This window comes from Pseudomonas neustonica, assembly GCF_003797945.1.
Taxonomy (GTDB): domain Bacteria; phylum Pseudomonadota; class Gammaproteobacteria; order Pseudomonadales; family Pseudomonadaceae; genus Halopseudomonas; species Halopseudomonas neustonica.
The window spans coordinates 115,343-169,373 of sequence record NZ_RKKU01000006.1; the positions used below are offsets into that span (position 1 = coordinate 115,343).

The window sequence follows — 54,031 nt, forward strand, 5'->3', positions numbered from 1 at the left end:
GCCTGGTACTTACCAAGCGCTACAGCGAAGAGCCAGCCAAAGCCGCCCCACCAGCGCCGCGTCAGCCGATCCCACTAGAAGGGCCGGAGCAAGTCGCCGCCGATGCGCTGATCAATCCTATTCGCCAGCATTCGGCTGATATTGAAACCTTTATCAGCGAAACCATTCGCCGGGTAAATGACATCACCGACGATAACGTCAAGCTGCTGCTGAACGGTGGCACCAGCCCCATGGATAAAGCCCGCGTTATCGACCTGCTGCTATCCAACGCGCGCATCCCGCTGGAAATGGTCCACACCATTCGCCTGGAGAATACCGATGCGCAAAGCCCCGAGCTATGGCTACGCAGCTACAACGGCGAACGCTGGCTGTACTTCCACCCGGAAACCGGGCAACAGGGTATGCCTGATAACCGCCTCGTTTGGTGGACCGGTAGCCAGCCCTTGCTGGCAGTTGAAGGCGGGCGTCAAAGCAACGTAACCCTGACCGTCACCAACAGCGAAATGAATGCGCTGCGTCTGGCCAAGCTAACCACCGAAAACCGCGCATCAGCCCTGCTTGAATACTCCTTGTATGGTCTGCCACTGCAGGCCCAGCGCGTCTATCAGGTAATGATCATGATCCCGATTGGGGTATTGGTTATTCTGGTATTGCGCAACCTGATCGGCATGCAAACCCTGGGCACCTTTACTCCCGTACTGATCGCCCTTGCCTTCCGTGAAACCGAGATCGGTTGGGGTATCGCACTCTTTACGCTGATTACCGCCCTGGGTCTGTCACTGCGCTCCTACCTCGAACATCTGAAACTGCAGATGCTGCCGCGCCTATCGGTCGTATTGACCTTTGTGGTGCTGGTTATTGCTGCGATCAGCCTGTTCAGCCATAAACTGGGTATGGAAAAAGCCTTGGCTGTGTCGCTGTTCCCGATGGTGATTCTGACCATGACCATTGAACGTCTGTCGATCACCTGGGAAGAGCGCGGTGCCGGTCAATCGCTGAAAGCGGCAGTAGGCACCATGATTGCGGCCACCCTGGCGCACCTGCTGATGAGCATTCCGGAGCTGACCTACTTCGTCTTCACCTTCCCGGCCGTACTGCTGATTCTGGTTGGCTTCATGCTTGCCATGGGTCGCTACCGCGGTTACCGCCTGACCGAACTTGTGCGCTTCAAGGCGCTTAACAAGGGCTGAGGAGTCGACATGTTCTTCTGGAAAACCTGGAAAGCGCTGGCCGACAACGGCGTGATGGGCATCAACCGTCGCAATGCCGACTATGTGCTCAAGTACAACAAGCGGCACCTGTATCCGGTGGTGGACGATAAGATCCTCACCAAGGAGCGCGCTATTGCCGCCGGCATTCACGTACCGGAAATGTACGGCATTATCGAGACCGAAAAAGATTTTGATACCTTTGACAGCATCGTCGCCAATCATAACGACTTTGTCATCAAACCAGCTCAGGGCGCCGGCGGCGACGGCATCATCGTCATCGCCGACCGCTTTGAAGGTATGTTTAAAACGGTCTCGGGCAAAATCATCAGCCGCGACGAAATTGGCCATCACATCTCCAGTATCCTGTCGGGGCTGTATTCGCTCGGCGGCCATCGTGATCGCGTACTGATCGAGTACCGGGTCAGCCCGGACCAGATTTTCAAGAGCATCAGTTACGAAGGCGTGCCGGATATCCGCATTATCTGTCTGATGGGCTACCCGGTGATGGCCATGCTGCGTCTGCCAACGCGCCAGTCAGGCGGCAAGGCCAACCTGCACCAAGGCGCCATTGGCGTAGGTGTCGATTTGGGCTGCGGCATGACACTCAAGGGTACCTGGCTGAACAAGATCATCAGCAAGCATCCGGACACCACTAACCCGGTAGATGGCGTTCAGCTGCCTGACTGGGATGGTTTCATGCGTCTGGCCGCCTCCTGCTACGAGTTATCCGGTCTGGGCTATATCGGCGTAGACCTGGTATTGGACCAGGACCAAGGACCGCTGATTCTGGAACTGAACGCCCGACCAGGGTTGAATATCCAGATTGCTAACGACGCAGGCCTTACCGCGCGCTGCCACGCTGTCGAGCATCACTTGGCGAGACTGAAAAAAGAAGGACGGACCGAGAACGCAGAAGAACGGGTCGCCTTCTCGCAGAAACACTTTGCGAAAAACCTCGACCGCACGCCTCCCGCAGACAACAGCACCGCCGAGTCAGCATGAAGGCGAACGTGCAACGGCATGCCTGAGTATCGTCTCAGCGAACTGCAGTACCAACCGGACCCCATTCCCTGGCTAAACGCTGTCAGGGGCTTGGGTCAGCCGGTACTCCTGGACTCAGCGGATAATCGCACCCACCTTGGTCGCTATAGCATCCTCAGTGCTGGCCCTCTGCGCCGCATTACACCGCACGGCGATGCCACACAAACCCTGAACAGCCTGCGTGAAGCCTTGCGCGAGCTAGGTCCAGCCACCTGGCCTGAGGATCGCCAATTACCCTTTGGTGCCGGCGCCATTGGCTACCTGGCGTACGATTACGGCCGCCAACTGGAGATGCTGCCCAGTATCGCCAGGCAGGACATTACCCTACCCGACCTCAGCTTTGCCTTATACGACTGGAGCCTGGTGACCGATCACCACGCGCAGCGCAGTTGGTTGGTGTGTCACCCCCATGTCGACAGCCAGCGCCAACAGATGCTGCTTGACTGCCTGCGCCGATCTCATGCTCTGCCCACCGCGTTTTATCTGCGCGCGCCATTCAAAGCAGAGCAATCGCGCGCTGAATACGCAGCTGCTTTCACGCGTATTCAGGACTACATTCAGGCTGGTGACTGTTACCAGATCAACCTGGCGCAGCGTTTCAGCACCGGCTTTGCCGGGGACCCACTGAGTGCCTATGCACAGCTACGCGAAGCCTCGCCGACCCCCTTTTCAGCCTATCTCGAAACGCCGGAAGCAACGCTACTCAGCCTGTCCCCTGAGCGCTTTATTGAAGTCCGCGACGGCCACGTGGAAACGCGCCCGATCAAAGGCACCCGACCACGCGGAAGCACCACAGAACAGGACCTGTCCCTGGCACGTGAGCTGCAGGAGTGCAGCAAGGATCGAGCGGAGAATCTGATGATCGTAGATCTGCTACGCAACGACCTGGGGCGCAACTGCTTACCCGGTAGCATTCGTGTACCTGAACTTTTCAGCCTGGAAAGCTACCCTAACGTACACCATCTGGTGAGCAGTATTACCGGCCAGTTGCGCCCCGAGTGCGATGCTATCAATCTATTGCAAAGTGCCTTTCCGGGCGGCTCGATCACTGGCGCACCAAAAATTCGCGCCATGCAGATCATTGAAGAACTGGAGCCCGTGCGGCGCAGCCTTTATTGCGGCAGCGTGGGCTACATTGGCTGCGAAGGTCAGTTGGATCTCAACATCGCCATTCGCAGCCTGGTCTGTGCTAATCAGCAGGTGTATTGCTGGGGTGGCGGTGGCATCGTAGCGGACTCGGACGTCGACGCCGAATATCAGGAAACACTGACTAAGATCGACAACCTTTTACGCGCGTTAGCGGTTCAGGCACGGGACCGCTAGAACAACCGCCACCCTCCCCTCACATTGCGCCGTGGACAGGCAGCGCACCACTGCGCTGCCGACGTGCTATCAAGCTGATGCGCCTGCGCCGAGCGCTGCGGCATCGTCGTCATCCAGTTGCTGCGCATCACTCGCCATGGTCGCTTCCATCTTCTGCCGGTCAACAACGAAGCTGCGTGAAGCCACTATCAGCGCCGCCATTGCCAGCAATAGCGCCACGGGAATCAGCAACATGGCATCGTGCAGCCCTTGCGCCTTGAAGGACTCATTCATCTCGGCCGCCCCCGCTGCCACGCGCGCTGCCTCAGCAAAATGGTCCGACAGCAGCCCCACCACCAGCGGGCCCATGCCGCCACCGAACAGGTACAAGCCGGCGAAGAACAACGCCACTGCGGTAGCGCGCAGACGCGGCTCGATTACATCCTGAATGGCGGTATATACGCTGGTGAAGTAGTTGTAAGAAAACAGCCAGCCGAAGGCAAACACAGCGACGAAAACGCCAATCGCTATTTCGCCAGCCATTAACGCGTAACCGGTTGCCAAGGCAGAAATCAGCATACTGATCGCGCCAAACCAAAGTCGGCCAGTGGCCCAGCGCTGATGCACCTTATCGGCCACCCAACCACCCAGGGTCAGGCCAAACAGGCCGGTCACACCAACGATCACACCCGTTGCGACCGCGGCCTGCTGTAGCGGCATATCGAAGTAGCGCTGCAGCATGGGCACCATGAAGGTGTTGCAGGCGTAGGAAGCAAAGTTGTAGGCCAACCCTGCCATGGTCAGCCACCAGAAGGTGCGGACGGCAAAGATCTTGCGGATCGGGTTGGCTACCGGGGCCGTGCTAGTCCTGACGGTTTCCGCAGCGCCGCGCGCTGGCTCCTTGATAAAGAAGATGAACACCGCCAGCAGCAAACCCGGCAGCGCCGCAATAAAGAAAGGCGCGCGCCAGCTTCCGAAAGCCTCAACCATCGCCCCTACGGTAAAGAACGCAAGCAGCAGACCCAGTGGCAAGCCGAGCATGAATATGCCCATGGCGCGGGCGCGCTTGTGTGCCGGGAACAGATCCCCCAGTAGTGAATTGGCCGCCGGCGCGTAACTCGCCTCACCAATGCCCACCCCCATACGAATCAGCAGGAAGCTCCAGAAGTTCCAGGCAGCGCCCGTCATTGCTGTGAAGCCACTCCAGGCAACCAGCCCCCAGCCCATGATCTTGCGCCGTGAGCCGACGTCGGCCATGCGCCCTAGCTGAATACCCGCCAGGGCATACACCACGGTAAATACGGTACCGCCAAGCCCCAACTGAAAGTCGCTCAGATCCCATTCCAGGCGCAGCGGCTCGATGATGATGGCCGGGATGGTACGATCGAAGAAATTGAACATATTGGCCAGGAAAAGCAGGAAGAGGACCCGCCAGGCGTTCCTGGCTTGCTGGGACTGCTGCATGGGAAGCTACCTTCTATTGTTATTGTGCCGAGACTCGCCGCTGACTAATGACCAGAACCGCTCTGGTACGCATCTTTGCTGAAAGAAACAAACCGAACGTTAATAGGTCTTACTCGCAGTCTGTACCCAATTGCCTGATCACCGGAAGCAATAGACATCCGCATGATCAGCATGTCATCAGCAGTATGAATAACAGATAAGGTCACGCCCGAGAACAGTGCCGAAAGAGCCCTCAGCTGGCACCCTACAACGCCTTGAATAACAGCGCGCGCACCACTTTTTTGCCGTATCAGTCCTGCCGGACGCAAAAAAACCTCCGCTCGGCGGGATATAACTCAGCTATTCCTGGGTCATAGGTAACACCGTCAGCCCCACGTAACTCATATCCTTTTACAACGGGAATAACGTGCCAAGTGCAATATCCAGATTGTGTTGCTAAGTTAGGCAAAGTGGGCAAAGTGGGCAAAGTAAGACGGATAAAAAATGATTTAAAACAGGGAGAGTCCAAACACATGAGAAAAACCACCAACATCTGTATAGCGCTGGCAATGACCGCGTTCTCGTTCTCTGCCAGCGCAGGATTGCGCTGTGACAACGGGCTGGTTTCCGAAGGAGATACCACACTGGAAGTTGAGCTGAAGTGCGGCAAGCCGGTGAACTCCTCAGTCACCAACCCTGCCACGGATGCGGACGGCAACCTCCTAGAGGGCGGAGCTACAGTAGAGCGCTGGGTTTACGGTCCAAATAACGGCATGTATCGCTATCTTCGCTTCGTCGACGGCACACTGGTCGATATCGATAGCAAGCGCCAATAAGCTGTCTTTGCCTCGTCAGCTCGACCAGTGATAAAACCACTACTAGCGGGTTTACAGGCTAGTGGGCTGTCAGGCCGCACCATCCGGCTCTGGCAGCCCAAAACACAGCACCACTGCTAACACTAAAGCCACTCGCTCCCACTGGACTGCTAATACGTTGAACCAGCCAGCCTGGAGTCAAAAGACGCGCTTTCCTGATAAACTAGCAAACCCCGGCAACCGTTACGGAGTTGCACTGGGTAACTCGATTTTCCGCTTTTGTGCGCAGTGATTTCGCGGCGCCTGTCAAAAGCACGTGAAAACGGCAGCAAACAAGCACTAAACAGGCACCCAGCAATGCACCCAAACCAACCATCCAGCCCAGCAACCACGCGCCCCGAGCCCAATCGCCGCTTCTCCGTTGCGCCGATGATGGATTGGACTGACCGGCATTATCGTTACTTCGCCCGGCTGATCACGCGCCATGCGTTGCTATATACCGAGATGGTGACCACCGGCGCCATTATCCATGGCGATCGCTCACGCTTTCTGGGGTTCAACCCTGAGGAGCATCCGCTTGCGCTGCAGCTCGGTGGCAGTAATGCCGATGAATTGGGCCAGTGCGCGGCGCTAGCCGAGCAGGCAGGTTTTGCTGAAGTAAATCTGAATGTTGGCTGTCCTAGCGACCGGGTGCAAAACAACTTGATTGGCGCCTGTCTGATGGGCCACCCGCAATTGGTTGCCGATGGCGTCAAAGCCATGCGCGACGCTTGCCAAATACCGGTGACGGTTAAACACCGCATCGGCATTAACGGCCGCGACAGCTACGCAGAGCTCTGTGATTTCGTTGGGCAGGTACATGAGGCTGGCTGCACCACCTTTGCTGTGCATGCGCGAATTGCCATCCTTGAGGGGCTGTCACCTAAAGAGAATCGCGACGTACCTCCACTGAAATACGACGTAGTACACCAGTTGAAGCGTGACTTTCCACAGCTGGAAATCCTGCTTAACGGCGGTTTGACCGACCTAGAGGTGATGCAGCAGCATTTACAAGATCTCGATGGCGTCATGGTCGGACGTGAGGCTTACCACAACCCCTATATGATGGCTGAGGTTGATCATCGTTTCTACGCGGACGACACCCCGCCATTATCCCGTCTTGAGATTATGGCCAGGATGCGACCCTACATCGCCCGCCACATCGAGCAGGGTGGCGTTATGAATCACGTTACGCGGCACATTCTTGGACTATTTCAAGGCTTACCCGGTGCACGGCATTTCCGGCGCCAGCTAAGCAGTGCCATTCATAAGACCGATCAGCCACTGGCGCTCTATGATCAGTTACTGGACGATATGACACTGCGCCAGCAGCCACGCGATTGCGAGCGTCAGCCCGCTTGAGGTAAGGTCAAGGCAATCTGTCGACGCATACGGAATGCCATGAGCTCAAAACTGGAAAGTCTTAAACAACACACGCTGATCGTCGCCGACACTGGCGACATTGAAGCCATTCGCACCTTGCAGCCGGTAGACGCGACTACCAACCCCTCCCTGCTGCTGAAGGCGGCAGAGCAGCCAAGCTACAGCCCTTTGCTTGATCAGGTAATAGCTGACGCCAGGAGCGCTACCAATCCGGTAGCCGAAGCCTGCGATCGCTTTGCCGTTGCGGTCGGTAGTGAAATCATCAAGCTGATCCCTGGCCGCATCTCAACCGAGGTAGATGCACGCCTGTCATTTGATCGCCCTGCAACGCTGAAAAAAGCCATTGAGCTAATCGAGCGCTATGAACGTGCAGGCGTCACTCGCGACCGCGTTCTGATCAAGATCGCCTCCACGTGGGAAGGCATTCAGGCCGCGGCTGAGCTAGAGCGAGAAGGCATTCAGTGCAACCTCACCCTGCTCTTCTCCTTTGCTCAGGCCAAGGCCTGCGCCGACGCTGGTGTTTTTCTGATTTCACCCTTCGTGGGTCGTATCTACGATTGGTACAAAAAACAGGAAGGGCGCGATTTCAGCGGCCTGGATGATCCAGGCGTGCAATCCGTCGCGCGAATTTACCGATACTACAAGAAGCATCTGTATAACACCGTTGTCATGGGCGCCAGCTTCCGCAATATGGGACAGATAGAGGCGTTGACCGGTTGTGACCGACTCACCATCAGTCCCGCGTTATTGCAGAGCCTGAAGGATGAGGACGGCGTATTAACGCCCTCCTCGCTGCTGACCAACGGGCAGGTAGATGAACGCGATATTTTGAATGAAAGTCGCTTCCGCTGGCAGCATAATGAAGATGCTATGGCCACAGAGAAACTGGCAGAAGGCATACGCGCCTTTGCTGCCGATCAGGTCAAGTTGGAAAAACTGGTTATTGCTCGACTGGAATCAGGCGTCTGATTCCAGTGCGCTGACCAGGTCACGGAAGGCTTCGCGGTTATTCTCATTAAGCTGCATCAAAATATGATGCGCTTCGAGCACCTTCTTTTTGACCTTGTCTTCAGACAGGATCTGCCCAGGCAGATCCTGTAATTCGGCGCAGGTCGGCGTAGTTTCCGGCACGATATTGAATACCTGATCAAAGCCCATGCTTTGCAGCAGACGATTCATATCATCGTGATTGGACACCAGCGTCGGTAGAAATCCCACCTTTTGCTTGGACAGGATCGACAGTTTGGCCAGCAAGCCAAGCGAGGTACTGTCTATGCCTTCGGTTTCAGTCAGATCAATCACAATCGACTCAAAGCTCAAGACACTGAAAATCTTTTCGATATAGGCATCCAGCGCCGCGCACAGCGTCAGCCTGACGTCACCAATGAACTTGAGTACAAAGGTGCCCTGCGATTCCGCAAACTGGATCTTGCCAGTAGTCATCATTCTGCGTTCCTGCCTAACACCAAAACGGAAATATCATCGGGCATGGTCTTGTTGGGGTCGATACCCAAACCAGCCATCAACCCACGCAACGCGCCACCTGACTCGGCAAACAACTGAGGTAGCCGCGCCTCCTTCTCTTTCAGCGTAGTACCTTCAAGGCAATCCAACACGCCATCCGAACATAGCGCCAGACTAAACTGCGCTGGCAAGTCAATCACCTCGTCCTGATACTCGGCGTCTTCAAACAAACCAACCGGCCGTCCCCTGCCTTGCAGGTAACTCGCCTCGCCATCAGCAAAAATTACCGGCAACGGCAAGTGCCCACCAATACTGTAAGTCAGGGTTTGCTGCTGCTCATCAATCACACCGCCCAGCATAGTGACATGCTTGCCCAAATTACAGGCAATAAGGCTGCGGTTGATATGGCTAAGCACATCGGAAGGCTTGAATTCGATACGGCCAGAACTCTCTGCCTTACGCTGCTCATACATCAAACGCGTGGTCATGAACTTGAGCAACACTGTCACGAAGGCAGAGGAAGATCCGTGCCCGGAGACGTCCGCCAGATAAAAGGCCAGCTGACTGTCGGACACGCGAAAGTAGTCAACAAAGTCGCCAGACAGATAAAGCGAGGGGATCAAACGGTGCTCGAAGCGGTACTCGCCACTAGCCCAAGGCGATGCCGGGAGCATGTTCAGCTGCACCTGATGGCCGGCAGCCTGGTCATCACGCAATTCCTTGAGATGGTTTTCGAGCTCGCGATTAGCACGTTCAAGACGCTCTCTAATACGCTGATTTTCCAAACTCAGGCGAGAGCGCTCAAGCGAGCGGGCCACGGCGTGCTCAAGAACAACCAGATCATCAAGGGGTTTAATCAGATAATCGCTGGCACCCAGGCGCAGCGCTTCAACCACATCAGCCATGACGCCGTCGGCGGATATGACAATAACCGGCATATCCTGATCGCGCTCGGTGATCTCGCGAACCAGGGCAAAACCACTATTATCACCCAGGTGAAGATCACACAGCACCAGGCCCGGGCGCTGCGCATTGAAGATCGCAAGCCCCTCGCTGGCATCTCTGGCCTGCAGGACATCATATCCACCACGTTCCATATGCGCTGAAATGCGCTGCCGAACGTGATCATCGTCGTCAATCACCAGCAGTGTCGTGCCTGGAAGCTGCATAGAGTCCCTACGTCATTGTCATGGAGCGCGGCTAAAGCCATGACCACAGGGTGGAGAGCCAAAATCAGGTAAAAACCTGATGTTTTCAAGGGCCAAACAGTACTCCCATCCGTACCAGCAAGCAACCGTTACCCGCTGAGCCGGTGGCGCTTGTCTCCGAGCATAGTCGGCACTAGGATACATAAGAATAAAAATCGATATCCTGTTTCGCCTCAGCCGGAGTAGACCATGTCATTTCATGACCAGCAGTACAGCGAAAAACGTGACTTCATGCGCATGAAAATGGAGACCACAGCCACACTGACGGTCATCGCCGAGAACCTGACCCATTCGGTACACTGCCATGATCTATCGAACCAGGGTGCGCAGATTCAATGCCCCCAGAGCATTGCCGAAGACACGGCAGTAGAACTCAACATACCCTCCCCTACACCAGGCATGAAAGGCTTGCAGGCCAGAGGGCAGGTCGTGCGCTGCGCGGCGACCGAAGGGGGCAGCTACGCTATTGGCATTCAGTTCGACACCCTCGACTGAGGGTGCGGCCAAGCGGTGAGACGTACCAGACTTAGAACTCGTCTGGTACGTTGCCATCTTTGACTTTATATTCGCGGTTTTGCAAATACGCGTTGCGGATAAAGGTATAGCGATCACCGCGAACCAGGCGCTCGCGCTCAAGCAGACCTGCGCGCGTATCAACCAGGTCCAGTGCAAACCAGGAGTTACGCACTGGCACGTCGCTGATGTAACCGGTGTAAGTGTAATTAAAGAAGTTTTCCGGCAGCTTTGAAGCCGTATCGCGCAGCGTGCTTGGTCCGAGCAGCGGCATGACAAAATAGGGCCCACTCTCGACGCCCCAGGCCCCCAGCGTTTGCCCCAAATCTTCATCATTGCGCTGCAGCCCCATGCGGGTCGCTACATCAACAATCCCCAGACCACCCAACACGCTATTGAACAGGAACCGCGAAACGTCCACGCCAGCATCGCGAAACTTGCCCTGTAGGGTATTGTTAACAAAGTTCTTCGGCTCACCGAGATTATTGAAGAAATTGCTCACCCCGTCATTCACGAACGTCGGCGTGGCCCAGTTATAGGCCTTGGCAGCAGGCTTGAGCGTGTAACGATCAAGTGTGTCGTTGAACTTAAAGGTAAACCGATTCACTTTCTCCCACGGATCTGGATTCTCATATACGGAGCCGTATTCATCGTAGGAATCGTCGGCAAAAACAGGTGTAATACACGCCAGTGTCGAAAATGACAGTAACAATGCACCTGTGCCCGAATGTAAAAGTTTCATCAGCAACGTCTCCGTTTTCATCTCTGAATAACCGGCAGCGTCCTGATGCCGCCAGCCGGGCGTGTAAGTGTAATGCAAAATAACCGTATAAATCAGCGATTTTACTATGACCGAAAGCAACAAACCTATGCTCTACCGCTGCGAACTGCCCGTTCGCTACGGCGATATGGACAGCAACCAGCATGTCAACAACACCCGCTACTACCAGTACCTGGAAGAAGCCCGCATTCTGTGGCTCGATGGCCTGGGAGCGCATCGGCGTGAAGTTGGCCAAGGGCTGGTGTTACTGACCTGCACACATCACTTCCTGAGACCCGTAGTGCACCCCAATACCGTTATTGTCGAGCTGTTTGCCGGTGATGTTGGGCGCACCAGCTTATCGCTGGATCACCGCATGTTCGTCAAAGGTCAGCCGGAGCTGGTTGGTCAGGGTGACGTCAAGATGGTATGGATCGACGTTAGCACCCAGCGCCCCATCCCCGTTCCCGACAGCGTACGTATCGCGATGGGGAAAGAGCCTTTGGGTGAGACCTGAACACACTGTCATTAAGCCGTAACACACTTGTCAGAATATGCTGGGTCAGCCTGCAATCAGTCATCGTGATGTTCAACGCTGCCTGTTTGCACCTTAAGGTGTTGCCACAAAAGGACCTGGCCCATGCTGCAAACTCAAATCGAGGCCGTCATCTTTGATGTAGTCGGCACCCTGCTGCCCTGTGATACGCAAACGACTGCACCACCGATGCTTGCGCAAGCAGCACCGGTATTAAAGATGCTCACGCTTGCCCAACAAGACGTGGGTTTATTTAGCCAAACACCTTTAAAGCTTCCTTCGGAACTAACCGAGTATGCGTACCGGCACGCAAATGACACCCAGCGTGCGACGCCCGACCCAGACCTGCCAACCCTGGTCGCACTGGCGATGCAAAGCCACCGCCTCAACCAGTGCATCCTGATCAGTGGTAACTCAGCTGGCATTGAAGCCGGCCTGCGCGCCGGCATGTGGACAGTAGGTACAGCCCTGAGCGGCAGTCTGAACAAAAACGTACTCGCCCAATGGCCACAGCTACCGCCCACTGAGCAGGATCAACTGCGGATGCAGGCAACCATGGCGCTACTCAACGCCGGCGCACATTACGTCATAGACGCCGTTGACGAGCTGCTACCTTGCCTGACAGACATCAACCAACGCCTGAAAAAAGGCGAGCGGGCTTAAATCGGGGCGGACGCAGCCATGGCTCACAGGTTATAGTAAGCAAAACCGTTACTGGAGTAAGCCATGCCCACACAGCGCCTGAAAGCCCAACTGGAGTCCCTGCAGGACACGCTAAACGATCCCAACGCAGAGCTGACTGCGGAAGAGCGCGAAGCCTTGCAGAACATGGCCAACAATATCTATGCGCACCTGCTGGTAAAAGAAGGTGATGAGCCGGCAGAGGAAGATCCTACCCTGGTCGACGGGGTCAACCTGATGGCCGAGCAATTTGCCGTGCGTCACCCCACCCTAGCTGGCACCCTGCGTAGTGTGATGCAAACACTGTCCGACATGGGCATCTAAGACCAGACCAGCACTTGCGCAGCATAAAAAACGCCGGCATCGCCGGCGTTTTGCTGTCTGCTATTTACCTGCCCAGACTATTGCCGGGCTAGACGCAGGTTTTCCGGCACGCCCGGCTGCGTGGAGCGATAGGGGTTGATATCGAGGCCGCCACGACGCACATAACGCGCGTAGACCGTCAACTCACAACCCTCTCCCAGAAGCTTGCTTATATCCATAAAAATGCGCTCTACGCATTGCTCGTGAAAATCTGCGTGCTGACGGAAAGACACCAGATAGCGCAGCAATGCCGCCCGATCCAATTGCGGCCCACGATAGCTGATCTGCAAACTCCCCCAGTCAGGCTGCCCGGTCACCGGGCAGTTGGACTTCAACAGATGACTATAAAGCTGCTCGCTTACTTGCACACTAGGGAGCCGCAGCGCCAACAGCGCCGGATCATAATGATAACGGCTGATCTCGACGTCCTCGGTATCCAGGCACTCACCTGTGAGCGGCAGCATGCCAGCGTTGTGTAACTGCTGCATACCTAGCAAACGCACCATCACCGGACCTTGCGCAGCGACTGAAAGGTCAGCTTCAAGCGTTTGCTGTACTTCCTGACGATCACGAAAAACCGTTTGATTGAAGGAGTTCAGATATAACTTGAAAGACTTCGACTCAACGATGCGCGCAGCCTTGATCGGAAATACAAACTCCGCCGCCGCAACTTCAGGCTTGCCGGAGGGTGTCAGCCAAGAGAGCTCATAGCAGTTCCAGATATCCACCCCATGAAAGGGCAACGCCGCGGCGTCCAACCCCAGCTCCTGCCATTTAGGCAGTCGCGGTATCGGAAACAACAGTGACGGCGTATAAACGCTGACGTAGGCGCTGGATTTGCCTAGTGGCGAGGCGTCCGCCGGATGTTCTGACAACATGCTCGATCTCTCCAAAAATGTGCCGCGAACGGTGCTGCCCGCGCGGCTGACTGGCTACTGCCGCATACCCGTGCCGCGCACCAGCAGCCAATAACTCAAACTGTACAGCGCTACGGTGAACACCGCCATAATGATCAGCGCCGTTGCTATCGGAATGTCCGAGACACCAAGAATGCCATAGCGGAACGCATTCACCATGTGCAGGATCGGGTTGACCATAGACAACCCCTGCCAGAACGGCGACAACAGATGAATAGAATAGAAGACACCGCCCAGGTACGTCAGCGGCGTCAGCACAAAGGTCGGCACAATTGAGATGTCATCAAAGGTGCGCGCGAATACCGAGTTAATAAAGCCGCCCAGCGAGAACACCAATGAGGTGAAGAACACCACACAGATGGTCAGGCCGATGTGCTGCACCTGCAAACGGGTAAAGAACAACGACATAAGCGTCACAATCAAGCCCACTGCCAAACCCCGCGCCACACCACCAAAGGTGTAACCAAGCAGAATGACGTGCGGCGATACGGGCGCCACCATCAGCTCTTCAATCGAGCGCTGAAACTTGGTACTGAAAAAGCTCGACGCCACATTCGAATAGCTATTGGTGATAACCGACATCATGATCAGGCCCGGCACGATGTAATCGATATAAGCAAACCCATCCATCTCGCCGATACGCGAGCCGATCATCTTGCCAAAAATCACAAAATACAGCGCCATGACAATCCCCGGCGGCAGCAGCGTCTGCGGCCATATCCGGGTAAAGCGCTTGATTTCCTTAAATAAAATAGTGGTGAAGGCAATCCAGCTACTACGCCAATGCATCATCTCAAGCGGCCCCTTTTTCAGCATTTTCGTCAACCAGCATGAGGAATAGCTCTTCCAGACGGTTACTCTTGTTACGCATGCTCAACACACTGATGTCCTGCCGGCTCAATTCGGTGAAAAGTGCGTTCATACCCTGCTCCTTGTCGACCTGCACCTCAATGGTGTGGTCATCGACAAACCGACAGGGATAACCGGGAATCTCCGGCGCATGATCAAAGCTGTTGGCACAATCGAGCAAAAAGGTTTCGACGTGCAGCCCGCCCAGTAGCTTGCGCATGCTGGTGTTATGGATAATCTCGCCCTGATCAATAATTGCGATGTTTTTGCACAGATGCTCGGCCTCTTCCAGATAGTGCGTCGTCAGCACGATGGTGATGCCTTGTTCATTGATCTCTTGCAAAAACTGCCACATGGAGCGGCGAATCTCGATATCGACCCCGGCGGTTGGCTCATCAAGAATGAGCAACTTTGGTTCATGAATAAGCGCACGGGCGATCATCAATCGGCGCTTCATGCCGCCTGACAGCATGCGCGAGGGCACATCGCGCTTTTCCCACAAGCCCAAGCGCTTGAGATACTGCTCCGCCTTTACCTTGGCTTCTTTGTGCGCAATGCCGTAATAACCTGCCTGGTTGACCAGAATGTCCATGGTCTTTTCAAACTGGCTAAAGTTGAACTCCTGCGGCACGACACCGATGCAACGCTTGGCCGCCAGAAGGTCGGAATCAATACTGTGACCAAAGATACTGACCTCACCGACCGACTTGTTAACCAATGAAGAAAGGATGCCGATGGTGGTTGATTTACCCGCGCCATTAGGACCAAGCAGCGCAAAGAAATCGCCTTCGCGCACCTCCAGGTCAATTCCCTTTAGCGCACGCATACCGTTGGAATAGGTTTTTTCCAGCCCGCTGATACGAATAGCTGCCGTCATGCAGATGCCTTATAAGCCAGAGAAGTGAATGCCTAACAATGGGGGCAAACTGATCATAATCAACCCCTCAGCAGCGGCCCGACCAATTTCCGTAACACGGAGAAACACTTACAAATCTGCTACAAATGTGACCGGGCGGTCGATTGTGGCTCAAGAAGAGACATCGTATTCTCGCCGGCACAACAACAAGCACCCCCGGAGATTTTCATGGCCGCTACACCGGATACCCCGGTCGACGAGACAGACATGTCCAGTCGCATCACCCCCGCCTACCGCCGTTATGCGCTCATTCTACTAGTACTTGCGTACACCTCGAGCCACATCGACCGCAACATCGTCGGCATTCTGATAGAACCTATCAAAGCCGACCTGATGCTATCCGACACCCAAATGGGTTTTCTTTCGGGCATAGCATTTGCTCTGTTCTACGCCACCCTGGGCATTCCTATTGCCGTCTTTGCTGACCGCTCCAATCGTCGCAATATTATTGCCTGGTCGATTGCCATCTGGAGCGCCATGACCGCCGTCTGCGGGACTGCACAAAGCTTCTGGCAGCTCGCGATCGCGCGTGTTGGCGTAGGTATTGGCGAGGCCGGTTCAGGCCCTTCATCACATTCGATGATTGCCGATTTGTACCCCAAAGAGAAACGCTCCAGCGCCATGTCGATCTACGCCTTGGGCGTCTACTTCGGCATCATGCTCGGCTTTCTTATTGGTGGTTTCGTCGCCGAGTGGTGGGGATGGCGTGCGGCTTTCCTGGTCGTTGGTGCCCCGGGTCTATTAATCGCCCTGCTGGTGCGCTTCACCATGATAGAGCCGCCGCGCGGCTTTGCTGACGGCGTCAAGCCACCACCACTAGGCAAAGTTAATGTATGGGCCGGTTTCGCCTCACTTTGGAATGTACGCACCACGCGCCACGTTGTCTGCGGCGTCACGCTCACCGCACTGGTAGGCTACGGCACTATCGTCTGGGCGCCCGCCTTCCTTATTCGCAGCCACGGCATGACACCTAGTGAAGTTGGTCTATTCCTCGGCCCAGCGCTGGGTATTGTGGGCGGGCTTGGCGCTTACATCGGCGGCATGCTGGCCGACCACCTCGCGACCAAGGATGCGCGCTGGAATGCCTGGATTGTCGGCATCGCCAAAATGCTGTCCATTCCATTCATCTGCGCTTTCTACCTGATCGACAACACCTATCTGGCGCTGGCCTTTTATATGCCCGCCGCTTTTTTGGGTGCTTTTTACCTTGGGCCTAGCTTCGGCATGATTCAAAGCCTGACGCCGCTGCGCAGCCGCGCCCTGGCATCGGCGATCATGCTGTTTATCCTCAATCTGTTTGGCCTGGGCTTTGGCCCACAACTGATCGGCATCGCCAGTGACCTGATGCGCGTCTGGTTCGAGAGCGACAGTTTGCGCTATGCGCTGCTGGCAGCCACCTTCGTCAATGTATGGGCTTCTGCACACTACTATCTGGCAGGTAAAACCCTGAAACAAGATACCGCCAACGTAATCGGCTGATGCAGCACTGCCCTGCAACACCCATATCCCCGGCGGCTCCACTGCAACCAGTCGGAACCGCCGGGCTTCTTCCCGGTCCATAAGCAAACGCCTGTCTGCAACATCGCGCCGACAAAGCGACTATGCTGACTACTGGATCTCTGGAAGAAGGAAGACTTCATGCTAACTCTGCTTTGGCTACTTGGCTTGCTGCTCTGTATCGCAGCCGTGGCCTACGTCCGTACCAGCCTGCTGAACGCCTGTCTCGGCGTAGGGGCCTACTTACTGGTAATGACCCTATTGGGGCCAGTGCACTGGGTACTGGACCTGGTGCTTTGGGCCGTATTTCTTTGCGTGGCCGTCCCTCTCAATCTGCCCGATGTGCGCCGCAATCAAATAAGCGCGCCGCTCTTCGGTTGGTTCAAAAAAGTCCTGCCACCCCTTTCCGATACCGAACAGGAAGCCCTCGATGCAGGGACTGTCTGGTGGGATGGCGAGCTGTTCAGCGGTCGCCCGGACTGGAGCAAACTCCACGGTTTCCCTGTTCCGCGCCTAACCCCGGAAGAACAGGCCTTTCTCGATGGTCCAGTGGAAGAGCTCTGCAGCATGACCAACGAGTGGGAAGTCACCACCGAGCGTCAGGACCTGCCACCAAAGGTCTGGAGCTTCATCAAGGACAACGGCTTCTTTGGCCTGATTATCCCCAAGGAATACAACGGCAAAGGCTTTTCAGCGTATGCCCACTCGCAGATCGCCATGAAGCTGGCGAGCCGCAGCGGCGACCTTGGCTCAACGGTCATGGTGCCCAACTCCTTGGGGCCAGCCGAACTCTTGATGCACTATGGTACTAACGAACAGAAGCAGCATTACCTGCCGCGCCTGGCCGACGGCAAGGAAATACCCTGCTTCGCCCTTACCGCACCGGAGGCTGGCTCAGACGCGGGCTCCATGACGGACCAGGGCATCATCTGCAAAGGCCAGTGGGAAGGTGAAGAAGTCATCGGTATGCGCCTGACCTGGGAAAAGCGTTACATCACCCTGGGCCCTATTGCTACCGTCCTTGGGCTGGCGTTCAAAGCCTACGACCCGGACCACCTGCTAGGTGACGAGGAATCACTCGGCATTACCCTCGCCTTGATCCCGACCGACACCGAGGGCGTCGAGATTGGCCGCCGCCACTTCCCACTCAATGCCGCGTTCATGAACGGGCCGAATTCTGGCAAGGACGTGTTCATCCCCATGAGCTATCTGATCGGCGGCCAGGATCGTATCGGCCAAGGCTGGATGATGCTGATGAACTGCCTCTCAGTGGGCCGCTCAATTTCTCTACCAGCCGGTGGCACCGGCGCGGCGAAAATGGCCAGCATGACGACCGGCGCCTACGCCAGCATTCGTCGGCAGTTCAACTTGCCGATTGGTGAGTTCGAAGGCATTCAGGAAGCACTTGCCCGCATCGGCGGCAACACCTACGTCATGAACGCCACTCGCACCATGACCGCGGGCGCAGTTGATCTGGGCGAAAAACCCTCGGTCCTATCGGCCGTGGTCAAATACCACGTCACCGAACGTATGCGCCAGACCGTCAACGACGCCATGGACGTGCACGGTGGCAAGGGCATTTGTATGGGGCCAAGCAACTACCTTGGTCGCGCCTATCAGTCGGTCCCCATCTCCATAACGGTTGAGGGCGCCAACATACTCACCCGCAGCATGATGATCTTTGGTCAGGGCGCCATCCGTTGCCATCCCTTTGTTCTCAAGGAAATGCTCGCGACTCAAAATGAAGACAAGGATGCCGCGCTGACCGAGTTCGACGACCTGTTGTTCCGCCATATCGGTTTCTCGCTGAGCAACGCCTCAGCCAGTTTGCTGCTGGGGCTGACCGGCGGTCGCCTGGCCGACACCCCGGATTATCCGGCGACCAAAGCCTATTATCGCCAGCTCTCACGCCTTGCTGCTGCCTTTGCTACCGTCACCGACTGCACCATGCTGATGCTCGGCGGCGAACTTAAGCGCAGGGAGCGAATTTCCGCCCGTCTGGGCGATGTGCTGAGCTATCTTTACCTGGCCAGCGCGACGCTCAAACACTTTGATGATCAGGGTCGCCATGAGGAAGACCTGCCCTTCGTGCAATGGGGCGTAGAAGACCTGCTGTTCAAGATCGAGCAGAGCCTTCACGAAGTCTTGCTCAACTTTCCTGACTCGCGTGTTGGTTGCCTGCTACGTGTCGTCGTCTTCCCACTGGGGCGTCGCCTCACGCCACCGGCAGACGCCGTGGGTGTCGAGATCGCGCGTAGCCTGATGAAACCCGGCGGCGCACGAGACCGGCTACTCGATGGCTGTTATCAGAGCCAGGATCCAGCAGACGTAACCGGGTTAATCAACACCACCCTGGAAAAAGTCTTGCAAGCAGACCCGATTGAAGTGCGCCTGGCCAAAGCCATCCGCTCTGGTGAACTCGAACACGACAGCGATGCCGATATGCTGGCTGTAGCTGCCGAGTCGGGTGTTATCAGTCCCGAAGAGGCCGAGCTGGTGCGCGACGCACGTATCGCCAGACGCGCGGTGATCGATGTTGACGATTTTTCCAAAGAGGAAATGGACCCAACAACGCGCAAAACGGGCAAAGCAACAAAGAAACCCGCCACAACCAAGGGCAAACAGGACCCACTTGAAAAAGAAGGTGTCCTGGAGAATCAGCCCTTCCCTCCGCCAACAGCCGAGGAGTAAGCCTTTGGCCGGGAGTGTCAGCAGCTCAGACACCCCCGGCCACGCTTTCTGTTAGACTCCCGCGCCAGAGAAACAGGAGTCCGCCATGAATACACCTCTTAGCTATCACGCCTACCACCTAGCCCTGCTGCAAAGCCTCTACGACACCCTGCGCGCGCAATCAGCCCTACTAGAGCAGGTACCCGAAGAAAGTAATGAGCTTTTTATGGAGCGCTTCGATGAGCTGCTGGCAGAGCTGGAAAAAGGTGATCACGACAGCCTTTATCTGGGCCAGGACATCCTGTGCCAGATCATCAGCCGTTACCCGCAGATAGCCCACCTGATACCGCGAGACTTGCTTTGGTATTTTGGCGGTGACTGCCTGCACTTTATGCCCGACGACGAAATTGCCCAGTATCAGCTACTCGACGAGCACAGGGCCGATGTAGAAGCTCGCGGTGAGGTATTTGACTGGCAACAGGCAAGGCAGTTACTGCAAAGCCCTACCTGATGCGTTCAACGCTGCAACTCATTCGTACGCAATAAAAAACCGCCATTAGGCGGTTTTTTATTGCTCCTGAAGCGGGAAACGAGACCCGAACTCGCGAGGCTCGCCGCCCGCCCCCGACCTCGGCAAGGTCGTGCTCTACCAACTGAGCTATTCCTGCGCCTTCGCACCAAATCGCAGACACAAAAAAACCGCTGCTTGAGCGGTTTCTTTGTTACTTCTGGAGCGGGAAACGAGACTCGAACTCGCGAGGCTCGCCGCCCGCCCCCGACCTCGGCAAGGTCGTGCTCTACCAACTGAGCTATTCCTGCGCCTTCGCACCAAATCGCAGACACAAAAAAACCGCTGCTTGAGCGGTTTCTTTGTTACTTCTGGAGCGGGAAACGAGACTCGAACTCGCGAGGCTCGCCGCCCGCCCCCGACCTCGGCAAGGTCGTGCTCTGCCAACTGAGCTATTCCTGCGCCTTCGCACCAAATCGCAGACACAAAAAAACCGCTGCTTGAGCGGTTTCTTCGTTACTTCTGGAGCGGGAAACGAGACTCGAACTCGCGACCCCGACCTTGGCAAGGTCGTGCTCTACCAACTGAGCTATTCCCGCAAAACTGACGCCGTAATTGGCGTCCCCTAGGGGACTCGAACCCCTGTTACCGCCGTGAAAGGGCGGTGTCCTAGGCCACTAGACGAAGGGGACACATCCGGACTTCACATCGCTAAGGCTGTTAACCTTGGCTCCTTGCTGAACATTGTTCGCTGCAAGTGGCGCGCATTTTATGCATGGTCTGGAATATCGTCAACCCCTCAACCCAATCTTTTTTCAGGTTTTTTTGCACAGCGCTGCCCATGTAACACCTCTACCATCGGCAAAGGCCGATAAAGCGAGGGCTAGACGCAAAAACATAACATCCAAGCGCAAGTCGACCAACGGCAGAAAAAAGCTTGTCGCCTCCGGCTGTGTCGGCCATGATGCTTTAGTGAGAGCTAACGAGCTGGGACTCTGCTAACGCATGCGCGCTGCGCATCAGTCAGGGAACGCTGATATCGCAGTCGCTACCAGATAGCCTGCTCTGATCAGCACAGCTCAGGATATTCAGTACAAAAGAGAGACAACTAAGTGTCCCCACTCCTTATAGGCGGTTTACTGGCAGCTGGCCTAGTCGTTTTGGTCAGCATTGGTCTCATCAGCCAGGGGCTAGAGCGCGCTCGTCTGGAGCGCGCCAGAAAATCGGCAGAAATTGCTGCGCGTATCAAAATAGGTAACAGCGTTATGGCCAACCTGCCCGGCCAGTTTTTCCCCGCTGAGCTGGGCAACCTGTTGCTCAGCATTGAAATCAAACTTCTGCAAAAGTTAGCGAGCATTAACAATAACGCGCCGGAAACCACGAAACGCCTGGAAGAATCCAAAGCACAACTTCAGCAGAATAACCCACCCAGCAACGAGCCTGTAGCACTGGATACCGAAGCCAAAGGCAAAGAAGCTCGAATACAACTGGAAAACCTCTACAAGCAACTGCAACAAGCACAGGCTGACGGTTTCATCGATAAAGCCACACTGAAAAAGTGGTCAGACCACATCCGTCAATTCCTGGTTGCAGCTACGCTCGACACCTTCAATGCCAGCGCCAAGCTAGGCATGCAGCAAGGCAAGCCACGAGTTGCCAAGTTACAATATGAACGAGCTGTAGCGTATCTCACCAAGCTAAACAACCCAGCTTTCAGTGAGCATCTGGCTCAGTACAAGGCCTTAATGCAGCGAGCCGACGCCGCCGTCGCAGCCGAAAACCAGCAAAGTACAGGCGCTCCCAGCGAGCTAAATGCTGGTCTTGAGGTTATGGAAAGTGCCGAAGAAATCTGGAAGAAGAAAGCGGTCTACGACGACTGATCTTCATTCCTCATTCGCGGCTGGCAGCCCAGCCGCGTCCTTCACCCCTGTACGGAAGACGCAATGGCCCTGACTCTCTATGGCGCGCCACTATCACCTTTTGTTCGCAAGATTCGTATTCAGCTCGCCGAGCAAAATATCGCCTACGAACTAAAACCCATCCCACCGCGCGGCCAACCTGATTGGTATTTTGACATCAGTCCGCTGGGCCGTATTCCTGCAATACAGGATGGCGATGTCAAGCTGGCAGACTCTGCGGTAATCGCACAATACCTTCACGAAAGCCGCGGTGGTCAATCGCTCTATGGCAATACCGCGGAGCAGGCGGCAAGAGTTCGCTGGCTGGAGAAGTACGCCGATTACGAGCTGGCCCCGCACAGCACATTCGCGCTGTTCTTTCAGCGAGTGGTAGCACCAAACTACGGTGAGGAGCCCGATCAGGACATGATTCAGGCGGCACTTGAACACCATCTGCCGCGCCTGCTCAACTACCTGGAAACAGAACTGGGCAACTCGCTGTATTTTCTGGGCGAGCAGTTCAGTCTGGCGGATATCGCAGTCTGCACCCAACTGATTAACATGGCACACGCGGGCGAGCTGATTGACGAGTACCGCTGGCCTGGCCTGTCATCGCTACTCAGCCGGGTGAGCTCACGGTCCAGTGTCTCGGCGCTGCTACCAGCAGAGCATCAAATGGTTGCCAAGCTAACCGGGCGCATCTAAAAATCCGCATAGCGATCCATATGGATCTCTGGATTGGTAAACGGATAAGCGCAGCGATAGCCTCGTGCACCTTGCTCGGTAACTTAACAGACAACCTTCGCCAGAAGCTCGTAGACCCAACGCCACTCAAGGGCAGCATTTCTGACTGAGGGAGTAGAAAAGAACAAACTAGCCAGCGGGTGTCATGCTGATACCTTGCTGGCGATAGTACGCTAAGCTTCTGCCATAAGACTGCACAAAGGACCGCTGCCGCCGTGATGGATATCCGCCTGACCAACCGCCTTTCATTCAAGCAGACCCGCCTGGGCGTGCTGGCAGCGTTTATTCTAGGCACTTTGCTCGGACTGGTGCAGGTTATGGTGGATTATCGTTCTGAAGACGCGGCTATAGACGAAGCTGTCCAGGCGCAAATCAACGTCAGTCTCGGGCCGGCCTCACGCATTGCCTACAACATTGATGCCGAGCTGGCACTGGAGCTGGTCAACGGCCTGCTGCAGGCCCCGCCAATCATTCGTGCCGAAATCATCGATAACAATGGTATCGCGCTAGCCAGCGTCAGTCGGCCAATGGCCTCCAGCCGCTACCGCTTTGTCAGCGACGCGCTATTCAAGCGTCGCCGGGATTACTCGCATCCACTCTACGTTGAACACACGCCCAACGAGCTGCTAGGCCACCTGGTCATTGAAGTCGATACCTTTCATCAGGGTGCCAGCTTCCTGCGCCGTGCCGGGCTGACCATGCTCTCAGGCTTCATTCTTAGCCTGGTACTCTCGCTCATTCTGATGGTGTTGTTTTACGGCATGCTTACCAAGCCGCTGGTGCGCTTGATTCAAGACCTGCTGAACATGAAAACCGAGGGCGAGCGCAGCCGCCTGCCCTGCCCCGATGGCCATGAACGCGACGAGATCGGAGCCCTGGTCGAGGTTATCAACAGACAACTGCAGAGCATCGACGTCAATATGCGGCAGAAGCTGCGCGCCGAAGAACGCCTGCGCAAATACCTGGAAGAACTGGAAAGCATCGTTGAGTCACGCACCAACGAACTGCAAGAGACCAACGCGCAGCTACGCCGCTCGAATCAGGATCTGGAGTGCTCACGCGAAGAAGCGCTGGATATGGCACGCGCGCGCTCAGCCTTTTTGGCCAACATGAGCCACGAAATACGCACACCAATCAACGGCCTGCTGGGTATGATCGGGCTAACGCTGGACAGTCCCCTGAACAACGAACAGAAACAACAACTGTCGATTGCCTACGACTCGGGCAAGGTATTGGTAGCACTGCTCAATGATATTCTCGACCTGTCCAAGTTTGAAGCTGGCAAGCTACAACTGGAACGCATCCCCTTCGATCTTGGTGCACTGCTGGAAGAAACCGCCAGCCTGCTATCACAGAATGCGGGCAAACAGGACATTGAACTCACCTGCCGGGTTGATCCGCGCCTGCCCGGCATGTTGCTGGGCGACCCTACTCGCATACGTCAAATTATCAGCAACCTTCTGTCCAACGCACTCAAGTTTACGGAGCAGGGCCATGTCGCCCTGACCCTCAATCTGGAGCACAGCGGTAGCAGCGAGCAACGCGTGCGCATCAGCGTCTCGGACACCGGTATCGGTATTGCGGACGAATCTTTGGAAGCTATTTTCTCGCCCTTTACCCAAGCTGACGCACACATCTCCCGGCGCTTTGGTGGCACAGGCCTGGGGTTGGCACTGTGCCGAAGCCTGACAGACGCTATGGGCGGCGATCTGACCGTCCAATCGACCCTGGGGCATGGCAGTACCTTCAGCGTATCCATCCCACTGGCCACCCATACCCAGCAACCGGGCTTCCCCAAACCAACACCACGCACAGTCACTATCTGGAATCAAAGCGGAAACCTGCAAGGCGCCGTGCTAGAAGAACTGCTGACAAGCTGGGGCATGACCTGCATGCTGATCGACTACCAGCCAGCCGCCACCCTACCTGCGATGACGCACGACAGTGACTTCTGGTTGCTCGACAGCCCTGCCCTGGCGCAGCGGTTGAAAGCGGTCGAACCGAACAAACCACGCCTGCTGATTTGTGGCTACAGGGCCTTGCTGACTACCAACAAGGCCTTGAAACTCGGAATTCGCCAGCAAGTCGCCTCGCCACCCTCAAGACGCCGACTGGCGCAGGCGATCGACGAGCTGTTTGGTCTGTTCAAAGACACCCAGGCGCCCAGTAAGACTGAAGTCTCAGCGGCGGGTCAGCGCTTGTTACTGGTAGAGGACAACATGGTCAACCAGATGGTTGCCAAAGGCATGCTAAGCCGCCTGGGCTACGAGGTAGATCTCGCTGAACACGGTGAAATTGCTCTGAGCATGCTGGAAAAAGCACCTTATTCGCTGGTGCTAATGGACTGCAATATGCCCGTCATGGACGGTTACGAGGCGAGCCGGCGGATACGTGCAGATCCGCGCTGGAAAGATCTGCCGATCATCGCGTTAACGGCTAATGCACTGCACGAGGACCGGCAGCGCTGCCAGGATGCAGGTATGAGCGACTATCTGGCCAAACCCTTCAAGCGAGAAGATCTACAAGCCATTCTGCAGCGCTGGCTGAGCAGCCAACGCACAGACTGACCGGCGTCGTACCAGCGTTTAAGCCAGCAATGCCTCAATATCGGCACGCAGATCTTCCGGCTTGGTAGTAGGTGCATAGCGCTTGACTACCTTACCCTGACCGTCGACCAGAAACTTGGTGAAGTTCCACTTGATACCCTTGCTGCCCAGCAAGCCAGGCGCCTGCGATTTAAGTTGCACAAACAGCGGGTGAGCCTGGTCGCCATTTACATCGACCTTCTTGAACAGCGGAAAGCTAACGCCGTAGTTCAGCTCACAAAACTCGGAAATCTGTCCTTCATCACCCGGCTCTTGCGCGCCAAACTGGTTACACGGAAAGCCCGCCACCCGCAGCCCCTTGGCCTGATAGTCCTGCCACAAGGCTTCCAGCCCCTTGTACTGAGGAGTGAAACCACATTTGCTCGCGGTATTGACCACCAGATACGCCCTACCATCCAGTTCGGCGAGACTGCTTTCACGGTTATCAATGGTGGTACAGGGGATCTGCAGTAGTTGTTCAGCCATGGGGTGGTGCTCCTTGGGAGTATTGTTGACGACGTCACAACAGCTTAGCGTATATTTGTTTGCATGCAATTTATTTGCGCGCAATTAAAGTAGGCATGGCGGCGCTCAAAGGAAGTGCACGCAACCACGGGTACTTTTCCCTGGCAAATTCAAGCACCAGTTCGTTCAGGGCTGGCGGTAACGCTGCATAATCACTCCGCCCCACCTGCTGCGGTAGGTTAAAACGGTCCTTCTCAGCCTCCATGTCTTCATGCACTCAGGTCAAAACCCACAAACACCAATACAGCTACACACTTTCTGCACTTTCCCCACCCAGAATCGCCAACACAGGCTTTCACAGGGAGCCACGCAAGACGTATGATGGTCGTATTACAATCGCTCAGGGATGACTGCCATCACCCTCCTCCCTGACGTGCACATCAGCCCTGGATCGACAAGGTAAGCACCATGCAGGTTAGCAAGTCCAACAAATTGGCCAACGTCTGCTACGACATTCGCGGCCCCGTGCTGCGTCACGCCAAGCGCCTCGAAGAAGAGGGCCACCGCATTCTCAAGCTGAACATCGGCAACCCCGCTCCCTTCGGTTTTGAAGCGCCGGAAGAGATCCTGCAGGACGTTATCCTCAATTTATCTACGGCCCAGGGTTACAGCGACTCGCGCGGTCTGTTCTCCGCCCGCAAAGCGGTCATGCATTACACCCAGACCAAGAACATTCCCAACGTCGGCATCGAAGATATCTATCTCGGCAACGGCGTATCCGAGCTCATCGTCATGGCCATGCAAGGCCTGCTGAACAACGGCGATGAAGTACTGATCCCGGCGCCGGACTACCCGCTGTGGACGGCATCAGTGAGCCTCTCCGGCGGCAAGCCGGTGCACTACCTGTGCGACGAACAGTCGGACTGGTATCCGGACATCGAAGATATTCGCAGCAAGATCACCAGTAACACCAAGGCGCTGGTCATCATCAACCCCAACAACCCTACTGGCGCCGTATATCCGCGCGAGGTGCTGGAGCAGTTGGCGCAAGTTGCTCGCGAGAACGACTTGATCCTGTTTGCCGATGAGATTTACGACAAGATCCTGTACGACGGCGTAGAGCATGAATCCGTCGCAGCCGTTGCACCTGACGTGCTCTGCCTGACCTTCAACGGTTTGTCCAAGTCCTATCGCGTCGCGGGCTTCCGCTCTGGCTGGATGATCATCAGCGGGCCCAAACAGCATGCGACCAGTTACCTCGAAGGCCTGGAAATTCTCGCCTCCATGCGCCTGTGCGCCAACGTACCGGCACAGCACGCAATCCAAACCGCACTGGGCGGCTATCAGAGCATCAATGACCTGATCCTTCCGGGCGGCCGTTTGCTGGAGCAGCGCGACACCGCTTGGGAGTTACTCAACGAAATCCCCGGCGTTAGCTGTACCAAACCCAAGGGCGCGCTCTACCTCTTCCCGCGGCTGGACCCCAAGGTCTACCCTATTCATAACGATGAAAAGATGGTGCTCGACCTGCTGCTGCAGGAGAAAATCCTGATCGTGCAAGGCACCGCATTCAACTGGCCATGGCCCGACCACTTCCGTATTGTCTCGCTGCCGCGTAAAGACGATCTGGAGATGGCCATCGGGCGCATCGCCAACTTTCTCAAGACCTACAAGCAGTAAAGGGCTAGCAACGTGGCTGATTTGCATATCGAAGACTTTCACCAGGATGTCGCCCGCATCCTGGTGGCGCTGTACAACCGCTTTCCACAGCCTACAGCCATCTTCGTCAGCGACCTTATCGGCGAGCACGAACCCGACTCCTTTGGCGTGCCCGCGCCACGCCACCTCGGCTGCTTCAGCGCCATGCTGTGGCTGGCCGATGAAGGTTTTTTGCGCTTCACCGACACCATCCGTCAGGAGGCCATTGATCAGGCCTGCCTGACCGAACGCGCCTTTGTACTGCTCTCCAAAGCAGAACCACAAGCGCGCGATCCCGAGCTTCCTGCCAGCATTGCGCGCCAACGCGCCACCCTTGCTCAGCGTCTGCGCGATGCGCTTAGCAGCGGTTCCAGCAGCCAGCTATACGACACGGTTCAGCACTGCTTCATACCGAGTTACAAATAGCTACAGCCCTCACTTCCTGCCAGTGAAACCTGACCATGACATCTTTTGTCATAGAGTCAGTATTGAAAGCCCGCCCCGCTCGCCCAATATAAGCTCAGAATAGAGCTTGAAACCGCGATGCCGGACGAGCTGATTTTTCTCTATACAGGAACGATCCAAAACATGATGCGCATTTTCCTATTTCTGGCTACCAACATTGCGGTAGTGCTGGTTGCCAGCATTACTCTGAGCCTGCTTGGCGTCGGTAATATTCACAACGGCCAGGGCGGCATGAACCTGCAGGCGCTGTTGATTTTCTGCGCCGTGATCGGTTTTGCCGGCTCCTTCATATCGCTGTTTCTATCCAAGTGGATGGCCAAACGCGGCACGGGCGCGCGCGTTATCGAGCAGCCACAAACCCAACAGGAACAATGGCTGGTCAAAACCGTAGAAGAGCTGGCTCGCAACGCCGGCATCGGTATGCCCGAAGTCGCCATATTCCCCTCACGGGCACCTAACGCCTTTGCCACTGGCTGGAATCGAAATGCCTCACTGGTCGCCGTATCAGAAGGCATGCTGCAGCGTTTCAGCCAGGCAGAAATCAAGGCCGTCATGGCGCACGAGATTGGCCACGTGGCCAATGGCGACATGATCACCCTTACCTTGATTCAGGGCGTAGTGAACACCTTCGTTATGTTCTTCGCCCGCATTATCGGTAACTTTGTTGACCGCGCCGTGTTTAGAAATGAAGGCAGTGGGCCTGGCATCGGCTACTTCGTCGCGACCATATTTGCTGAAATGGTACTGGGCATTCTCGCCAGCATTATCGTCATGTGGTTCTCGCGCCAGCGTGAGTTCCGCGCAGATGCCGCCAGCGCCCAGCTAGTCGGTGCCGGGTCGATGATTGCAGCACTCGAGCGATTGAAGGCCGAGCAAGGTATCCCGGTAGAACTGCCAGGTGAAATGACCGCCTTTGGCATCAACGGCGGCCTGAAGCACGGCCTGGCCGGTCTGCTGATGAGCCACCCGCCGCTGGATGAACGCATCGCAGCGCTCAAGGCCGGGAATTATCGTTGAGGTACTGACACGTGGAGCAGGGAGCTTAGAGGTTGAAGCGGAAAGTTAAACTCAAAGCGGACTGGGTAAAAACCAGCCCGCTTGAAACCTTAAGCCAATGCAAAACAATACAACCCTTTATTGAGCATTGCGTAAACGTCTGGACCAAACTTGAAGCAACCAGGTCCAGACGTATACCAAGATCGCAAGCGCTGTCGCCCAGCGCTATTACGCGCTATTACGCATAAACAATTCATTGAGCGTCAAAACATTACTGTCCTGCATTTCCTTAACAAACTGCAAAACAACATCTTCTACGACGCCACTAAATGCGTTAGCCAAAGTCGTTGGCGTAACACCTTGAACCGGAGCGGCCTTGTTACCTACAGTAGTGTGTATGGCATGGTCATATGTTTTAGAAACAACTTCATCACCACGCTTCAACTCAATAGTAATCTGATAGAAGTCAGTAACTGCCGTACCTGCAGCACCGAAGGTTAACCCGGTACCAAACCCCTTCATCGCCGCACCGCTAATATCAGCGATGTTGTTGCAGACGACCTTGATACTCATATCAGAAGAGCCTGGCGAAGGAACAACGACACCCGATGCTCGAAAAATCCGCTCTACATTAGCTCGAAGCTCTGAGTCAGCCGCAGAATAGTGACTGCCATTGCGTTGAAACTCGACATCAATATTCGCGTTGTACTGCTTTTCAACACGCTTTATCTCCGAGTAGCTGGTACCTGCGTACTTCGGATCCACATACGCTTTAGGCGATACACAACCACCTAAAGCCAGCACTAACAGTCCAATCGAAACCGCATATTTGCTCTTCATACGCCTCTCCATATTTTTTATTGTATTAACTTAGCGTCTTGATACGGGCCGACACGCCTAAAATCACAGCACCGCTAACGCAAAGTCAGTTTCCTTACTAAGTTTTTTGTGAAGCTTTTTTTCACGAGAATGAGAAACGCAACAATTTCCCCAAGATCGCAACATCACGTTTTACACTTAAAACACACACTCATTCTGACCACTTTTTTTGGTTAGCACCCTCCTACGTCTTCATATATACGCAGCGAACCAAAAGCGAGGCCTTCCACACCTCATCGCCAGCTAAAACTCTTCTGACTTTTTATAAAAACCGCATAAATATCTACCACTACAGCGGTTAGCGCAATCATCTTTATGCATCAACCTCTCTATGAATCTTCGCTTATAAGTATGACAAAACAGACACAGTGCCTGCCCGCTAGCCAGCGCACTTCCGCTCAGGATCCAACCTCGCACCAACGTGGCAAACTGGCTGACAAACTCACATCAAACTCCAAAAAGCCTCAACCAGTGGGTTTTTCAGGTTCTTCTTCAAGACAAACAAACCGATATCGTAAGGCTCCAGTTCAGGCGTCACCTCAAGCACACGAATACGATCGCGCAGTGGACTATTGTCGAGCACGATCTTGGGCACCACACCAATACCAAAGCCCAAGCTGACCATGCTGACAATAGCTTCATTACCGGTGACCTGAGCATAAATGCGCGGGGTGATGTCTTGCAGGCGAAACCATTCATCCACCCGGGTTCGGGACACACCGCTCTCCGAGAGAATCACCGGAATAGTCGCCCACTCTTGCGGCGTCGCCGGCGTGCTGGTGGGTACGTTCGGTACTTGCTGCTCAAGAGGCGCGATAAACAGCAAAGGCGAAATAGCGATAGGCTGGAATGCCAAGCCACGCGGCAGGCTTGCTGGCCGTGCTGCGATACTGATGTCTTCCTTGCCCCCCAGCACATGCGCGATAGCATGCTCCGGGTCGCCGGTACGCAGTTTGATTTCAATGGCCGGGTACGCATTTCGAAAGCGTCGCAACAGCTCATACAGAAAGCTGTAGCTGGCAGTAACCGAGCCATACAAACTGATCTCGCCACTTAACTGATCAGAATTGTCGGTCAGTTCATGCCGAATCAGATTCCACTGATTGCTGGTTTCGCGCGCATACTTGAGAAACTTTTGCCCTTCCCGAGTCAACACCACGGTACGATTGTCGCGACTAAACAGCGAGACACCCAGCTCGTCCTCCAGCTGGCGGATATTGCGCGACAAGGCAGATATGCTGATATGGCACTCATCGCTGGCACGGCCAAAATGCAGGGTCTCGGCCAAGGCGAGAAACTGTTTCAGGGTTTTGATATTCATACCCGTGAGCATAACGGATGATTGCAAAAAACGGGACGTCTTGTTGCAAATATATCAATTTCCGAAAAGGTAAATTTTCTATACAGTAGCGGCACTCACATGGCGCTGTACCTCAGATGTAGCGGCTGTGTCACTTTTCAGGATCGATGTACCCACCCCATCGATGTCTTCAACATATAAGCAGGGTTCTCAAAATGGCTAATTACTTCAATACCTTACCGCTGCGCGAGCAACTCGCTGAGCTGGCAAAATGCCGCTTCATGCACAACGCTGAATTTGCTGATGGCGTAGACGCGCTGAAAGGCAAAAAGCTGGTCGTCATCGGTTGCGGTGCACAAGGCCTTAACCAGGGTTTGAACCTGCGCGACAGCGGCCTGGACGTTTCCTACGCCCTGCGCCCTGAAGCCATTGCCCAGAAGCGCCAGTCCTGGAAGAACGCGACTGAAAACGGCTTTACCGTGGGTACCTACGAAGAACTGATCCCCACCGCAGACCTGGTTCTGAACCTGACACCAGACAAGCAGCATAGCGCTGTTGTGACTGCTGTTATGCCGCTGATGAAGAACGGCGCTTGCCTGTCTTACTCGCACGGTTTCAACATTGTCGAAGAAGGCATGAAAATCCGTGACGACCTGACCGTCATCATGGTTGCTCCCAAGTGCCCAGGTTCTGAAGTACGCGCTGAATACGTGCGTGGCTTCGGTGTACCTACCCTGATCGCCGTGCACGAAGACAACGATCCAAAAGGCGAAGGCCTGGCGCTGGCCAAAGCCTACGCAGTGGGTACGGGCGGTCACAAAGCCGGCGTTCTGATGTCGTCCTTCATCGCCGAAGTTAAATCCGACCTGATGGGCGAGCAAACCATCCTGTGCGGCATGCTGCAGACCGGGTCTATCCTGTGCTTCGACAAGATGGTTGAAGAAGGCATCGACGCTGGCTATGCCTCTCGCCTGATCCAGTACGGCTGGGAAACCATCACCGAAGCTCTGAAGTACGGTGGCGTGACCAACATGCTGGACCGTCTGTCCAACCCTGCCAAGATCAAAGCCTTTGATCTGGCTGAAGAGCTGAAGCAGATCATGCGTCCGTTGTACAACAAGCACCAGGACGACATCATCAGCGGTCACTTCTCCAAGACCATGATGGAAGACTGGGCCAACGACGACAAAAATCTGCTGCAATGGCGCGCCGATACCGCTGAAACCAACTTCGAGAAAACCCCAGCTGGCGATGTAGAAATCTCCGAGCAGGAATTCTTCGACAACGGCATCCTGATGGTTGCCATGGTTAAAGCCGGCGTTGAGCTGGCCTTTGAAACCATGACGGCTGCTGGCATCATCGCCGAGTCTGCTTATTACGAGTCTCTGCACGAAACGCCACTGATCGCCAACACCATCGCGCGTAAGAAGCTGTATGAGATGAACGCGACCATTTCTGACACTGCAGAATACGGTTGCTACCTGTACAACCACGCGTGCGTGCCGCTGCTGGCCGACTTCATGAAAAACATCAAGACCGACGTCATCGGCAAAGGTCTGTCACTGGAAGACAACGGCGTTGATAACGCGCGCTTGATCGAAGTAAACGCAGCGCTGCGTTCACACCCGGTAGAAGCAGTAGGTACCGTCCTGCGCGGCTACATGGCTGACATGAAGAAAATCGTTTAATCGATTAGTCAGCGTTAAGCCACAGAAGCCGGGTTTCCAACCAGAAACCCGGCTTTTTTGTCTCTGCCATTCGCAGACCCGGTAGTTTGCACAGCAAAAGGCATGCATCAATGAACGCTTCAACCCGTTTAGGCCCTATTCAATTGAAAAAAGCGACTGTCAGCTTTGACGATCGCTTCACCCTAAGCGAGATCGATTGGACCATTACGCCGGACCAACACTGGGTGATCACTGGCCCCAATGGCGCGGGCAAATCAGCCCTGGCCGCCGCGCTGGCTGGTATTGGCGAGATCACGGCTGGGAGTTCTGAAGGCCTTCCAGCACGCGCAGGCTTGGTCTCATTTGAAGCCCAGGCGGAGCTGATCGCCAGGGAACTGAAAAAAGACGATGCCGACATCATGGACGTGATTTCACTCGGCACGCCCGTCCATGAAATGATTTTCGACTACTGCCAAGACCCTGAACTCGCCCAGGCGCTGGTCGAGAAATTCGGTCTGAGCAGACTGCTCGATCGCGCGTTTCGCAAACTTTCCACCGGTGAAACCCGCAAGGTTATGCTGATCCGCGCGCTGGCTAACAAACCAGATATGCTTATTCTCGACGAGCCATTCGACGGCCTGGACGCTGAGACCCTTGCCATGCTGCAAGCACACCTCGCCTCCATCGTCGATAGCGTGCCTATGGTCATGGTGCTGAACCGCTTTGATGAAATGCCAGACTTCATCACCCATGTTGCCTACCTGGATAAAGACACCTCGGACCCAAAGAACCCGAATCAGGGTCGTTTAAAGCTCACTGTCGATAAAAGCAACGAAGCCGCCTTCAACGAGCTGTACCAATTACTGCATTTGAAAAGCACCGACCTGACCGTGCCCGAGTCGGACCCAAGTAACACCCTACCGGGCCTCGACCCAAGCCAACCTCTAGTGAAGCTTAACGCCGCCACCATCAAATACGGCGATACCGTCATTGTCGACAAACTGGATTGGACCATAGAGCCCGGCCAGCACTGGCAACTCAGCGGCCCGAACGGTAGCGGCAAAACCGGCGTTTTATCACTGATTACCGGCGATCACCCGCAGTGCTATACCAACGATATATTTGTGTTTGGCTTTCAGCGCGGCAAGGGTGAAAGCATCTGGCAGATTAAACAGTTTATCGGTTACGTCTCCACTGCCCTGCAGTGGGAATACCGCGTCAGCACCAGTTGCAAGAACGTGATCATCTCCGGCTTCCACGACAGCATCGGCCTGTATAGCAAGTCGTCCGACAACCAGAAGAAAATCGCCGACCAATGGCTGGAACTGCTCGGCATGACAGCCCGCGCCGATCAACCGTTCAACAAGCTGTCCTACGGCGACCAGCGTTTGCTACTCATCGCGCGCGCCATGGTCAAGCACCCGCCGCTGCTGATTCTGGATGAACCCTGCCTTGGCCTGGACGACATGAACCGCCAACTGGTGCTGGCCCTGATCGAAAAGATCTGCCAAGGCTCAGAAACGACCGTGTTGTACGTTAACCACCACGCAGAAGATCGGATAACGGGGATAGAGCGGTACTTGAAATTGAAAAAAAACGGTTAGGCTGTCTACTGGCGAGAAGACCCTGCAATGCGGAAAAACGCGGGCGCTGCATTGCGCTACCCGCAACCCGCTCAGTCAGCCCAGGATTGGCATAAATACTGATATGCCTCCTCGGCTGTATCGACAAAGTGAACAAGCTGAAGGTCGCCTTCGGTGATGGCGCCTTGCTCAATCAGATAGTCAAAGCTAATCAGTTTATTCCAATATTCCTTGCCTATGAGGACTACAGGCAAGGGCTGAATTTTCGTGGTTTGAATGAGAGTGAGGGTTTCAAACAACTCATCCAAGGTGCCAAACCCTCCGGGAAAAGCCGCGAGACCTCGAGCTCGTTTTAGAAAGTGCATTTTGCGCATCGCAAAATAATGAAACTGGAAACACAGGTCCTGAGTGATATAGGGGTTGGGTTGCTGCTCAAAAGGCAGCACTATATTGAACCCTATGCTCTTGCCACCCATGTCGGCAGCCCCACGATTAGCGGCCTCCATAATGCCTGGCCCACCGCCGGTGGCGACTACAAATTCATTGCCTCCCCTCAGCAGCGACAGCTCGGTGAGCTTTTGCGCAAGCGTCCTTGCCTGTTGATAATAGTGGCTGTTTTTCAGCGCATTCTCGGCCACCTTTTGGTTGCGCTGAAGCAGCTCCGCTGCCGGGTTCTGCGCCAGCATCTCAGTAGCAGTACGCAAATCGCGCTCCGCCACCTCCGGATCTCGGAAGCGCGCGCCGCCAAAGATCACTACCGTGGAAACAACCTGATTTTCTTCCAGTATGAGATCAGGCTTAAGCCACTCTAGTTGCAGCCGGACAGCGCGCAGTTCGTCGCGCAGCATAAAGTCTTCGTCAACATACGCCAGCCGATACGAAGCACTGTCCATTCGCACTTTTTTGGCATGCTCAACATCGTCAGCAGCGCTCGGAGGCCAGTTTTTCGATACGTTGTCCGGATGAATCAATATTTCTCGCCCCTTAAAATTTTACTTTCTCTCCTAACCCGGCAATATGCGGCCGCCAACCATGGGTTGTGGCCACCGTCGCCAAAGCCTGCTTGGCATTTTCCTCGCCATGCACCAGGAACAAGCGCGGCTTCTCGCCCTCGAAGTGCCCAAGCCACTCGATAAGCTGCGTCTGGCTCGCATGCGCTGAGAAACCACCCAGGGTATGGATGGCCGCTTTAACAATCACTTCTTCGCCGGCTATTTTGAAATACCGCGCGCCATCAACCAGCGCTCTTCCAGGCGTGCCCATTGCCTGGAAGCCGACAAAGATCACATGCGACTGCTTGCGCCAGAGATTATGCTTCAGGTGGTGGCGTATCCGCCCACCGTTACACATGCCGCTGCCTGCGATAATTATGGCACCACGCTCTACCTTGTTCAGCGCCATGGATTCATCTGTGCTGATCGAGTATCGAAGGATCGGCAGAAAGGTGTGCAGGCTGCGCTCTTTAGCGCTCGCGGTAAGCGACGCCGTTTCAATTGCCGCTTTGTCTTCCGCATTATAGATATTCTGATAGCGGTGATAGATCTCAGTCACAGCGATAGCCATGGGGCTATCCAGAAAGATTGCCTGCTGATGCAACTTGCCCTGCTGATACAGCTCACCCAAGCGAAAAATTATTTCTTGGGTTCTGCCGACCGCAAACGAAGGAATCAATATGTTGCCACCGTTTTCGGAAGCCTCAAGAATCACGTCTTCAAACTCTTGCAGGGTATCTTCCATTGAGCGATGATCGCGATCACCATAGGTAGATTCCAGCAACAACACATCCGCGCTTTGTACCGCTTCAGGGTCGCGCAACAAGGCGGCTTGCGAATTGCCAAGATCGCCGGAAAATACCAGCTTCTTCTCCACGCCCCGTTCACTTATATACAACTCGACAATCGCCGAGCCGAGAATATGCCCGGCATCGAGGAAACGAACCTCCACATCCTCAGTGATACTGATACGTTGCTGGTAATTCAGCCCCTGACAAAGTTTCAGCGTCTCCTGCACATCCTCAGCCCGATAGAGAGGCTCGACTTCCGGCTTGCCCGCACGACGAAGGCGCTTGTTCTCCCACTCAACGTCACGCTCCTGCAGCGAAGCGGCATCCTTGAGCAATACTTCAATCAGATCACCGGATGGCTTGGTCATATAGATAGGGCCGCTGTAGCCCTCGGCCACCAACAGCGGCAACCGACCGGAATGATCAAGGTGAGCGTGCGACAAAACAACCGCATCCAGGCTTGAGACTGCAAATGGCAGAGGCTTTAGATTGGCCTCCTCTTCTTCTCTGCGCCCCTGGAAAAGCCCACAGTCGAGCAACAGGTTGCTATGATCGGTTTGCAACAAATACATGGAGCCGGTGACACCGGCAACCGCACCGTAGAAAGTTAATTGAGCCATAGCGACCTCCAGTTTGTGGAAACACGTGCAGGGAATTTCACCTGTCCGGGGGGTTTGCAAAAGCCGGAGATCGGATTGCCTGCGCCGTGCTTCTCAACTTGCCCACGGAGCCACCACATACCCGGCTGTACCACTAATCATAGGGCCACACCCAGTCACTGACCGCAGGATCATCAATGCCGTAAGTGTGAGCATACTGGCGGCAGGCTATCTGCTGGTCCAGAAAACGCTGCTTGGCATGCGCGCCAGCGACGCTTAAACCCGGAACCCGACTGATAACCTCAATTGCCAGGCTAAAACGGTCAATTCGGTTATCGATGGCCAGTTCCAGAGGCGTATTTATATTACCGTGTTCAACATAGCCTCTTACGTGCAGGTTGGCGTGATTTTTACGTCGATATGCCAAACGATGGATCAGCCAAGGGTAGCCATGAAAGTTGAAAATAACCGGTTTATCAGTAGTGAACAGGCTGTCGAAGTCGCTATCAGAGAGGCCGTGGGGATGATCGCGCTCGGGGCTTAAACGAAACAGGTCGACCACGTTGATAAAGCGGATCTTCAGCAAGGGGAAAGCCTCACGCAGCAACACGGTGGCGGCCAGCGCCTCCTTGGTCGGGATATCGCCGCAGCCCACCATTACCACGTCCGGCTCCTCGCCCATATCATTGCTGGCCCATCTCCATATCCCCAACCCCTTGGTGCAGTGGGCTATAGCGCTCTCCATATCAAGATATTGAATATGTGACTGCTTATCACAAACGATCACATTGATATTGTTATGGCTGCGCAGACAATGATCTGCGGTGGACAATAAACAATTCACGTCGGGGGGCAGATAGATGCGCGTGACCAGCGGATTTTTGTTAACAACCAGGTCGAGAAACCCCGGATCCTGGTGTGAAAACCCATTGTGATCCTGTCGCCACACCGTGGAGGTGATCAATAAATTGAGCGAAGCGATAGGCGCTCGCCAGGGGAGTTTTGCGGCAATGGTGAGCCATTTGGCGTGTTGGTTAACCATCGAATCAATTACGTGTACAAAAGCTTCATAGGTGGCCAGAAAGCCATGCCGCCCGGTCAGCAGGTAACCTTCCAGCCAGCCCTCCAAAGTATGCTCGGAAAGCATTTCCAGCACTCGACCATCGGGGCTAAGCTCACCACCGTTCTCGTCCTCGGGCAGGTAGTCAGCCAGCCACAACTTCTTGCTCACTTCATAAATGGCATCAAGTTTGTTGGAGGTATTTTCATCTGGGCCGAAGACCCGAAAGTTGTGCCCGTTCAAACGCATGATATCGCGTAGCATGGCCCCTAGTGGCTTGGTATTCATGGCACTGGAGGTCGCTGGCCGGCTGACATCGAGCGCATATTCGCGGAAATCAGGCATTCGTAAATTGCGCTTCAACAACCCGCCATTGGTATGCCGGCTCGCACTCATGCGCCGCTCACCCTGAGGCGCCAATGCTTGCAGTGCGGGGACCAGCTGCCCGTCTTGTGTAAAGAGTTCCTCGGGGCGATAACTGCGCAGCCACTGTTCCAGAATTCGCAGATGCTCGGGGTTGCTGTGGACCATCGTCAGCGGTACCTGGTGGGCGCGCCAAAAACCCTCGATTTTGTTGCCGTCAACTTCGCCTGGGCAAGTCCAGCCCTTGGGCGTGCGCAGTACAATCATCGGCCAGATCTGTCGCTGCGCCTTTCCCGACTCGCGTGCTTCGCGCTGCAGTGTGCGGATCTCTTCAACACAGGCTTGCATAGTAGCAGCCATGCTGCGGTGCATATCCATTGGATCGTCGCCTTCGACGAAATAGGGCTTCCAGCCATAGCCTCGAAACAAGGCCTCCAGCTCGGCATGGGGAATACGCGACAGCAAGGTCGGATTATTGATTTTGTAGCCATTCAAATGAAGTATCGGTAGCACTGCACCATCGCGAATGGGATTGAGGAACTTGCTTGAGTGCCAGGAGGTTGCCAGGGGACCGGTCTCAGCCTCACCATCGCCCACCGCCACCACACAGATCAAATCGGGATTATCGAACGCCGCACCAGTGGCATGCGAGAGGCTGTAACCCAGCTCTCCGCCCTCGTGAATCGATCCCGGCAGCTCCGGCGTACAGTGACTACCAATGCCGCCAGGGAAGGAAAACTGTTTAAACAGGCCTTGCATACCCCTCTCATCCTGACTGATATCGGGATAAGTTTCCGAGTAAGTGCCTTCCAGATAAACCGGGGCCAGCACCCCGGGAGCCCCGTGACCTGGGCCAGCCAGAAAAATGGCTGGCAAATCGTACTTGTTGATCAGACGATTCATATGCACATACATGAAAGAGAGCCCCGGACTCGCCCCCCAATGCCCCAAGAGGCGCTTCTTCAGATGTCTGACTTCCAGGGGTTCGCGCAATAGCGGGTTGTCTTGCAGATAGATCATGCCCGCCGCGAGGTAGTTGCAGGCGCGCCAATAAGCATCTATCGCTTGCAGCTCAGCAAGGGGAATCGCTTCGGCGTGGGATGAGTCGGTTTTATGCATTATTGTCTCCACGAAGAGGTGCGTGCCGGCGTGATCAGGAACCCAGTTCAAGTTAACAGCTTACACGGGATTTTTTATTATCTTTACCCAGACAGGTAAAAGCCTAGGTCGCCACCGGCCAGGGGGAAATCCGCGCTAAGGCGGTACTGGATGTCCATGCAGAGAAAGGTTTCGGGCTAATCAGGGTACGGCGCGGCTTTTGCGGTAGCAACCAACTGCCAACTGAATGTGCAGCGCGGCAACCTTCCGATCCGCAGAATTTGGCGCAATTACTCCGCCAGATGCATGGGCAACCGCGCAGCCAACCACGCCAACGTCACTTGACATGATATTTAGCCAGAGATCGGGGCCCGCGGCGTAAACAGCGCGACGCTCCCTTCCAACTGACCGAATTAATTTTCATCTGCCCCCGATAACCGGCAAAGCTAACAGCCTCGTGGCAGAGCGTTAAGCGGCACCGCAGAACTCAACGATTGCCCGCTGAAAACCGGCCCGTATCAGTACGCTGGAGTGATCGCCCGGGACTAAACTCAGCTCTGCGCCACGGATGGCTTGTTGCAACTGGTGTGGTTGCTTGGCAAACGGATCCTTATCGCCCGCGATAATCAGTGTAGGTACGGTGATGTTTTCCAGTGGGATGCGGTCGGCATGAAACGCCAAGGCTTGAGCCGCCATCGCCTTGCGGTCTGCCCACACCATATCCGCCAGAAAACGAAAGCCTGCCAGGGTCGGATTGCGAATACTCCAGCGGCTAGCGAGCATGGCCCGTGAGAGCGCCTTTCTACCCTCTACCTGATAGTGGCTATCCAGCTGCAGAACATTGCCACCCACGCCCCCGACGACCAAACGTCGAATGCGGGGTTCTTGGGTTGCCGCCAACAAGGCCACAGTAGCGCCCATGGAGTAACCGACCAGATCCACTTCTGCCAATTTCAGCTCATCCAGCAGACAGCTTAAGTCTCTGGCCATGCGCGACTCGCCGTAGGCTGCCGCGTCGTGTGGTTTATCTGAGCGACCGTGCCCTCGTGCATCCAGTGCGATAACGCAGCGCCCGGCCTGCGTGAACCGCCGAACAATACCGGGTATCACCCAATTGACCCGCGCATTGGCGACATAGCCGTGATGCAGTACCACCGGTGGCTGGGCTGACTGATGCCCCCAGCGTTGATAGTAAATATCTACCCCATCAAAGGATTTGAAACGACTCATACGGCCTCCAACCTGGCTTGGGTACTGGTTTGAGTATTAGTCGCTTACCATTTTGAGTCAAAATGTATTTTTGAATTCATCATGAGACTTTAAAAATTAAAGCCTCACAACATCTCGACAAGTTAACTACGCAGTGCTGCTGGCCATACATCCGGCTCAGAGGCCCGACGCCAGATCAATGCTCCGCCAGGTCGATCAGTTTCTGCGCTGGCCCAAGGGGCTTGGCACACTACATCCGAAATCCTTGTGCCAACGCCTGCAGCTCCGTGGCCAGCGCTGCCTGGCTGACGGTAACCTGAGAGATTTCCTGTGAGCCATTGAGCGTTTGCAGCGAGGTTTCGCGTACCGAGGCCATACTGCGCGAGATATCGCGCGTAACCGCGACCTGCTCTTCTGCTGCCGTGGCAATTTGCGTTGCCATGCTGGAGATACGATCGACGTCCTGCAGAATATCCGCGAGCGTACCCTCCAGTTTTTCGGCGTCATCGGCCGTGGTATTAGCCAGTCCATGACTCTGCGACACCGAGGTCTTGACGTTGTCGGCGATATCACGGAAGTCGGCAATCAGTGATTCGATTTCCACCGTAGAGTCGTGCGTTTTACGCGCCAGATTACGCACCTCATCAGCTACCACGGCAAATCCACGGCCGTGCTCGCCAGCCCTGGCCGCTTCAATAGCCGCATTCAGCGCCAACAGGTTGGTTTGATCAGCCACGGCCTTGATAACGTCGATAACCCGGGTGATGGATTCGCTGCTCTGCTGCAGCTGCTGCATCTGACCATTGACCTGCTCAATCGAGCCCGCAAGATGACGAATACGGGTAACGCTCTGCTCAACAACCTGACGCCCGACGGCGTTCTTGCTGGAAGCATCACCCGCCGCCTCCGCAACTTGCTGCGTGTTACGCGAAATTTCCTCAGAGGTGCTCGACATCTCTTCCGCCGCTGCCGCGACCTGATCGACCAACAGCTGTTGCTGGCCAACCTGATCCGAGTTCTGGCTGGCTGTAGCGCGGGTCTGCTCTGAGGCAGAGGCCAGGCGCACGCTGGTCTGATCGATCTGGCTCAGGGCGCCAGAAAAGGTATCGATCAAGCCATTGAGTGCCGTACCGATCAGCCCCATCTCATCGCGCGAGCAGACCCGGGTACGAATCGACAAATCCTTCTTTTCCATGATCTGGCGAAAATCGCCCAATAACTGATTCACCTGACCCGTTACGCCGAGGATAATCAGCAGCGCCAGCAACAACACGGCAATCACCACTACGCTGCCGATCACCGCTGCTTGCTGCAGCTCGCTATTGGCTTTATCGAGCACGTAATCCGTACGCGCCGCCATCTGACCGGCGACGTTCTTTTTAAGGTTATAGACGCCTTCAATCGCAGTACTGGCGCTATCAAACCACTCGATATTCGCCATACCCAGAAAACCGTATTCCGAGCCAATCAACCGATCGCGCAGCGTTAAGAAGGCAATCACTTCCGGCTGCTCACGCAGCGCCCGTACCTGCGACTGCATGGAGTCACCCAACAGGTCTGCCGCAGTATCCAGCAGCACCTGCTTGCGCGCACCAGCAGCACTGACATCACCCGCCAGGCCCAGCGAGACCTTGCCATCTGCCAGAACTCGTGCCCCTGCCGCCATCTCGCGCGCGCTCCACTCGGTAGATTGAGTCAAGGCGTAAAAGGCACTCAGCAAACGCGTGAGCTGCGGCTCATCCGATCGATGTAAAACCTCCGGCGTCAGCGCAATCAACTGTTCTATCGTCTGGGTAAAAGCGCCATAAGCCAGCGCGACATCCATATCTTCCAGCATGACCCGTTCGCGCAACGGCGCGAGCTCGGCCAATGTTGCTGATACACGTGCCAGCTGTGGCGCAATCTCTACTCTGATTTCGCCATCCAACGCGCCAACCACGGACTCAAATTCCGCCAGGGTATCCTGGGTGAATTCACGCTGGGTTTCCAACCGCTCGACCACGCGGCCATCAGAGCCGCCAGAGGCGATGAAGAGTGAGGTCAGTCCACGTTCCTTTTGCAGATTCTCAACCAATGGATCTGCAACACGCACCAGATTGAACAGATCACGCGAAGCCTCAGTGCTTTGCAGGTTGGCGTGACGCAAGCTAACCGTGGTAACAGAGAAGTAAAGGGTTCCCAGCAATGCAGGAAGGATCAGCAGCAACAGTTTGCCGCGCATTGATATATTACTAAGCATGGACAGCATAGATTGGCGCCTTTGAAGTAAAACCTGACCATATGGACAGACTGCTTCAAGACAACAGCAAAAAGAGTGCCATCAGTATGCCACCCAAAGAATCGGGGGTTAGGCTAAAACAACCGCACCAGAGCGGTGCCGTGGAGTGTAAGCGCGGTCTAAAATGCAGCTTTTGACATCGCTGCGGGACCAGTCAAGCCAACTCACCAGGGGCAGAAGCGATAAACGTACGCTCAAGGCTAATAAAGGCTAACTATCATGCTCGCGCATTGCTTCGGCCAGCACACCTTGCCCACCTGCAGCCAAGGCGCCGACAGCACCGGCAATATCGCCTGTATCCTTATTCTGACTCAGCTTGAACTTGCCGACCAAACGGTCAATATCAATCTCGATACCCACAATCGCGGCCAGCATCTGGCTAATGTAATCCGGGCTGGAATCAGTCATTTTCCAGGGCCGCTGCGCGGCAACCTGCCCCTCGTGCTCTCGGGTCAAACGCGCTACCAGCCCGCGCACAAAGCGCGCATCATCGCGCAAGCGAAGCCGACCATGAGCATGCACAACCTGATAGTTCCAGGTAGGTACCTGGCGATGGGTTTCATGCTTACTCGGATACCAGTTGGGCGAGATATAGCCTTGCGGCCCCTGAAAGATCACCAGCACCGGCATACCGTCAACCACTTGTTGCACCAGGGGGTTGGCGCGCGCGATGTGACCTTGTAAGACCCCATTTTTACCCTGCTCTACCACCAACTCAAGCGGGATATGATTGGCATCAAGACCTTCCTCCGTCTGAGTAATCAGTGCAGCCAACGGGTAGGCGCGCATCAAGGCATGCAGTTGTTCGGGCCGTTCTTCAGCAAAGTGCTCAGGCAGATACACGATAATCACGCTCCACAATAGACAGACCGATTTAGCAGCCAAACGGCGGGTACTATACGAAAATCTCACAATACAATGTTAGCGAAACACGAGCTCGCGCGTCAGCTTGAGACGAGGCATCACCTGCTACCCCATCTTGCGCGGTGCAGAGCATTAGCTTGGCGAAACAGGGCCTTTTCGAGTAAGGTCGCGGACGCAGCCGGATACCCGGCTTTCAGCTTGCTACCTGCTTTGCTCAACACAAGGAACCCCCCATGCGAATTTGCGTTTTCTGCGGCTCAAGCGCCGGCAATCAACCCGAATACCTCGATGCTGCCAAGCAACTGGGCACCGCATTGGCCAAAGCCGGTATCGATCTGGTGTACGGCGGAGCGCAAGTCGGCTTGATGGGTGCAGTGGCAGATGCCGCCATCGCTGCTGGCGGCAACGTGATCGGCGTTATCCCACGGCATCTGGTCGAACGCGAGCTGGCCCACACAGGCCTGACCGAACTGCATGAAGTAAGCTCCATGCATGAGCGCAAGGCTATGATGGCTGACCTGTCAGACGGTTTTATAGCCTTGCCCGGCGGGGTTGGTACCTTTGAAGAACTCTTTGAAGTCTGGACCTGGGGCCAGCTTGGCCATCACCAGAAGCCCTGCGCACTATTCAACGTCAGTGGCTACTACGACAAGCTGATCGCCTTCCTCGACCACGCCACCACCGAAGGCTTCATGAAGCAGCCTTACCGTGACATGCTGCTCGTCGACGCAGAGCTGGACTCCCTGCTAAGCAAGGTCAAGCACTACGAAGCACCCAAGGTAGCCAAATGGGTAGAGAGTAAAAGCGAGCGCTAAACGATCAGGATAGCGTGCCAGGTAAAGTCGACCTGCCGTCTGAGCTGCACAAATCTTCCAGACGTGGCTCACCATGGCGTTATCCTGAGGCCTCTCCCCTTTTTACTGGCTAACGACACATGAGTGCAGGCAACTGGATTGATCTCAAGCAGGACGCTGATACCGGCATTGAGACCATTCGCGCGCACTTTGATGGCCACGCTTATGACCCACACTGGCACGACAGTTACCTGGTGGGCTTTACCGAGCAGGGCGTGCAGCGCTTTCACTGTGGTCGCCAGCGCTATGACTGCGTGCCCGGCAAGGTCATATTGCTGGAGCCAGGCGATATTCACGACGGTGAAGCCCCCAGTGCTGAAGGCTTCACCTACTCCATGCTCTATCTTGACCCGCATTGGCTGGAAAGCGAATTGCGCAGCCTGTTCGCTGACGCCCCACAGCAATGCGTGCCCGCCATGAGTATGACCGTAGCCCAGTCACCTGAATTGATCTTCGCCATTGTCAGCACCTTTCAGACGCTGCATCAGCAGGAGCTGCGCATCGTGCGCCAAACCGCACTGGACTATCTACTGAACCAGCTGACCAGTCAGATGCACTGGCGCCAGCGGACACAGGCAGACCCGCGTATGCCCAGGGTGGCAACGCTGACCCGCGAGTATCTGCATGCCAATATGCACAATGACGTCAGTCTGGTGGATATAGCCAAGGCGGCAGGGGTTGACCGCTTTCGTCTGAACCGCGCTTTCAAGGCTGCATTCGGACTCGCGCCCCATGCCTATCTGGTGCAATTGCGACTGGCGCTGGCACGGCGCCGTCTGGCCACTGGTGAGGCGCCCGCGCTGGTCGCTGCCAGCCTGGGCTTTGCCGATCAAAGTCACCTTGGACGCTGGTTCAAACGCGCCTACGGCCTTACCCCGGCAGGCTACCGGCAGCGCTGCACAAGCCTTCCAGACCGTAACTAGGCGACCACCGACAATAACTCCCGACAACCACTCGCGGGAGATACTGCTTGATTCAACTCTTACCTTTTCTACTATTTGCTTTCGTCGCCTCTATTACGCCCGGCCCCACCAACCTATTGGCGATGAGCAGTAGCGCCCGCTTCGGCTTGCGCGCCACGCTACCCATTGTCTTTTGCGGCTGCCTGGCCTCAGCAGGTGTGGTGCTGGCGGTCGGCCTGGGTATCGGGAAAATACTCTTTTCGATGCCTATTGTGGCGCAGCTGCTCGGCTGGATAGGTGCGCTATGGTTAAGCTACCTTGGCTGGCAAATTACGCAGGCGCCTAGCACTATTGATGCAACGACCAAAGGTGAGCGGCCTTTAAGCGGTTGGGCAACGGCGCTGATGCAACTGATTAACCCCAAGCCGTGGACAGTCGCATTGGCGGTAGTCAGCGTTTTCGTCACCAGTACAGGCGCACCCGCCTGGCTACTAGCGCTGTTGTTTCTGTTGATAGCCGTTCCCTGCATGCTGCTTTGGGCATGGCTGGGGCTAAAAGCAGGCAGATGGCTGCAAACCGGGATCAAACTTCAGCGCTTCAACCAGGTTATGGGTCTGTTATTGGCCATTTCAGGTTGGCTGAGCCTGCTAAGCTGAAATTAAATATCAGCGCTCACATCAAGGAAAACCATGGCGCGCCGATAATCCAATACAGCACCTCACAATGGATGTCCGCATGTTCAATAAAAAACTAAAACAAACGCTGCAAGATCAACAGGATGAGCTGGAGCAGGCGCGCCAGCTATTTACCATGATGCGCTCCGAGGTGCTAAGCATCGAGCTCACGCCCGATGTGAAAATTGCCAACGTGAACCAGAACTTTGCTGATGCCTTGGGCTATAAGATAGACCAACTCATTGGTCGCGGGCTGAACGAGATAGTCCCGGAGTATGTAAAGAAGCTGGATTGCTTTCGTAACTTTCAAGCGGCTATTGCAAACATTACCTCAGTGCAAGACGACTACCGCTTTATCTGCAAAGACGGCACCCTGGCATGGATGCATATTGCCTGGTATCCGCTGAAAAACCGCGCTGGCAAGCTGTCTTGTATTCAGGGGTATGCACGCGATATTACCGAAACGATCCAGGCCGCTCAGGAGAATCAAGAGTTCATCAACGCCCTGATTCGCTCCACGGCGGTGATTCAGTTTGATCTGGAAGGTAATATCATCACGGCCAACAAGCAATTTCTAGAGGCTATGGGCTATTCGCACAACCAGATCGTGGGCAAGCATCACAGCCTGTTCTGCCCTGCGGGTACCGCTTCAACACCCGAGTACAAATCCTTTTGGCAGACCCTGAACCGCGGTGAGTTCGTCTCGGGTCGCTTTCAGCGTGTCGACAGTCGCGGCCGTGATGTCTGGCTGGAAGCCTCCTATAACCCGGTTTACGACGTGGAAGGCAAGCTTTCCAAAGTAGTCAAGTTTGCCAGTGTGGTAACCGATCAGGTGGCGCGCGAGGCGGAAGTGAACGAAGCTGCCAGCATCGCCTATGAGGTGTCACTGCAAACGGATACCAGCGCCGAGCGTGGTGCCGGCGTTGTGCAAGAAACCGTGGGCAGCATGCATCGCGTAGCTGAGCAGGTTGAATCAGCCACGCAAGGCATTGAAGCTCTAGGCAAGCAGTCTTTGCTGATCAGCTCCATCGTGCAGACCATCAGCGGTATTGCTGCGCAAACCAACCTGTTGGCCCTCAACGCTGCGATCGAAGCCGCCCGCGCAGGTGAGCAAGGCCGCGGGTTTGCCGTGGTAGCCGATGAGGTAAGGCAGCTTGCTGGCCGGACCAGCGCAGCAACTGAAGAAATTATCAGCGTAGTGGACAAGAACCAAACGCTAGCGGATGAAGCCGTCCGCGATATGGCGGTTAGCCGCGAACAAGCCGCCAAGGGGCTCGCATTCGCCAACCAGGCAGGTGAGGTCATCGTTGAAATCAGAGCCGGTGCCAAGCAAGTTGTAGACGCTGTGGGACGCTTTGCCAATGAACTCAAATAAGCACTGGGCGAGCCGGTAAACCTGGATCCCCGCTCGCCACCCACGACGAACGGGCCGTCAGCTATAGCGGTCGCTCGTTGCCAGCGGCCCTGAGCCCATCCTTAAAGCGATACCGAAAAAGTTCGCCTAACCGGCCCGTATTTGCTGATACCCCGAACGGGTAAGTAAAACCAGGTGAACGGTGGAGCCATAAATCTGACCCGACGATTTGAGTAGGTCGATCAAGGCTTTATTCTCGTCCGCTGGCAAATAGTAATAGTCCCGTCCCTCTTGCAATTGTTCTGCGCAATGCTTGAACGCCTTGAAGCTCGTGCCCTTGGGCACGGCATTAAGCTCATCCAGTTGCCGCAGGCTAAGAGTTTCAGCGCCCTCGTGAAAAATCGGGGTTATGGTGACCACAGGCTTCCTACTGTTTAAAAATTAGACGAAAGCACATACCGCTGTTCCGATAAATCAGTATACTTGCCGCCCCTTGCCAATGCACAACCGAGCGCACCATGACCGATCAAACCAGTAACGAAAACGCACCAGCAACGCAGACACCAGCAGATTCAACAACACTGCCAGGGTTGGGATCGCTGTTTTCTGCTGCCGCCAGCGCCAATGCACGCAAGGCGAAAGCTCCGAACAAGGGTAAGTCCGGTTCAGATCAGCACGAACAGCGCATCGGCATGGCGCCGCGCAACACACGACGCTCCATGGGTAAACGCTAAACGATAGCTAAATGGGCAGCACCATGTAGAAGCGTGCGCCCTCACCGGGCTTGGACTGTACGGCGATATGACCACCGTGCAACTGGACAACTTCCTTGCACAGAGCCAATCCGAGCCCTGCCCCGCCCTTTTTACTGCCGACCTGAACAAAGGGTTCAAAAACCCTACCCTGCTGACTGAACGCGATCCCCTCACCATTATCCTCAACGCTCATGATGATGCGCTCGCCCTGGCGGCGGCCCTGCAGCAAGACACAGCCCTCTTTGTCACAGTGGCGCAGGGCGTTGCCCAACAAGTTGTCGAGCACCCGCTCGATCTGCAGACGGTCCAGGCTTGCGTGTGGCATCTCATCATGAATTTCAATATTCAAGCTCACACCCAGCCTACGCGCCTGCTCAGCGAAGCGTGCTGCAGCCTGGTCAAGCAACTCGGCAGGGTCACAGGGCTCAAGGTCGAGTTTCTGCAGGCCATTCTGGTAACGCGAAAAATTAAGCAGGTCGTTGATCAAATCAACCAGGCGACGCATCTCCTCATCCACTACGCTGAGCAGATCGGCTTCACGACTGCCCTCAGCAAAGGTCACTCGCTCCTGCAGCAGTGAGAATGCCATGTGCATACCGGTTACCGGCGTGCGCAGCTCATGTGAGGCGCGCAGCACAAACTCACGGCGCACACGTTCAAACGCCCGTTGATCCGTCACATCACGCAGTACCATGACCGCGCCCTGCACCCAGGTATCGGTGCGCAAAACCGGCGTTAGGCTGTAATCCAGCAGGCGCATTTCGCCAGCGACCTCGACCTCCAGATCCTCCTGGTCGCTGCTGTTATGCGCGTTACCGGCCAGCACCTCACGCACTTGATCATCCAGCTCGGGTCTGCCCATTGCCAGCCCAAGGCTTTGCCCTAATTCACGCGAGTCCCAATCCAGCTGACGTCGAGCAACCGGGTTAAAATGCTCAACCTCACCATCTTGGTCAAGAATCAACAGACCGTCGTCGATACTGTCTAGAACCGCTTGCAAGCGTCTCTGCTCACTTTTGAGCGCCTCCATATCGCCGCTTTTGAATTCACGCAGGGCTTCGGCCATGACGCCAAAGCGTCGGCTAAGCGCCGACACCTCCAGGACCGGAGAGACGGGTAGCGTTACATTAAAATCGCCCGTGCTCACCTGATCTGCTGCTTTAGCCAAGCCTTCGATGGGCTGCGCAAAACGCCGTGCAATGCTATTGGCCGTCAGCAAACCCAGAAGTAACACAGCCAGCCCGATCAGCCCGAGCAAGCCGGCAATCAGCCAGGCTCGCTGATGAGCAGCAACTTCAACTCTTTCCGCTTTCTCTACATAACGATTCTGAATTTCATTGATCCGATCGCGCATTACCGAGACGGTGCTGCTGAACGTGTCGTTGGACAGCAACTCTCGCCGCAGCGTCAATGGGCGCTGGAGGACGTCATCGTAGACAGCGTAGGCTGCCTCGATTTCTGCAATGGCAGAACGATCAGAGTCATCTACCGCATGCGCCTTGGCAACCTGCAGCCAGCGCTTGAAACTCGCATCGGACTCATCCAGGCGCTTACGATCAAGATCCTCCCCCACCAGCAGGGTGACCTGGTGCCCTATCTCCTGCCGCAGCCCGAGTGTTGCCTTGATAATGCCCAGGTTGCTACTCATCGACAGTTTCTGCGATTGGGTCAGGCTCAGTACACCCACCATACCCACGACCAAACCGACCAGCGCCACCGTGATCAATGCACTACTGCTGAGGAAAAGTTGCGTGCGTAGTTTCATAAGCCAAGCTGCTTTCGTTTGCGGTAGAGCGTTGACGCATCGATACCCAATGTTCTGGCCGCCTGATCCAGGGTAGAGCTGGCCGCAAGCACAGCAGCAATGTGAGCTCGTTCCAACTCATCAAGGCTCAGTTCCGCGCCCACTCTCGGCGCAGTGCTGGCGTCAGGCGCAGTCAACCCCAAGTGCGATACCTGAACCAACTCCTCACCGCAGATAATGCTGGCACGCTCAACCACATTGCGCAGCTCTCGAATGTTGCCGGGCCAACGGTAACTCAGCAACGCGTCCCGGGCCTCTGGGCTAAAGCCCGCAGCCGGGCGAGCATAATCTTTGACGAAGCCGGCAAGAAAACGTTCGGCCAGCGCCATGATGTCATCGCGGCGGTCTCGCAGCGGAGGCAACGTCAGCGTGATGACATTCAGGCGATAAAGCAGATCCTCGCGGAAACGCCCCTCTTTAACCATATCGCCGAGATCCAGGTTGGTGGCGGCCAGGATGCGCACATCAGCGTGACGCGTGACCGGGTCACCTACCCGTTCATACTCTTTATCCTGGATAAAGCGCAGGAGCTTGGGCTGCAGTGTCAGCGGAAAGTCCCCTATCTCATCAAGAAAAAGAGTGCCGCCGTCCGCCTGATTGACCCTACCCAGGGTGTTTTCAGTCGCGCCGGTAAAGGCGCCCTTGGTGTGACCAAAAAGCTCGCTTTCCATCAACTCGGCCGTCAGCGAAGGGCAGTTAATGGTGATGCAGGATTTTTTTGCGCGTCGGCTCCAACCGTGAATCAAGCGGGAAAGCTCTCCCTTGCCCGTGCCTGACTCGCCCAAAATCAGAATATTGGCGTCTGTCACCGCCACTTGGCGTGCCGTTTCCAGTACTGCCATCATTTCCGGGCTCTGTGAGTCACCCCGGGTCTGCGGCTGCTTTACCTCGCCCTCCAGCACTTCCAGCCGCGCCGCCATCTGCCGCATCTCAAGTTGCTTGACGGCCGACATGCGCAGCTGGTCAGGGCTGCAGGGCTTGACCAGATAATCAGCAGCACCCGCTTGCATCGCATCAACGGCGGTATCTACGGCGGAGTGAGCGGTCACAATGACAACGCGCATCCAGGGTGCAACTACCCGCATTTTTGCCATAACGTCCAAGCCGTTGTCTTCGCCCAGACGCAAGTCAAGAAAGCACAAATCAAATACCTGACTATGCAGTACCGACTCTGCTTGGGCAGCACTGGCAGCTGTGGCGACCTGATACCCCTCATCCTCCAGACAATAGCGGAAGGTTCTGAGAATCGCCGGCTCATCATCCACCAGCAAAATACGCCCATTTTTCTGCGCTGATTCCATTTGTTCGCCTACTCCAAGAAAGGTACGAGAGATGTGACTACGCAATGTCGTGCAAGTTGCATGATAGTAATCGGGCAATCTTGCAACTTGCACTCTCTCTATTGCAATGACTATCAATTAAGTAACTGATTTTTAAGTATTTTTAATTTTAAAAATAACTGGCACAGCAGTTGCTCTAACTATACGTAATTAGTCACGGGTCATGTCGCCGGCCCTGATACGGACATTGAAAGGAGATTGACACCATGCACAGCGCAAACCGCACTGCTTTGCTTGCACTCTCACTCAGCTTGGCCAGTTTTCTGCCTATGGCAGCGCATGCCGACGGCAACGGGCACACCTTGCCAACTGAGCAACGTCAAGACCAAGGCATCCCCATGGATGATGATCGCGTGCTGACGGCCACCTTGCAGTCGCGTCTGCAGTGGGATGGCAACACCGACGGGATCAACATCCGGGTACACGCCCAACGCGGCGCGGTCACGCTCAGCGGTGTGGTCCAGGATATGGCTGACAAGCGCGTTGCCGTCGCCACCGCACGCAACACGCCGGGCGTGCGTGCCATCGACGCCAGCCAGCTGAGGATAGGCACAACCAACGCGCTGGAGGAGGCACGCTGGGTAAGTACCAGCGTCACCACTGATCGCGGCCCTACCCTTCGTCTCTAATCAATGACTCGGCACCTCAACACACTATGGATGACAAAAGATGAACATGGAGCAAAAGCCGGCGATCTATTTCCACATAAAGGAAGCAACACTGCCGGGCGCTATTGAGCTCTCGCACAGCACCGCCGGCAAACCTGCTTACTCCCGGAGGTACCCCTTGCTTAACTGGGCAATCGCGTTTTTCATCATGACCGTTACGGCCGCCGTATTTACCTTTGGCGGATTTGGCTCCACTGCCGCGGCATTGGGCAAGGCCTGCTTCGGTATGTTTCTGCTGTTATTTATCGGCACCATATTGTTGAACCGACGCCGACGCGTGCAACGAATGCACTGATCTTGGCGGCTGGCTACGTGACTGTGACACAATGCTCTGCCATCGTGTCCTGATCCTGTTAATGCCCCTTAATGCTACTCGACATCAGCCAACTACCGCCGCTCCTCTATCCGCTAGCGAACCGCTTCTATCGCCGCTACCAACGCGGGGCCAAGGTGAACCGTCAGCATCAGGTCTGGGTTGGCAAGGAAAGCGAGCAGATTATCTGCAGCCTTTGTTTGCAACCGGTTGCTGATGGCTATTGGTTGACCAGCCTGCTGGTTGACCCAGCTCGCCGACACCGTGGTTACGCGAACGCTCTGCTCACAACCATCAGACATCATTACACCGGCCCTATCTGGTTATTCTGCTCACCTTCACTAGTTCCTCTCTACACGGGTGCAGGCTTCGACCTGGCCTGTGATTTACCCGAATCGTTGGCTGATCGCCTGCTGCGCTACCAACGCCATAAAGAACTGGTACCACTGGTTAGCTGCTGATCACCTGATCCCCGGTTCGCCCTCTCCTTGCTAGCCATCCGCATCAACAAGTCTAATGTGCCAGCACATTGCCACGCTTTGTATCATTGCCTGTTTTTTTCGCACCCCGATAGTGCGTTTAGGCGTTTAGGCCCCCCTTCCCGTTAATAACCTTTCGCATAAAAACAACCTAAGCAAATGAAAAACAAAGGGATTAAAAAACTGGCAAGCAAAATGCTATGTGACAACTGCCAACGCATTTAATCAAAAACATTTGGGGAAACACGCGATGATGAAGAAACTTGCAGTTGCCGTAGCTACCGCCAGCACGCTGTCCTTTGCCAACATGGCTCACGCTGAAGTATACGATACCGCGATCGGCGAAATGGATGTCAGCATGACGGCCACCCTGGCTACCGACTATATCTGGCGCGGTCAGTCGCAAACCGACGGAGTTGGAGCAATCCAGGGCAGCCTGGACATCGCACACGAAAGCGGTCTGTATATCGGCGCCTGGGCATCCAATATCGACTCCGAAGACTTTGGCGGCTCCAGCGTAGAAATCGATTACTACGCTGGCTACGGCGGCGTCATTACTGACGACATCACCTACGACCTCTCCTGGACTACTTATACCTACCCAAAAAACAGCGAAATCGATGTTGAAGAAGCGCTGGCCAGCGTCAGCCTCTACGGCTTCACTCTGGGTGCCAAGTACGCGTACGACCCACAGAGCCAACTTTATACCTATATCGACTACGGCTTTGCCCTGCCCTACGACATCGGCCTCGGCTTGCACTACGGCCTGACTGACACCAAGGACCCACTCGACGGCGTCAGCGGTGACGAGAAGTATGGTGACTGGGCGGTCAGCATCGGCAAAAACATGCTGGGACTGGATGTGGCACTGATGTACAGCGATACCGATCTGGGTGACGACTGCGGTTACTCAAGCAAGGATTCTTGTGACTCGAACTTCACACTCTCTGTATCAAAAACGCTGTAAGTCCTGAATCTGTAAACGGTCGCCCTGCTCCGAGGGTTCCCGTCAGCTAAGCAGTACTTTATGCCGGTTTCGCGCCCCCCCTGTTCCACGGCAGGGTAAGCAGGCCGGCTTTTTTATTTTTGACCACATTCGTCGTATCAACCTGCATGATCGAGTAGGGAGCGGGATTACTCCCGCCGCCCTCTCACACCACCGTACGTGCGGTTCCGCATACGGCGGTTCATGACTGACACTGAAGGCGCCGCTGGGTATCCAGCAGCGAGATCAATCCC

At 55.4% G+C, this 54,031-nt stretch carries 48 protein-coding genes, 5 tRNA genes and 3 pseudogenes (1 of these 56 only partly in view); 31 read left to right on the forward strand and 25 right to left on the reverse strand.

What is annotated here, in order from left to right:
• The 3 genes in view from rloB to pabB are tightly spaced (at most 18 nt apart) and all read left to right on the forward strand, a layout consistent with a single transcriptional unit that may run on beyond the window.
• Positions 1–1,190: the 3' portion of an osmotic stress tolerance membrane protein RloB gene (gene rloB / locus EF096_RS07465; RefSeq protein ID WP_123889000.1), read on the forward strand. 337 nt of this gene lie to the left of the window's left edge; the window shows 1,190 of its 1,527 coding nt (coding positions 338–1,527); the start codon falls outside the window, past its left edge; it ends in the stop codon at positions 1,188–1,190.
• 9 nt (positions 1,191–1,199) lie between these two features.
• Entirely contained in the window at positions 1,200–2,213 is a 1,014-nt protein-coding gene (locus EF096_RS07470) for an alpha-L-glutamate ligase-like protein (RefSeq protein WP_123889001.1), read from the forward strand.
• An 18-nt stretch (positions 2,214–2,231) separates the two neighbouring features.
• Positions 2,232–3,575, forward strand: a complete 1,344-nt coding sequence (pabB, locus tag EF096_RS07475; protein WP_123889002.1) for an aminodeoxychorismate synthase component I — start codon at positions 2,232–2,234, stop codon at positions 3,573–3,575.
• 69 nt (positions 3,576–3,644) lie between these two features.
• Here the strand turns inward: pabB and EF096_RS07480 are convergent, their stop codons facing one another.
• Positions 3,645–5,018, reverse strand: coding sequence for a spinster family MFS transporter (locus EF096_RS07480; RefSeq protein ID WP_123889003.1), 1,374 nt, complete (start codon positions 5,016–5,018; stop codon positions 3,645–3,647).
• A gap of 512 nt (positions 5,019–5,530) precedes the next feature.
• Here EF096_RS07480 and EF096_RS07485 point away from each other — a divergent pair.
• The 3 genes from EF096_RS07485 (at position 5,531) to tal (ending at position 8,203) form a co-directional block, all read left to right on the forward strand.
• On the forward strand, positions 5,531–5,833 hold the full coding sequence (locus EF096_RS07485; protein WP_123889004.1) for a DUF2845 domain-containing protein: 303 nt from the start codon (positions 5,531–5,533) through the stop codon (positions 5,831–5,833).
• Positions 5,834–6,169: 336 nt separating this feature from the next.
• A complete protein-coding gene (gene dusA, locus EF096_RS07490) occupies positions 6,170–7,213 on the forward strand; it encodes a tRNA dihydrouridine(20/20a) synthase DusA (RefSeq protein WP_123889005.1) in 1,044 nt (347 codons plus the stop codon).
• Positions 7,214–7,252: 39 nt separating this feature from the next.
• Complete coding sequence (gene tal, locus EF096_RS07495) at positions 7,253–8,203, forward strand: transaldolase (RefSeq protein WP_123889006.1); 951 nt, start codon at positions 7,253–7,255, stop codon at positions 8,201–8,203.
• Here tal and rssC read toward each other — a convergent pair.
• Together rssC and EF096_RS07505 are read right to left on the reverse strand one after the other, a co-directional pair.
• Positions 8,192–8,677: an anti-sigma factor antagonist RssC gene (gene rssC / locus EF096_RS07500; protein WP_123889048.1), complete on the reverse strand. Its 486-nt coding sequence runs from the start codon at positions 8,675–8,677 to the stop codon at positions 8,192–8,194. The genes tal and rssC overlap by 12 nt on opposite strands.
• Complete coding sequence (locus EF096_RS07505) at positions 8,677–9,867, reverse strand: PP2C family protein-serine/threonine phosphatase (RefSeq protein ID WP_123889007.1); 1,191 nt, start codon at positions 9,865–9,867, stop codon at positions 8,677–8,679. The genes rssC and EF096_RS07505 overlap by 1 nt, the downstream gene beginning before the upstream one ends.
• 228 nt (positions 9,868–10,095) lie before the next feature.
• Between EF096_RS07505 and EF096_RS07510 the strand changes: the two genes are divergently transcribed.
• On the forward strand, positions 10,096–10,401 hold the full coding sequence (locus EF096_RS07510) for a PilZ domain-containing protein (RefSeq protein WP_123889008.1): 306 nt from the start codon (positions 10,096–10,098) through the stop codon (positions 10,399–10,401).
• A 31-nt stretch (positions 10,402–10,432) separates the two neighbouring features.
• Here EF096_RS07510 and EF096_RS07515 read toward each other — a convergent pair whose 3' ends face one another.
• Positions 10,433–11,161 (reverse strand): MlaA family lipoprotein, encoded by a 729-nt coding sequence (locus EF096_RS07515; RefSeq protein WP_123889049.1) that lies wholly within the window; start codon positions 11,159–11,161, stop codon positions 10,433–10,435.
• A 106-nt stretch (positions 11,162–11,267) separates the two neighbouring features.
• Here EF096_RS07515 and EF096_RS07520 point away from each other — a divergent pair, with 106 nt between their 5' ends.
• From EF096_RS07520 to EF096_RS07530, 3 genes are all read left to right on the forward strand, one after another.
• The gene (locus tag EF096_RS07520; protein WP_235869663.1) at positions 11,268–11,696 is read left to right on the forward strand and encodes an acyl-CoA thioesterase; all 429 of its coding nucleotides are present in this window, start codon (positions 11,268–11,270) and stop codon (positions 11,694–11,696) included.
• Positions 11,697–11,819: 123 nt separating this feature from the next.
• Positions 11,820–12,377 (forward strand): hypothetical protein, encoded by a 558-nt coding sequence (locus EF096_RS07525; protein WP_123889009.1) that lies wholly within the window; start codon positions 11,820–11,822, stop codon positions 12,375–12,377.
• A 63-nt stretch (positions 12,378–12,440) separates the two neighbouring features.
• Complete coding sequence (locus EF096_RS07530; RefSeq protein ID WP_123889010.1) at positions 12,441–12,719, forward strand: DUF4404 family protein; 279 nt, start codon at positions 12,441–12,443, stop codon at positions 12,717–12,719.
• 77 nt (positions 12,720–12,796) lie between these two features.
• Here the strand turns inward: EF096_RS07530 and queF are convergent, their stop codons facing one another.
• The 3 genes from queF to EF096_RS07545 are packed head-to-tail and all read right to left on the reverse strand — an operon-like array spanning position 12,797 to position 15,401.
• On the reverse strand, positions 12,797–13,636 hold the full coding sequence (gene queF / locus EF096_RS07535; protein ID WP_123889011.1) for an NADPH-dependent 7-cyano-7-deazaguanine reductase QueF: 840 nt from the start codon (positions 13,634–13,636) through the stop codon (positions 12,797–12,799).
• Positions 13,637–13,690: 54 nt separating this feature from the next.
• Entirely contained in the window at positions 13,691–14,467 is a 777-nt protein-coding gene (locus tag EF096_RS07540; protein ID WP_123889051.1) for an ABC transporter permease, read from the reverse strand.
• 1 nt (position 14,468) lies between these two features.
• Positions 14,469–15,401 carry an ABC transporter ATP-binding protein gene (locus tag EF096_RS07545; protein WP_123889012.1) on the reverse strand — a complete coding sequence of 311 codons (933 nt, stop codon included), beginning with the start codon at positions 15,399–15,401 and terminating at the stop codon, positions 14,469–14,471.
• 207 nt (positions 15,402–15,608) lie between these two features.
• Here EF096_RS07545 and EF096_RS07550 point away from each other — a divergent pair, with 207 nt between their 5' ends.
• The 3 genes from EF096_RS07550 (at position 15,609) to EF096_RS07560 (ending at position 20,118) form a co-directional block, all read left to right on the forward strand.
• Positions 15,609–16,919 carry a spinster family MFS transporter gene (locus tag EF096_RS07550; RefSeq protein WP_218565736.1) on the forward strand — a complete coding sequence of 437 codons (1,311 nt, stop codon included), beginning with the start codon at positions 15,609–15,611 and terminating at the stop codon, positions 16,917–16,919.
• 159 nt (positions 16,920–17,078) lie between these two features.
• Positions 17,079–19,628 (forward strand): acyl-CoA dehydrogenase, encoded by a 2,550-nt coding sequence (locus tag EF096_RS07555; protein ID WP_123889013.1) that lies wholly within the window; start codon positions 17,079–17,081, stop codon positions 19,626–19,628.
• An 85-nt stretch (positions 19,629–19,713) separates the two neighbouring features.
• Complete coding sequence (locus EF096_RS07560; RefSeq protein WP_123889014.1) at positions 19,714–20,118, forward strand: PA2817 family protein; 405 nt, start codon at positions 19,714–19,716, stop codon at positions 20,116–20,118.
• A 70-nt stretch (positions 20,119–20,188) separates the two neighbouring features.
• Here the strand turns inward: EF096_RS07560 and EF096_RS07565 are convergent.
• The 5 genes from EF096_RS07565 to EF096_RS07585 all read right to left on the reverse strand — a co-directional run bounded on the left by EF096_RS07565 (position 20,189) and on the right by EF096_RS07585 (position 20,807).
• Positions 20,189–20,277: transfer RNA gene (locus EF096_RS07565), tRNA-Gly, on the reverse strand.
• A gap of 59 nt (positions 20,278–20,336) precedes the next feature.
• Positions 20,337–20,428: transfer RNA gene (locus EF096_RS07570), tRNA-Gly, on the reverse strand.
• Positions 20,429–20,487: 59 nt separating this feature from the next.
• Positions 20,488–20,579: transfer RNA gene (locus EF096_RS07575), tRNA-Gly, on the reverse strand.
• 59 nt (positions 20,580–20,638) lie between these two features.
• A tRNA-Gly gene (locus EF096_RS07580) sits at positions 20,639–20,714 on the reverse strand.
• Between the two features lie 17 nt (positions 20,715–20,731).
• Positions 20,732–20,807: transfer RNA gene (locus tag EF096_RS07585), tRNA-Glu, on the reverse strand.
• Positions 20,808–21,227: 420 nt separating this feature from the next.
• Here EF096_RS07585 and EF096_RS07590 point away from each other — a divergent pair.
• The 3 genes from EF096_RS07590 to EF096_RS07600 all read left to right on the forward strand — a co-directional run bounded on the left by EF096_RS07590 (position 21,228) and on the right by EF096_RS07600 (position 25,324).
• Positions 21,228–21,995 (forward strand): hypothetical protein, encoded by a 768-nt coding sequence (locus tag EF096_RS07590; RefSeq protein ID WP_123889015.1) that lies wholly within the window; start codon positions 21,228–21,230, stop codon positions 21,993–21,995.
• Between the two features lie 63 nt (positions 21,996–22,058).
• Positions 22,059–22,718, forward strand: a complete 660-nt coding sequence (locus EF096_RS07595; RefSeq protein ID WP_123889016.1) for a glutathione S-transferase family protein — start codon at positions 22,059–22,061, stop codon at positions 22,716–22,718.
• A 257-nt stretch (positions 22,719–22,975) separates the two neighbouring features.
• Positions 22,976–25,324 (forward strand): ATP-binding protein, encoded by a 2,349-nt coding sequence (locus EF096_RS07600; protein ID WP_123889017.1) that lies wholly within the window; start codon positions 22,976–22,978, stop codon positions 25,322–25,324.
• Positions 25,325–25,342: 18 nt separating this feature from the next.
• Here EF096_RS07600 and EF096_RS07605 read toward each other — a convergent pair whose 3' ends face one another.
• Complete coding sequence (locus EF096_RS07605; RefSeq protein WP_123889018.1) at positions 25,343–25,828, reverse strand: glutathione peroxidase; 486 nt, start codon at positions 25,826–25,828, stop codon at positions 25,343–25,345.
• Positions 25,829–26,275: 447 nt separating this feature from the next.
• On the opposite strand from EF096_RS07605, the gene EF096_RS07610 reads away from it, so the two are divergent.
• From EF096_RS07610 to htpX, 3 genes are all read left to right on the forward strand, one after another.
• The gene (locus tag EF096_RS07610) at positions 26,276–27,487 is read left to right on the forward strand and encodes a pyridoxal phosphate-dependent aminotransferase (RefSeq protein ID WP_123889019.1); all 1,212 of its coding nucleotides are present in this window, start codon (positions 26,276–26,278) and stop codon (positions 27,485–27,487) included.
• 12 nt (positions 27,488–27,499) lie between these two features.
• Entirely contained in the window at positions 27,500–27,931 is a 432-nt protein-coding gene (locus EF096_RS07615) for a hypothetical protein (RefSeq protein ID WP_123889020.1), read from the forward strand.
• Between the two features lie 162 nt (positions 27,932–28,093).
• Positions 28,094–28,987 (forward strand): protease HtpX, encoded by an 894-nt coding sequence (gene htpX / locus EF096_RS07620; protein ID WP_123889021.1) that lies wholly within the window; start codon positions 28,094–28,096, stop codon positions 28,985–28,987.
• 207 nt (positions 28,988–29,194) lie between these two features.
• Here htpX and EF096_RS07625 read toward each other — a convergent pair whose 3' ends face one another.
• Together EF096_RS07625 and ilvY are read right to left on the reverse strand one after the other, a co-directional pair.
• Positions 29,195–29,806: a hypothetical protein gene (locus EF096_RS07625; protein ID WP_123889022.1), complete on the reverse strand. Its 612-nt coding sequence runs from the start codon at positions 29,804–29,806 to the stop codon at positions 29,195–29,197.
• Between the two features lie 481 nt (positions 29,807–30,287).
• Positions 30,288–31,166: an HTH-type transcriptional activator IlvY gene (ilvY, locus tag EF096_RS07630; RefSeq protein WP_123889023.1), complete on the reverse strand. Its 879-nt coding sequence runs from the start codon at positions 31,164–31,166 to the stop codon at positions 30,288–30,290.
• A 194-nt stretch (positions 31,167–31,360) separates the two neighbouring features.
• On the opposite strand from ilvY, the gene ilvC reads away from it, so the two are divergent.
• On the forward strand, positions 31,361–32,833 hold the full coding sequence (gene ilvC, locus EF096_RS07635) for a ketol-acid reductoisomerase (protein WP_123889024.1): 1,473 nt from the start codon (positions 31,361–31,363) through the stop codon (positions 32,831–32,833).
• A gap of 110 nt (positions 32,834–32,943) precedes the next feature.
• Positions 32,944–34,416, forward strand: a complete 1,473-nt coding sequence (modF, locus tag EF096_RS07640) for a molybdate ABC transporter ATP-binding protein ModF (RefSeq protein WP_123889025.1) — start codon at positions 32,944–32,946, stop codon at positions 34,414–34,416.
• Positions 34,417–34,487: 71 nt separating this feature from the next.
• On the opposite strand, the gene EF096_RS07645 is transcribed toward modF, so the two are convergent.
• The 7 genes and pseudogenes from EF096_RS07645 to EF096_RS07670 all read right to left on the reverse strand — a co-directional run bounded on the left by EF096_RS07645 (position 34,488) and on the right by EF096_RS07670 (position 43,628).
• The gene (locus EF096_RS07645) at positions 34,488–35,366 is read right to left on the reverse strand and encodes an LOG family protein (RefSeq protein WP_218565735.1); all 879 of its coding nucleotides are present in this window, start codon (positions 35,364–35,366) and stop codon (positions 34,488–34,490) included.
• Positions 35,367–35,379: 13 nt separating this feature from the next.
• The gene (locus EF096_RS07650) at positions 35,380–36,798 is read right to left on the reverse strand and encodes an MBL fold metallo-hydrolase RNA specificity domain-containing protein (RefSeq protein WP_123889026.1); all 1,419 of its coding nucleotides are present in this window, start codon (positions 36,796–36,798) and stop codon (positions 35,380–35,382) included.
• Positions 36,799–36,931: 133 nt separating this feature from the next.
• The gene (locus tag EF096_RS07655) at positions 36,932–39,319 is read right to left on the reverse strand and encodes a phosphoketolase family protein (protein WP_123889027.1); all 2,388 of its coding nucleotides are present in this window, start codon (positions 39,317–39,319) and stop codon (positions 36,932–36,934) included.
• 447 nt (positions 39,320–39,766) lie between these two features.
• Entirely contained in the window at positions 39,767–40,528 is a 762-nt protein-coding gene (locus EF096_RS07660; RefSeq protein WP_123889028.1) for an alpha/beta fold hydrolase, read from the reverse strand.
• 229 nt (positions 40,529–40,757) lie between these two features.
• Positions 40,758–41,867, reverse strand: a complete 1,110-nt coding sequence (locus EF096_RS20910) for a methyl-accepting chemotaxis protein (protein ID WP_408003378.1) — start codon at positions 41,865–41,867, stop codon at positions 40,758–40,760.
• A 9-nt stretch (positions 41,868–41,876) separates the two neighbouring features.
• A pseudogene (locus tag EF096_RS20915) lies at positions 41,877–42,755 on the reverse strand (nitrate- and nitrite sensing domain-containing protein); the annotation flags it as partial.
• A 240-nt stretch (positions 42,756–42,995) separates the two neighbouring features.
• On the reverse strand, positions 42,996–43,628 hold the full coding sequence (locus EF096_RS07670; RefSeq protein ID WP_123889030.1) for an FMN-binding negative transcriptional regulator: 633 nt from the start codon (positions 43,626–43,628) through the stop codon (positions 42,996–42,998).
• 254 nt (positions 43,629–43,882) lie between these two features.
• Between EF096_RS07670 and EF096_RS07675 the strand changes: the two genes are divergently transcribed.
• The 5 genes and pseudogenes from EF096_RS07675 to EF096_RS20925 form a co-directional block, all read left to right on the forward strand.
• Entirely contained in the window at positions 43,883–44,464 is a 582-nt protein-coding gene (locus EF096_RS07675; RefSeq protein ID WP_123889031.1) for an LOG family protein, read from the forward strand.
• Between the two features lie 119 nt (positions 44,465–44,583).
• Positions 44,584–45,426 (forward strand): AraC family transcriptional regulator, encoded by an 843-nt coding sequence (locus EF096_RS07680; RefSeq protein ID WP_123889032.1) that lies wholly within the window; start codon positions 44,584–44,586, stop codon positions 45,424–45,426.
• 47 nt (positions 45,427–45,473) lie between these two features.
• Positions 45,474–46,061 carry a LysE family translocator gene (locus EF096_RS07685; protein ID WP_123889033.1) on the forward strand — a complete coding sequence of 196 codons (588 nt, stop codon included), beginning with the start codon at positions 45,474–45,476 and terminating at the stop codon, positions 46,059–46,061.
• 157 nt (positions 46,062–46,218) lie between these two features.
• Positions 46,219–46,914 (forward strand): annotated as a pseudogene (locus tag EF096_RS20920) (PAS domain-containing protein); the annotation flags it as partial.
• Between the two features lie 105 nt (positions 46,915–47,019).
• Positions 47,020–47,454, forward strand: a pseudogene (locus EF096_RS20925) (methyl-accepting chemotaxis protein); the annotation flags it as partial.
• A gap of 126 nt (positions 47,455–47,580) precedes the next feature.
• Here the strand turns inward: EF096_RS20925 and EF096_RS07695 are convergent.
• Entirely contained in the window at positions 47,581–47,853 is a 273-nt protein-coding gene (locus tag EF096_RS07695; RefSeq protein ID WP_218565734.1) for an ORF6N domain-containing protein, read from the reverse strand.
• A 98-nt stretch (positions 47,854–47,951) separates the two neighbouring features.
• Here EF096_RS07695 and EF096_RS07700 point away from each other — a divergent pair, with 98 nt between their 5' ends.
• Positions 47,952–48,167 (forward strand): hypothetical protein, encoded by a 216-nt coding sequence (locus EF096_RS07700; protein WP_123889035.1) that lies wholly within the window; start codon positions 47,952–47,954, stop codon positions 48,165–48,167.
• 7 nt (positions 48,168–48,174) lie between these two features.
• Here EF096_RS07700 and EF096_RS07705 read toward each other — a convergent pair whose 3' ends face one another.
• A complete protein-coding gene (locus EF096_RS07705) occupies positions 48,175–49,953 on the reverse strand; it encodes a KinB sensor domain-containing domain (protein WP_123889036.1) in 1,779 nt (592 codons plus the stop codon).
• Entirely contained in the window at positions 49,950–51,293 is a 1,344-nt protein-coding gene (gene algB, locus EF096_RS07710) for a sigma-54-dependent response regulator transcription factor AlgB (RefSeq protein ID WP_123889037.1), read from the reverse strand. Before algB ends, EF096_RS07705 begins: the two co-directional genes overlap by 4 nt.
• Positions 51,294–51,538: 245 nt before the next feature.
• On the opposite strand from algB, the gene EF096_RS07715 reads away from it, so the two are divergent.
• From EF096_RS07715 to EF096_RS07730, 4 genes are all read left to right on the forward strand, one after another.
• Positions 51,539–51,961: a BON domain-containing protein gene (locus EF096_RS07715; protein ID WP_123889038.1), complete on the forward strand. Its 423-nt coding sequence runs from the start codon at positions 51,539–51,541 to the stop codon at positions 51,959–51,961.
• A gap of 40 nt (positions 51,962–52,001) precedes the next feature.
• Positions 52,002–52,295 carry a DUF1328 domain-containing protein gene (locus EF096_RS20460; protein ID WP_218565733.1) on the forward strand — a complete coding sequence of 98 codons (294 nt, stop codon included), beginning with the start codon at positions 52,002–52,004 and terminating at the stop codon, positions 52,293–52,295.
• Between the two features lie 71 nt (positions 52,296–52,366).
• Entirely contained in the window at positions 52,367–52,774 is a 408-nt protein-coding gene (locus EF096_RS07725) for a GNAT family N-acetyltransferase (RefSeq protein ID WP_123889039.1), read from the forward strand.
• A gap of 268 nt (positions 52,775–53,042) precedes the next feature.
• Complete coding sequence (locus EF096_RS07730; RefSeq protein ID WP_123889040.1) at positions 53,043–53,759, forward strand: TorF family putative porin; 717 nt, start codon at positions 53,043–53,045, stop codon at positions 53,757–53,759.
• The last annotated feature ends 272 nt before the right edge of the window (positions 53,760–54,031 follow it).

Excerpts from the sequence above, each read along its gene's own strand:
- tal (WP_123889006.1), top strand. The coding sequence starts at position 7,253 with ATGAGCTCAAAACTGGAAAGTCTTAAACAACACACGCTGATCGTCGCC.
- rssC (WP_123889048.1), bottom strand. The coding sequence starts at position 8,677 with ATGACTACTGGCAAGATCCAGTTTGCGGAATCGCAGGGCACCTTTGTA.
- EF096_RS07515 (WP_123889049.1), bottom strand. The coding sequence starts at position 11,161 with ATGAAACTTTTACATTCGGGCACAGGTGCATTGTTACTGTCATTTTCG.
- algB (WP_123889037.1), bottom strand. The coding sequence starts at position 51,293 with ATGGAATCAGCGCAGAAAAATGGGCGTATTTTGCTGGTGGATGATGAG.
- EF096_RS07530 (WP_123889010.1), top strand. The coding sequence starts at position 12,441 with ATGCCCACACAGCGCCTGAAAGCCCAACTGGAGTCCCTGCAGGACACG.
- EF096_RS07510 (WP_123889008.1), top strand. The coding sequence starts at position 10,096 with ATGTCATTTCATGACCAGCAGTACAGCGAAAAACGTGACTTCATGCGC.
- EF096_RS07545 (WP_123889012.1), bottom strand. The coding sequence starts at position 15,401 with ATGACGGCAGCTATTCGTATCAGCGGGCTGGAAAAAACCTATTCCAAC.
- EF096_RS07520 (WP_235869663.1), top strand. The coding sequence starts at position 11,268 with ATGACCGAAAGCAACAAACCTATGCTCTACCGCTGCGAACTGCCCGTT.
- EF096_RS07550 (WP_218565736.1), top strand. The coding sequence starts at position 15,609 with ATGGCCGCTACACCGGATACCCCGGTCGACGAGACAGACATGTCCAGT.
- EF096_RS07700 (WP_123889035.1), top strand. The coding sequence starts at position 47,952 with ATGACCGATCAAACCAGTAACGAAAACGCACCAGCAACGCAGACACCA.
- EF096_RS07610 (WP_123889019.1), top strand. The coding sequence starts at position 26,276 with ATGCAGGTTAGCAAGTCCAACAAATTGGCCAACGTCTGCTACGACATT.
- EF096_RS20460 (WP_218565733.1), top strand. The coding sequence starts at position 52,002 with ATGAACATGGAGCAAAAGCCGGCGATCTATTTCCACATAAAGGAAGCA.
- EF096_RS07560 (WP_123889014.1), top strand. The coding sequence starts at position 19,714 with ATGAATACACCTCTTAGCTATCACGCCTACCACCTAGCCCTGCTGCAA.
- dusA (WP_123889005.1), top strand. The coding sequence starts at position 6,170 with ATGCACCCAAACCAACCATCCAGCCCAGCAACCACGCGCCCCGAGCCC.
- EF096_RS07540 (WP_123889051.1), bottom strand. The coding sequence starts at position 14,467 with ATGATGCATTGGCGTAGTAGCTGGATTGCCTTCACCACTATTTTATTT.
- EF096_RS07485 (WP_123889004.1), top strand. The coding sequence starts at position 5,531 with ATGAGAAAAACCACCAACATCTGTATAGCGCTGGCAATGACCGCGTTC.
- queF (WP_123889011.1), bottom strand. The coding sequence starts at position 13,636 with ATGTTGTCAGAACATCCGGCGGACGCCTCGCCACTAGGCAAATCCAGC.
- EF096_RS07470 (WP_123889001.1), top strand. The coding sequence starts at position 1,200 with ATGTTCTTCTGGAAAACCTGGAAAGCGCTGGCCGACAACGGCGTGATG.
- EF096_RS07715 (WP_123889038.1), top strand. The coding sequence starts at position 51,539 with ATGCACAGCGCAAACCGCACTGCTTTGCTTGCACTCTCACTCAGCTTG.
- EF096_RS07655 (WP_123889027.1), bottom strand. The coding sequence starts at position 39,319 with ATGCATAAAACCGACTCATCCCACGCCGAAGCGATTCCCCTTGCTGAG.
- EF096_RS07525 (WP_123889009.1), top strand. The coding sequence starts at position 11,820 with ATGCTGCAAACTCAAATCGAGGCCGTCATCTTTGATGTAGTCGGCACC.
- EF096_RS07660 (WP_123889028.1), bottom strand. The coding sequence starts at position 40,528 with ATGAGTCGTTTCAAATCCTTTGATGGGGTAGATATTTACTATCAACGC.
- EF096_RS07680 (WP_123889032.1), top strand. The coding sequence starts at position 44,584 with ATGAGTGCAGGCAACTGGATTGATCTCAAGCAGGACGCTGATACCGGC.
- ilvC (WP_123889024.1), top strand. The coding sequence starts at position 31,361 with ATGGCTAATTACTTCAATACCTTACCGCTGCGCGAGCAACTCGCTGAG.
- EF096_RS07595 (WP_123889016.1), top strand. The coding sequence starts at position 22,059 with ATGGCCCTGACTCTCTATGGCGCGCCACTATCACCTTTTGTTCGCAAG.
- modF (WP_123889025.1), top strand. The coding sequence starts at position 32,944 with ATGAACGCTTCAACCCGTTTAGGCCCTATTCAATTGAAAAAAGCGACT.
- EF096_RS07605 (WP_123889018.1), bottom strand. The coding sequence starts at position 25,828 with ATGGCTGAACAACTACTGCAGATCCCCTGTACCACCATTGATAACCGT.
- ilvY (WP_123889023.1), bottom strand. The coding sequence starts at position 31,166 with ATGAATATCAAAACCCTGAAACAGTTTCTCGCCTTGGCCGAGACCCTG.
- EF096_RS07675 (WP_123889031.1), top strand. The coding sequence starts at position 43,883 with ATGCGAATTTGCGTTTTCTGCGGCTCAAGCGCCGGCAATCAACCCGAA.
- EF096_RS07555 (WP_123889013.1), top strand. The coding sequence starts at position 17,079 with ATGCTAACTCTGCTTTGGCTACTTGGCTTGCTGCTCTGTATCGCAGCC.
- EF096_RS07625 (WP_123889022.1), bottom strand. The coding sequence starts at position 29,806 with ATGAAGAGCAAATATGCGGTTTCGATTGGACTGTTAGTGCTGGCTTTA.
- EF096_RS07505 (WP_123889007.1), bottom strand. The coding sequence starts at position 9,867 with ATGCAGCTTCCAGGCACGACACTGCTGGTGATTGACGACGATGATCAC.
- pabB (WP_123889002.1), top strand. The coding sequence starts at position 2,232 with ATGCCTGAGTATCGTCTCAGCGAACTGCAGTACCAACCGGACCCCATT.
- EF096_RS07730 (WP_123889040.1), top strand. The coding sequence starts at position 53,043 with ATGATGAAGAAACTTGCAGTTGCCGTAGCTACCGCCAGCACGCTGTCC.
- EF096_RS07480 (WP_123889003.1), bottom strand. The coding sequence starts at position 5,018 with ATGCAGCAGTCCCAGCAAGCCAGGAACGCCTGGCGGGTCCTCTTCCTG.
- EF096_RS20910 (WP_408003378.1), bottom strand. The coding sequence starts at position 41,867 with ATGGCGGCGCGTACGGATTACGTGCTCGATAAAGCCAATAGCGAGCTG.
- htpX (WP_123889021.1), top strand. The coding sequence starts at position 28,094 with ATGATGCGCATTTTCCTATTTCTGGCTACCAACATTGCGGTAGTGCTG.
- EF096_RS07705 (WP_123889036.1), bottom strand. The coding sequence starts at position 49,953 with ATGAAACTACGCACGCAACTTTTCCTCAGCAGTAGTGCATTGATCACG.
- EF096_RS07725 (WP_123889039.1), top strand. The coding sequence starts at position 52,367 with ATGCTACTCGACATCAGCCAACTACCGCCGCTCCTCTATCCGCTAGCG.
- EF096_RS07600 (WP_123889017.1), top strand. The coding sequence starts at position 22,976 with ATGGATATCCGCCTGACCAACCGCCTTTCATTCAAGCAGACCCGCCTG.
- EF096_RS07650 (WP_123889026.1), bottom strand. The coding sequence starts at position 36,798 with ATGGCTCAATTAACTTTCTACGGTGCGGTTGCCGGTGTCACCGGCTCC.